The organism is Rhodococcus sp. S3 (assembly GCF_058211795.1).
Map to the genome: position 1 here is coordinate 1,895,714 of NZ_CM177074.1, position 57,437 is coordinate 1,953,150.

Below are 57,437 nucleotides of genomic sequence, written 5' to 3' on the forward strand. Positions count from 1 at the left end.
GCGTCCACGTCGGTGAGGCCTGCACCGACGTCACCGCGGCCAGGCCCTTCTCGATCGCGTCGCGGACGGCGTCGGCGTCCCAGTCCGACAGCGTCAGGTGGAAGTCGAAGGCGAGATGCAGTTCGTCCGGGCGCAGGTACTCGGCGAACCGTTGGTGGTCGTCGACCCAGATCTCACCGATCGCTACCGAGTCCGGATACTCGTCGAAGACCCGCCGGATGCGGCGGTGGATGTCGTGCACCTCGGGATTGTTGAACCGCGGATCGGCGGGGGAGTGCCCGAGCAGTTCGTTGGTCTCCCACCCCTCGTGATCGGGAAGATCCGCGGGCTTGGCCATGCCGTGGGCCACATCGATGCGGAAACCGTCCACGCCTCGGTCCAGCCAGAACCGCAGGGTCTTGTCGAGATCCTCGACGACCTCCTCGTCGTCCCAGTTCAGATCGGGCTGCCCGGGAGCGAAGACGTGCAGATACCACTGACCGGGCGTGCCGTCGGGTTCGGTGATGCGGGTCCAGGCCGGCCCGCCGAAGACGCTCGGCCAGTTGTTCGGTGGTGCGCTGCCGTCCGGTCCGCGCCCGTCGCGGAAGTGGAAGCGTCGGCGTTCGCGGCTGCCCGGCCCGGCCTCGAGCGCGGCCCGGAACCAGCGGTGCTCGACGCTGACATGGTTCGGCACGAGGTCCATCACCACTCGGATGCCGCGGGCGTGGGCGTCGGTGACCAGCGCTTCGAGGTCGGCGATGTCCCCGAACAGCGGGTCGATGTCGCGGGGGTCGGAGACGTCGTAGCCATGATCGGCCATCGGCGAACGCATCACCGGGTTGAGCCAGATCGCGTCGACACCGAGCAGTTCGAGGTAGCCGAGGCGGCTGCGTACACCCGCGAGGTCGCCGATGCCGTCACCGTTCGCGTCGACGAACGAGCGGGGATAGACCTGGTAGAAGACCGCGTCGCGCCACCACGGCGCCGTCGGGTCGCCTCGTCCGGAGGTCGGTGCTGCGGGGTGGGCCACGGGAGTCATCGTGTCAGACGACAGGGCGAAAGGCAGGGCGAACGGTGCCCGCGACCGTTCCGTCGGGACCTGGCCGCATGATAGGACGAACGGCATGAATACGACATCGATCGTCGCGGTCCGGCTGGACGACGTGGAGTTGCGCGACGACCCGATCAACCCTGCGTGGATTCACGAGGGTGCTCCCGTGGCACGCAGCGGTCAGTGGGCGACCAGCGTCGACCGCACCACCACCACACACGTGTGGGACTGCACGGCCGGTCGCTTCGACTGGCATTTCGGCGTCGACGAGATCGTCCACATCGTGGAGGGCTCGGTCGTCGTCTCGTCCGCCGACTCCGAACCACGCACCTTGCGAGCCGGGGACGCGGCGCTCTTCCGTGCCGGTACCACCGCGCTGTGGGAGGTCCCCGAATACGTGCGCAAGCACGCCATCCTGCGACGTCATCTGTCTCCGATGGCGCGGTTCACCCAGAAGGTGGAGGACCGCCTGCGCCGGATGCTGGGCCGCTGACCCCGGACACGCCGACCCCTAGATGGGGGAATTCATCATCGAGTCGGCCGCCATGTTCATGTAGTCGACGAGCTGCCGGCGGTGCTCGTCGTCGAGCGTCTTCTCGTCGATCGACGCGATCGCGGTGTGCATGCACCGCAGCCAGGCGTCGCGCTCGAGCGGCCCGATCCGGAAGGGATGATGACGCATGCGCAGCCGCGGGTGCCCCCGCTCCTCGGAGTAGGTGCGCGGGCCGCCCCAGTACTGCTCCAGGAACATCCGCATGCGCCGTTCGGCCGGACCGAGATCCTCCTCGGGATACAGGGGCCGGACGATCTCGTCCCGTGCGATCTCCTCGTAGAACCGTGCAGTGAGCCGGCGGAACGTCTCGGCGCCACCGACCGCCTCGTAGAAGGTCTGCTCGTCACTCATCTGTATTCGTTCACCGTCCCTCTCGACCGTCCATTGTGCCCGCTCCCGACGGCACACCGCCCGACGAGCCGTGCCGGGCGGGACCGTCACCGGATGTTCACCGGCCCGACCTGGACCGGTCCGCTGATTTCGGGTGCGATTCGTGAGCATCCGTGGTCCACTGTTCCCAGTCTTTTCGGAGGTCGTATGAAGCACAGCAGCAGCTCGCATCGACAACTCCCGCCCGCGGACGCCCCTGCAGGGGTGCCGGGGGCTACCACACTGCGCGTGGTGCACGACAGCACCGCGACGGTACCCGACTGGTTGAAACGTCGAGTGTTGCTGCTCAACGCCACCTACGAGCCGCTCACCGCCCTGCCCGCCCGCAGGGCCGTGGTCCTGATGGCCGGGGGCAAGGCCGATACCGTGCACGACGATCCGCTCGCCCCGCTCGTGCGGTCGGCCGAATGGTCCGTGCAACTGCCGTCCGTGATCCGTCTGCGCAACTACGTGCGCGTTCCGTATCACGCGCGGGTGCCGCTCACCCGGGCCGCGCTCATGCACCGCGACCGGAACCGGTGCGCCTACTGCGGGGGCAAGGCCGAGACGATCGACCACGTCGTGCCGCGCAGCCGCGGCGGCGAGCACACCTGGGAGAACTGCGTCGCGTGCTGCGCGCCGTGCAACCACCGCAAGGCCGACAAGCTGCTCACCGAACTCGGATGGACCCTGCGTGTGGTGCCGAATCCGCCCAAGGGCCGGCACTGGCGCCTGCTCGCGACCCTGCCCGAATTGCACCCCACCTGGCTGCCCTATCTGGGGGAGGGCGCGGCCTGATCGGGCCGTTCTCCGGGGCGTATGAGGCCTTTCGGGCCCGGCTGGGCTAACGTTTGGCTGTGAGCATTCTCGAGACAACCCTGATCTTCGTCGGCATCCCGCTGCTGATCGTCTTGGTCTTCGGTGGGCTGTCCTTCGTCATGAGCAAGTACCCGGGCTCCACGCCGTCGGACGACCCGTACACGCTCGACCGGAAATGGGAGCACGGACCGCTCCTGTGGACCGCGACCGACGAATCGACCCATCCCTGGAGATACCCGCATCATGGTCACGGTCATGCCGCTCTGACCTCGGCGGAGCTGATCGGAGGTACCGCAAGTGGCAAGTGGTGACGTGATCCAGCGTCCGGCCGTCGCGCCGGAGAACCTGCCGCACGGTGCGGCACTCACCGCGAGCGGACGCATCTCCGCCGTGCGCGGTCTCGGGCAGGCCTTCACGGGCGCGCCGTTCAAGGACCGCGACCTCATCACCCTCGACGACACGCTCACGCACGCGATACGGATCACCAATGTGCGGTTCACCGTCTACATCGGTGACGACGTGAATCCGGCCGCGGCGACCGACGCCCTGCTGCCGACGACGCCGGACGCCGACAACTCGGTCCTCGTCGCCGTCTTCCCGAACCAGCGGAGCATCGAGGTCCGCTCGGGTCGCACCGCCGCCGACCGCGCCACCGACCGCGTGCTGCAGCTCGGCATCACCGCGGCCGTGTCGTCCTTCGGTCAGGGGAATCTGCTCGACGGCATCACCAGTGCCGTCCGCGTCATCGCGAACGCCATGGTCGCTCCCTGAGACGGAGCCCACGAACCACCTGTGGCCCGCTGCCATTCCGTGAAGGAGAGGCAGCGGGCCACAGTCGTCTCATGTGGGCACCGCCCACAGTCGTTCGGTGAGGTCGGTGCGTCAGGACGCGTCGAACGCGCGTGCCTTCAACGAGCGCACGACCCCGGCACGACCCTCGACGACGAGTCGCCGCAGGGCCGGCGGATGGTCGCCGGCGAGGAACTCGTCGGCTGCCGCCACCGACTGCTCACTGATCGACCACGACGGGTAGAGCCCGATCACGACGGTCTGCGCGACCTCGCTCGAACGGCGCTCCCACACTCCCGGCACCTCCGCGAAGTACCGCGCGACGTACGGCTCGAGCAGTTCGCCCTGACCGGCCGGGGCGAAACCGCCGATCACGGCGCGCGCCGTGATGTTCGGGACGCTGTCGTCGTGCACGACCGTCTGCCACACCTGTTCCTTGACGGCCTCCTGCGGACGCGCCGCGCGGGCGGCCGCCGCCTGGCGGGCACCCGCGGCCGTCGGGTCGCGTTCGGCCTCCGCGTCGATGAACGGCGACTCGACACCCTCGGCATCGACCTCGCCCGCCGCGGCGAGCGCCTGGACGATCCGCCAGCGCAGATCGGTGTCGATCGTAAGCCCGGGCAGGCCGACCGTTGCCGGATCCGCGCCCAGCAGCTCCTCGAGCACTTCGGTGTGCCAGGGTGACAGGTACGCGGTGGTGAGCGCGTTGACGAACGCGAGCTGATGGTCGGAGCCTGCCTCGGACTCGCGGGCGAGTTCGAGCAGGCGGTTGGCGAAGTCCGCCCGGCCGTGCTCCGCGGCCCAGGAGGGGTCGGCGTAGCTCTCCAGCGCGGTGTGCGCCTGCATGAGCAGACGCTGGACGACACCGACCTCGGTCTCGGCGGCGATGCCGCGCTGCACGAGGGCGACGAAATCGCGCGCCTTCATCTCGGCCTGACGGGTCATCTCCCACGCCGCCGACCACACCAGGGTGCGCGGCAGCGACTCGGCGATGTCGCCGACCCGGTCGATGACGGTCGCGAGCGACTCCTCGTCGAGACGCACCGAGCAGTACGTCAGGTCGTCGTCGTTGACGAGGACGAACGCGCCGCGCGGCACACCCACCAGATCGGGCACCTCGGTGCGCTCGGCGGCGTCGACGTCGATCTCCACGCGGTGCGTGCGGACGAGCTTGCCGGAGCCGTCGTCGTCGTACACACCGATCGCGAGGCGGTGCACGCGGAACTCCCCGGCGCCGGGCTGGGCACCTTCCTGCACCACCGCGAAACGCGTGAAGCGTCCCTGGTCGTCGACCTCGAAGTCCGGTCGGAGGATGTTCAGACCGGTGGTTTTGAGCCACTGGGCGCCCCAGTCCGACAGGTCGCGGCCGGAGGACTTCTCCAGCGCGGCGAGCAGGTCGTCGAAGGTGGCGTTGCCGTAGGCGTGGTCGCGGAAGTACTCGCGCAGACCGGCGAGGAAGGGCTCCTGCCCGACATAGGCGACGAGCTGCTTGAGCACCGACGCGCCCTTGGCGTAGGTGATGCCGTCGAAGTTGACCTCGACCGCGGCGAGGTCGGGGATGTCGGCGGCGATGGGGTGCGTCGACGGCAGCTGGTCCTGCCGGTAGGCCCACGACTTCTCGACGTTCGCGAAGGTCGTCCACGCGTTGGTGTACTCGGTGGCCGAGGCCTGGCACAGAACCGACGCGAACGTCGCGAACGACTCGTTGAGCCACAGGTCGTCCCACCAGCGCATGGTGACGAGGTCGCCGAACCACATGTGTGCCATCTCGTGCAGGACGGTCTCGGCGCGGCGCTCGTAGGAGTAGCGGGTGACCTTGGAGCGGAAGACGTAGTCCTCCAGGAAGGTCACCGCGCCCGCGTTCTCCATCGCCCCGGCGTTGAATTCGGGCACGAACAGCTGGTCGTACTTGCCGAAGGCGTAGGGGATCCCGAAGTTGGCGTGGTAGAAGCCGAAGCCCTGCTTGGTCTCGGTGAACAGCCGGTCGGCGTCCATGTACTCCGCGAGCGACGCGCGGCAGAAGATGCGCAGCGGGATGGTGCCGTGCTCGTCGGTGTACTCGTCGGACCACACCGCGTACGGGCCGGCGATGAGCGCGACGAGATAGGTGCTCATCCGCGGGGTGGTGCGGAAGATGTGCAGGCCCGGCTGCGCGGCCGCCGTCTGCACGGTGTCGGCGTTGGAGATCACGGCCCAGTCCTGCGGCGCGGTCACCTTCAGGTCGAAGGTGGCCTTGAGGTCGGGCTGGTCGAAGCACGCGAACATCCGCTTGGCGTCGGCCGTTTCGAACTGCGAGTACAGGTACACCGCGTCGTCGGTGGGGTCGACGAACCGGTGCAGGCCCTCACCGGTGTTCGTGTACAGGCAGTCGGCGTCGACGACGAGTTCGTTGTGGGCGGCGAGACCGGTGAGGGCGATGCCGGTCTCCTCGGAGTATCCGGACACGTCGACGGATTCGCCGTTGAGGGTTGCCGAGTGCACGGTCTTCGCGATGAGGTCGATGAACGTCGAGGCGCCCTCGGTCGCGTCGAATCGGACGGTGGTCACCGACCGGAAGGTCGTGGTGCCCGGCGCGCCGGCACCGTCGGTGAGATCCAGTTCGATGCTGTAGTTGTCGACGGACAGGATCGCGGCCCGTTCGGCGGCCTGCTCGCGGGTCAGATTCGGTGGTGCCACGGGAGAACTCCTTCTCACGACGGAATGTCGGTCGGCGTCCATCCCATCATGATCGACGGAGCCTCACGGAGCGACGTCGGACAACGGCACCGTGGTGTCCGTCAACCGGCCGACGTCGACGGGCCGCCCGGAGGCGATGAGAGCGCGGATGTCGTCGCCGGCATCCCAGATGTTGACGTTCATCCCCGCCTGGACGCGTTGTTCGTCGTCGAGCCAGAAGGCGAGGAACTGCCGTCCCTGCACGTCGCCGCGGGTGACCACCCGCGCGTCGCGGGGAGCGAGCCCGACGTATTCCATGCCGAGGTCGTACTGGTCGGTGAAGAAATAGGGGAGCCGGTCGTAGGTCGCGTCGCGGCCGAGCATCGTCGCGGCCGCGACGGCCGGCTGGTTCAAAGCGTTGGCCCAGTGTTCGACGCGCACCCGGGTGCCGAGCAGCGGATGCTCCGCCGACGCGATGTCGCCGACCGCCACGATGTCCGGATCGCTCGTCCGCAGCGATGCGTCGACGAGCACGCCGTCGTCGACCGCGAGCCCGGCGTCGCGGGCCAGCTCGACGTTCGGGCGCGCCCCGACCGCGACGAGCACGGCGTCGGCGGGCACCACACTGTCGTCGCCGAACCGGATGCCGCTCGCGCGACCGTCGTAGGCGACGATCTCGCGCACCGAGGTGTTCGTCCGCAGATCGACCCCGTTCGCGCGGTGCAGGTCGGCGAACACCGCACCCATCTCCTCGCCGAGGGCGCCGAGCAGGGGCTGCTTCGCGGTCTCCGCGACCACCACGCCCGCGCCCCGGCCGCGGGCGTTCGCGGCGATCTCCATGCCTATCCATCCCGCGCCGATGACGGCCAGCCATCCCGCGTGGTCGGTCTCGCCCTGGATCGCGGCGAGCAGCGCATCGGAGTCCTCGACGGTGCGCATGACGTACACGCGTTCGGCGTCGGCTCCGGGAATCGGGACCGTGCGGGGCGTCGAGCCCGTTGCGAGAGCAAGCTTGTCGTAGTGCAGCGTCGACCCGTCGGGCAGCGTCACCGTGTGGGCGGCCGGATCGATCGCGGTGACCTTCGTGCCGAGCAGCAGTTCGACGCGGTGGTCGCGGTACCAGTCGCCGTCGTGCACCGTGAAGTCGGCGAGTTGCTTGCGTCCGGCGAAGTAGTCCTTCGACAACGGCGGTCGCTCGTAGGGCAGGTGCTCCTCCGCGCCGATCAGCAGGATGCGCCCGGGAAAGTCGCGGGCGCGCAGTTCCTCTGCCAGCTTGGCGCCGGCCAGACCCGCGCCGACGATCAGAAACGTTTCCTCACCCGACATCGTGGTGCCTCCACTGTGATGCGTGCCGGACCTGCTTCCCGGCTCCGACGTTACGGCTACCGCCCGCACTACGGCCCGGTTCAGGAAGAATCGTCGACGGGGCCGTGTTGAACATGCTCGTAGTTGTCCGGCCCGTACGAACTCTTGTGAGGAGATCTCTTGAGCGACCTGACCGCCGCGTCCTCGACCGGTAAGGACACCGCCGACTTCTGGTTCGATCCGTTGTGCCCGTGGTGCTGGATCACCTCGCGCTGGATCCTCGAGGTCACGAAGGTGCGCGACATCGAGGCGCGTTTCCACGTGATGAGCCTGGCCGTGCTGAACGAGGGGCGCGACCTGCCGGAGGAGTACGCCGAGCTGATGACGAAGGCGTGGGGCCCGGTGCGCGTCGCGATTGCCGCGGCGCAGAAGTACGGCGACGACATCCTCTCCCCGCTGTACACGGCGATGGGCACCCGCATCCACAACGAGGGCAACAAGGACTTCGCGGACGTGATCGCCGCGTCGCTCGCCGAACTCGACCTCGACGCCTCGCTGGCAGAGGCCGCCGACAGCGATGCCTACGACGAGGCTCTGCGCACGAGCCACCACGCCGGCATGGACAAGGTGGGCCAGGACGTCGGTACCCCCACGATCCACGTCAACGGCATCGCCTTCTTCGGTCCCGTCCTGTCGAAGATCCCGCGCGGCGAAGAGGCCGGGAAGGTGTGGGACGGCGTGGTCGCTCTCGCGTCATACCCGCATTTCTTCGAACTCAAGCGCAGCCGCGACGAGGAGCCCGACTTCTCCTGACCGGGCATCGCCGTGGCGCTCGGTAGAGTGCCACGGCGTGTCGAACGATCATGTGGTCCGGCCGGCGACGGTGCACGATGTCGAGAAGGCGACGGCAACGCTCGGACGAGCGTTCCGCGACTATCCGTTCACCCGCTACACCGTCGACGGCCGGGACCACGAGACCCGGGTCCGCGACCTGCAGGGGCTCTTCCTCGCCGAGATCGGCATGCGCTGCGGCGAGGTGTGGGTCTCCGACGACGTCGACGCGGTGGCCGTGTGGACGACGCCCGACTCCATCGGGCTCGGGGAGGCGTTCGCGTCCGTCGCCGATCGGGTGACGGAACTGCGGGGCGATCGTGCCCGCGCCGCCGAACTGGCCGAGCAGGCCACCGCGGAACTGCAGCCGAACGAGCCCGTGTGGTTCCTGGCCACGGTGGGCGTCGATCCCACCTCGCAGGGTCGCGGCCTGGGACGGGCCGTCCTCGAACCCGGACTCCGCGCGGCCGAGCGGCAGGGGGTCGCGGCCTGTCTGGAAACCTCCTCGGAGACGAACGTCGCGCTCTACGAACGTCTCGGATTCGTCGTCACCGGTGTCGTGGAGCTGCCGGACGGCGGCCCGAAGGTCTGGGCGATGCGCCGCTGACCTGACGGAGACTCGGGACCGGAGGTCGCAACGCTCCGCGCGTACAGACTTGTGCTCATCCCGAATTCAATTCTCGGCTTCGGGTCGGACGCGGACTACCGTGATGCATCATGGCTGTTCCCTGTCCCCGTACCCTGCTCGTCACACCCAGCGCGTCGCTCGCGCCGGAGGTGACGCGATGACCACCTCACGCACCGCGACCCGCCTTGCAGACACCGGCGAGGCCCTGCGCGTCGCTTCTGCGCTCGCCGACGAGTTCGCAGCCGGCGCGTCACGTCGTGATGCCGAACGGGAACTGCCGCGCGACGAGATCCGCGCGCTCGCGTCCTCCGGACTGCTCGCGGTGACCGTGCCCACCGAATACGGCGGCATCGCCGCTCCGTACGAAGTGGTCGCCGAGATCTTCCGGATCCTGGCCTCGGCGGATCCGAGCATCGCCCAGATCCCGCACTCGCACTTCACCTTCCTCGAGGCGATCCGGTCCCAGGGCAGCGACGAGCAGAAGCGTTTCTTCTACGGCGAGGTGCTCGACGGGGCGCTGTTCGCCAACGCCCAGAGCGAACGCGGATCGCGTGCGGTGAACATCGACAGCACCGTGCTGCGCCGACGGGACGACGGCTACGTCCTCACCGGCCGCAAGTTCTACAGCACCGGTGCGCTGTTCGCCGACTGGATCGCGGTGCGCGCCAGCCTCGCCGACAACCCGGACGCGACCGACGCGTCGACCCCGAAGGCCGTCGCCTTCGTCCGGCGCGAGACCGCCGGACTCACCGTCGTCGACGACTGGGACGGCATGGGCCAACGCACCACCGCCAGCGGCACCGTCACCCTCGACGACATCGAGGTCCCCGACGCGGCGGTCGTGCCGTACACGCCGATCTTCGAAGCGCCCACCACCTACGGCGCTCAAGCGCAGCTGCTGCACTCGGCGATCGACGTGGGTATCGCGACCGGCGCACTCGCCGAGGCCGTCGTCCAGGCAGGTCGCGCACGGCCGCACTTCGAGGCGGATGTCGAACGAGCAGTGGACGATCCGCTGCTCGTCCAGATCGCCGGAGAGGCCACCGTCACCGTCCGGGCCGCCCAGGCACTGCTCGCGGAGGCAGGGCGGGCCGTCGACCGCGCACGCGCGAACCCGACCGCAGAGACCACCGCCGCGGCCTCCATCGAGGTCGCGACCGCGAAGGTCGCCGCGACCCGCGCCGCCGTCGAGACGGCGAACATCCTGTTCGAACTCGGCGGCACCCGCAGCGCATCGGGAGCCGCGAATCTGTCGCGCTACTGGCGCGACGCCCGCACGCACACCCTGCACGACGCGACCCGGTGGAAGCTCCAGCACATCGGCCGGTGGACCCTCAGCGGCACCCACCCGCCGCGCTACGGCGTGCTCTGACCCGCCTCCGGCGGGGTGTGCTCCGACCTGCCTCCGGCGGGGTGTGCTCCGACCTGCCTCCGGCGGGGTGTGCTCCGACCTGCCTCCGGCGGGGTGTGCTCCGACCTGCCTCCGACGGGGTGTGCTCCGACCCGCCTCCGGCGGTCCACTGTTCGGATCTCGTTGATTCTTATGGTGGGCGCGGGACCGATCCCGGGCTTGGATGAACACATGTCGACCGAACGCATCGCCGATCAGACCACTTTCGCCTACTGGGTGCCCAACGTCAGTGGTGGTCTGGTCACCTCGGACATCGAACAGCGCACGAGCTGGGACTACGAGTACAACGTCGAGCTCGCCCGTACGGCCGAGAACAACGGCTTCGAATACGCACTGAGCCAGGTGCGGTACGAGGCCAGCTACGGCGCGGAGTTCCAGCACGAGTCGACGAGTTTCAGCCTCGCCCTGCTGCTCGCCACCGAGCGGCTCAAGGTCATCGCCGCCGTCCACCCCGGTCTGTGGCAGCCGGCCGTGCTGGCCAAGCTCGGCGCGACCGCCGACCAGCTGTCCGGTGGCCGGTTCGCGGTCAACGTCGTCAGCGGATGGTTCAAGGACGAGTTCACCCACATGGGTGAGCCGTGGCTCGAGCACGACGAGCGCTACCGGCGCAGCGCCGAGTTCCTCCAGGTGCTCCGCAAGATCTGGACCGAGGACGAGGTCGACTTCCGCGGCGACTTCTACCGGATCCACGACTTCACACTGAAGCCGAAGCCGGCCAACACCCCCGAGCGCCCGAATCCGGAGCTGTTCCAGGGTGGCAACTCCACCGCCGCCATCGCCAACGGTGGTCGCTACGCCGACTGGTACTTCAGCAACGGCAAGGACTACGACGGCATCACCGCCCAGATCGACGAGCTGCGCGAGGTCGCCCGTGCCCACGACCGCGAGGTGAAGATCGGGCTCAACGGGTTCATCATTGCCCGCGACACCGAGAAGGAGGCCCGCGACACCCTCCGGGAGATCGTGGAGAAGGCGAACAAGCCGGCCGTCGAGGGCTTCCGCAGTGCCGTCCGGCAGGCCGGTTCGTCCACGGGCGACAAGAAGGGCATGTGGGCGGACTCGACTTTCGAGGATCTCGTCCAGTACAACGACGGTTTCAAGACCCAGCTCATCGGCACGCCCGAGCAGATCGCACATCGCATCGTCGAATACCGTCGTCGCGGCGTCGACCTGATCCTCGCCGGTTTCCTGCACTTCCAGGAGGAGGTCGAGTACTTCGGCAGGAACGTGCTGCCGATCGTGCGCGAACTCGAGGCCCAGGAGGCCCGCGAACCCGTCGGCGTCTGACACACCGACCGGCCTCGTTAGACTCGGCCCATGCGCGTTTACCTGGGAGCCGACCACGCGGGCTTCGAACGGAAGAATGAGATCATCGAGCACCTGAAGAAGAACGGCCACGAGCCGATCGACTGCGGTGCGTTCGAGTACGACGCCCTCGACGACTACCCGGCCTTCTGCATCGAGGCCGCGCGGCGCACCGTCGCCGACAAGGGCAGCCTCGGCATCGTGCTCGGGGGTAGCGGCAACGGCGAGCAGATCGCCGCCAACAAGGTGCCGGGTGCGCGCTGCGCCCTGGCGTGGAGCGTCGACACCGCCAAGCTTGCGCGCGAGCACAACAACGCGCAGCTCATCGGCATCGGTGGCCGTATGCACAGCCTCGAGGAGACCCTCGCGATCGTCGACGCCTTCCTGTCGACCGAGTGGTCGAACGAGGAGCGTCACCAGCGCCGCATCGACATCCTCGCCGAGTACGAGAAGACCGGCGAGGCCCCGGCGGTTCCCGGCGCGCCTGCCTGATCCGTGCCCGAAGGACACATCCTGCACCGGCTCGCCCGGCTGCACCACGAGTGGTATTCGGGTGCGCCGGTGCGGGTGTCCAGTCCGCAGGGGCGGTTCGCCGACGGTGCCGCCGCCGTGGACGGACGCGTCCTGACCCACGCGGACGCGTGGGGCAAGCATCTCTTCCACCACTACGAGGGTGGTCTCGCCGTCCACGTGCATCTCGGTATCTACGGTGAGTTCACCGACCGCGAGTTGCCGCTCGGCGAACCGGTCGGACAGGTGCGGATGCGGATGATCGGCGCGCGCCACGGCAGCGACCTGCGTGGTCCGGCGGCGTGCGAGGTGCTCACCCCCGGTGAGGTCGAGTCGATCGAGGCCCGGCTCGGTCCCGACCCGCTGCGTCCCGACGCCGATCCCGAGCGGGCGTGGCGCCGCATCGGCAGATCACGCACCGCGATCGGGGCGTTGCTCATGAACCAGGCCGTCATCGCCGGGGTCGGCAACGTCTACCGCGCCGAAGTGCTCTTCCGCCACGGCATCCATCCGGAACGTCCGGGAAACAAGCTGTCCCGCAGTGAGTTCGACGCGATCTGGGCCGACCTCGTCGAGCTGATGAACGTCGGTGTCGAGCACGGGCGCATGCACGTCGTGCGACCCGAACACGACCACGGCGCGCCGGCCTACGCCAAGAACAGACCCCGTACGTACGTCTATCGCCGTGCCGGCGAACCCTGCCGGATCTGCGGGACTCCCGTCCTGCACTCGGTCATGCAGGCGCGGAACCTGTTCTGGTGCCCGGTCTGTCAGCCGAGCTGACCCGACTCAGGGGATTCGGCTCAGTCGACCCGGCTCAGAAATCGAAGCCGCCGAAATCGAATCCGCCGCCGTCCCCGCGACCGAAGTCGCCGCCACCGAAATCGTCACCGCCTCCGAACTCGTCGCCCCCGCCGTATTCGTCACCACCGCCGAAGTCGTCGCCCCCGCCTGTCTCCGCGGACGGATCACCGACGCCGGATTCGAATGCCTGCGCGTCGTAGGGGACACCGGCCATCCCGGCGAACATCGTCGAGAAGAGCAGCATCGAGCCGACACCCCACGCGCCTGCCACCAGGGCGGGCTTCCACCACGGCTCCGAATACCAGCCCGCAGGGACGGGCCGGCCCGCGACGCGACCGCCCGGGTAGTAGTTCGGTGTCGCGGAGGACGGTGACGGCGACGCGGCGATGGTGCGTCCCTCGAAGTCGACCGTGCGTTTCTCGGTGACCTCGCCGGCGGACTTCTGTCCGTCGAGCGTCGGGATCTCCGGACCCGGGTCCATGCCCATCGCCAGGCGCGCGGCGCGGATGTAGTACAGACCTTCGAGCGCGGTCTGTTTCGCGAGACGCGCCTGCATCGGCGAGTTCGCCTGCTCGATCTGGGAGCCGGCGGCGGTGAAGCGCTCGGATGCGTCCGCCAGCGCTTGGCGTGAGGCGTCGTCGGTGCCGGTCAGGTTGTAGATCTGGCCGCCGAGACGCTCGATCGCCTGCCGTGCGTCGGCCTTGGCGTCGTCGAGGGTGACGGTGCGGTGACGGGTGGTGCTCTTCTGGGAGCGGGAGACGAAGTACACCACGGCACCGACGGCGGCGAGGATGAGCAGAAGTTCCACGGCCGATCCTTCCGGTGGGGAGGGTCCTGTTCTCCAGCGTACCGACGCGGGGAGTCACTCCCCGAGGACCGCGCGCATCCCTTCCTGCAGGCAGGAATCGAACGAATCGCGGTTGGGGAGGACCGTGGGGTCCACCGCCAGGCCCATGCAGCAGGTGTCGCGGTAGGACATCGCCGACGCGGTCATCATTGCGCCGTCGGCCGCGCCGAAGCCGTAGTACCGCTCGATCTTCGCGCCACCGACGTAGAGCGGTGCGTGGGAACCCGGGAGCGTGGACACCACCACGTCCCGCGGACCGACGGCGATGTCGGCCTGTGCTCCGGCGGAGGACGGGAACGAGATGTCGATGCGTCGCATGAGATCGACCGCGTCCATCGCGTGGATCTCCGTCTCGTCCTCGGGTGCCATGGCCACCGCTCCGCCGTCCGGCCCGGGCACGACGACGCGCAGGCCGTCGATCGAGCGGCCGTGTCGACGGCGGTACTCGCTGCACGCGAGGAGCATCGCGGCGGAGAACCCGCTCGACACGCGACAGCCCGCGCGTTCGCAGGCGTGACGCAGGGCGGCGAGATCCGCGTCGAGCACGTGCAGTCGCGGCGCGCGGGGTGCGGGCTCCTCGCGGTCGCCGGTGCGTCCGAGCAGGGCATTGATCAATCCGGTGCCCAGCGACGTGAACACGTGCGCGGCGGTGCGGAACGACTCGGCGCTCTGCTCGGACACCGATTTCGCCCACGACAACATGGAGTCGGACTGCCCGGGAGCCGGCACGGAGCCGAGATGGCGCAGGCGGATCACCAGTGCCGACTGGCCGCCGTCGAGGCCGTCGAGCAGGGTCAGTTCCCAGCGCGGGTGCCCGAGTCCCGAGGGCTCGGGTGCGGTGCGGGCGTAGGCGAGCACCTCCTCGAAACTCGCCGGGGCGGGCAGCTCGACCCGCTCGAGATGCCAGGGCGGATCCGAGTCCGGATGCCCGGTACGGCGCGGCGGGTCGAGGCCGAACGGAAGTTCCACCACGCGGTGCCGGAAGCTCGGCGACTCGTGGTTGCCCGGCGCGAGCACCGCCGCGACCCGATCCCAGTCGGGGGTGGCGTCGAGAAGGACGGCGGCGACGACCGAGGAGCCGGGGGAGCAGTCCCGGGCGAGGTCGTCGGAGGTGTCCTTCACAACAGGGACGGTCTCATATCGTGAACGACACACACCCGCGCATGACTCTCGCTTTGCACTATCGAGTCGAAAAGGTGACATGTCGTTGCTGGATTCGGGATGTCCCCACATGCCGGTCCTCACCGCCGCGCTCGTCCTCTCCAACGTCCGACGGCCACTGCGCCCAGACCCGCCGCGGCGATCCACGGTGCTCCCGAGACGAACGGATCGAGCCACTGGTGATTGACGTCGGCCCGCGAACTCCGACGTCGCGATGCCCCACCGTGCGCGGTGATCTCCGCCCGGAGTCCGCTCTCGGTCACCGGATTGTCGGGGCGGCCCTGCAGCAGCGCCCGGACCCGGCTCTCGGCGACGTCGATGCGGTCGGCGCCGATCAGAAGTAACCAGTGCGCGGCGCGGGCCTCGCTGTACCGGCGGTAGGCGTGCCTGCGCACGACACCCGACAGTCCCTTCAACGGCGCGGTGGTGCCGAAGACCGGCGTGACGAAGGCGTGCTCGATCGAGCGTTCGCGGGTCTCGTGTCCCGGCTGGCGTTCGGGGAAGTCCCAGTGCGCGCCCGTCGCCTCGGGCGCGAAGCGTTCCTTCGGCACCGACGGGCGGTCGCGCGGATCCAGGTCGACGCCCCAGCCGGGGATACGGGCACGCAGCTGGTCGGGGGTCTCGGGCGGTTCGGGCTTGTCTGCGGTGTAGGCCATGATGGTCCTCCTCAGCTCCCGTCGGCGACGATGATCGGTTTGATGCACCCGTCGAGCTTCGACGAGAACATGTGGTAGGCCTCCGCAATGTGTTCGAGCGGAACGCGGTGCGTGACGATGTCGTTCGGTTTCAGGTAGCCGTTGCGGACGTGCTCGAACAGCCGCGGCCACTGGCGCTTGACGGAGCACTGGTTCATTCGCAGCGTCAGGCCCTTGTTGAGCGCGTCGCCGAACTTCACGGCACTGAAGATCGGGCCGTAGGCGCCCATCACCGAGATGGTGCCGCCCTTACGGACACCGTCGATGGCCCAGTTCAGCGCGACCGGCGAGCCACCCTGCATCTTCAGCTTCGCGGCGGTGACGTGCTGCAGGAAGTTCCCGTCGGCCTCCGCGCCGACGGCGTCGATGGCGACGTCCGCCCCGAGATGGCCGGTGATCTTCTTCAGATGGACGACGATGTCGTCGTACTCCGCGAAGTTGTAGGTCTCGGCGTGTGCGAAGGTGCGGGCCTTCTCCAGCCGGTACTCGAGATGGTCGATCACGATGACCCGGCCGGCCCCATGAACCAGGCGGACTTCGCCGCGTACAGGCCCACCGGGCCGGCGCCGAAGACCACGACCGTGTCGCCCTCGACGATGTCGCCCAGTTGGGCACCGAAGTAGCCGGTCGCCAGGGCGTCGGTGAGCATCAGAGCGTCCTCGCCGTCCATCCAGTCGGGCACGACGGTGGGACCGACGTCGGCGAACGGCACCCGCACGAACTCGGCCTGGCCACCGTCGTAGCCGCCGCAGGTGTGCGAGGAGCCGTAGATGCCACCGACCGCGGTGGCGTTGGGGTTGACGTTGTGGCAGTTCGAATACAGGCCGCGCGCGCAGAAGAAGCACGACCCGCAGAAGACGTTGAACGGGACCATGACGCGGTCGCCGGGTTCCAGGCTCTGCACCGACGGACCGACCTCGTGGACCACCCCGACGAACTCGTGGCCGAAGGTCGTACCGACGCGGGTGTCGGGCATCATCCCGTGGTAGAGGTGCAGGTCGGAACCGCAGATCGCCGCCAACTCGACGCGCACGATGGCGTCGTTGGGATGCTCGATCCGGGGAATGTCCTTCTCTTCGACGCGGACCCGATACGGGCCGCGATAGACCATCGCGCGCACACGTGCTCCCTCGTCGTGGCTCGTGTGGTCGCGAATACCCGAGGGAAGGACCTCCGAACGGCAGGTCGCGGGATCAGAGCGCCGGAACGTCCGGGGCGGGGTGGGCGCCGCCGGACAGGGGAGGAGTCTGCGGTCCGTCGACGAACGCGCGGTGCAGTGCGTCGACGACGTCGGCGACGGCGTGACGGCGGGCGAACGCGCGTCGCTGCAGCATCGCCCCGGTGCCGCGGGCGAGGATCGTCTCCCACATCGCCGCCGCGCACCGGTGGTCGCCGGTCGCCTCGAGTTGTGGGCGGATGTATCGGAGGAAAGCGCGGAACGACTGTTGCGCGGTGGCGGGCCGTCCGGTGAACACGTCGACGGCACGTCCGGTCGGCCCCTCGCGAGCAGCGCACAGGTACGCGGCGTGGACGACCTCGTCGGCGACCGGAGGAGCAGTGATGCCCGCCCGGACCTCTCGTTCGGCGGTGGCGACGAGCGCGCGGACGAGCATCGCCAGGAGAACAGTCTCGTCGACCGTCGCCGGCACGTCGCTCACCCGGATCTCGACGGTAGGCAGATGCGCCGAGGGACGCACGTCCCAATAGACCATGCCCGGATCGAGGATGTTGCCGCTCTCGATCATCATGGCGACGATCGCGTCGTAGTGCTCCGCCGACGTGAACCGCGGGGGAGGACCCGCGCACGGCCAGCGGGAGGCCATGATCGCCCGCCAACTGGCGTACCCGGTGTCGCGGCCCCGATGGATGGGCGAGTTGGCCGTCGCGGCCAGCAGGGTGGGCAACCACACCCGGACGTGATTGCACACCAGGACGGCGGTTTCGCGGTCCGCAACACCGACGTGGACGTGGCAGCCGCAGACCTCCTGCTCCTCGACGAGACGTCCGTACCGCTCGGCCATCGTCCGGTAGCGCGGCACATCCGTCACGGACGCGAGCTGTTGGAGCGTGGGCGACACACCCGACGCGAGCAGACCCACGTGCGCCTCCCGCGCGGCCGCGGCTGCGATGGTCCGGCCCTCGACGACACGCGCACGCAACTCGGCCGAGCTGCGGCAGACCGGTGTGTTCACCTCGACCTGGATGCGTTTGAGCTCGTAGTCCATGTCGAGTCCGAGCCGGGCGGCTGTGGCCACGACGAGGTCGTTGCTCGTGGTGAGCCGTTCGGAGGTCGGGTCGACGAGGAAGAACTCCTCCTCGACGCCGACGGTCGGAGCGGAGGTCGGGGGCATGTCCGGAGTCGGTCTGTGGCGCCGAGGCATCGTTGCCTCCCTGCATAGCGAGGCGCCGTCGGTACAGCCGGCGCCGTCGGTGACGCCGGCGCCTTCTCGACCGACCGCTGACCTACGGGGGTGAGACGACGATACTCGGATTTCACACCGGAGAACGGCATTCGATGGGGGAGAGGGACCGACCGGAGTCGTTCCCGACTCCGGCCGGCCGGAGGTGGGGCGAGGCCGGTCCCTCGACACCCCCCTGCGGTGTCATCCGACGACGCCCCACCCGTTCGCGGTCGCGTCCACGGGAGGGACGCGACGAGGAATCACGACGCGGTGGTTCGTGCGGTCGTCGGAATGCGGATGGGCGGGCCGGACGAGACGGGGCCGGACGAGAAGGGCGAGGACCGAGGCCGACGCGAGTCGAACCGAAGTGGACTGCAGCCGAGGTCGCATTCGGACGACCTGTGGTGGGGCTGCTTCTCAACCTCGACGGCATGATGACACCCCTCGGGACCATGTGTCCAGGAATGTGCATGTCACCTGCCGGAAACCGGACGTCGGCGACGGTCCGGAACGACGAAGCCCGCCGGTGCTGTGTGCACCCGGCGGGCTTCCTCCGTGGAGGGGATGACGGGAATCGAACCCGCGTAGCCAGTTTGGAAGACTGGGGCTCTACCATTGAGCTACATCCCCGTTGCGGCTGCGGCGCCGGTGTCGACCGGTGCTGCGGCTTGCGAGATGTGACTGTACCGGACCTCGCTTTGGATTTCATAATCGGGGGGCCGTAGGATTCTGCGATGGGTCCCGCGGGTCGGATGCGGTGCCTTCACGACCGGGATGTGGCGCAGCTTGGTAGCGCATCCGCTTTGGGAGCGGAGGGTCGCAGGTTCGAATCCTGTCATCCCGACCAGATCGAACAGCGTCAGCGCGCTCAGTAGTGACACGAACGACCGACAAGAGAGCACGACAGAAGGAGCATGTCCGTGAAGAGCACCGTCGAGCAGCTGAGCCCGACGCGAGTCCGTATCAATGTTGAGGTGCCCTTCGAGGAGCTCCAGCCTGATTTCGACCGCGCTTTCAAGGCCCTCGCCGGCCAGGTCCGCATCCCGGGCTTCCGCCCCGGTAAGGCTCCTCGCAAGATCCTCGAGGCCCGCGTCGGCCGCGGCGCCGTTCTGGACCAGGTCATCAACGAGGCCATCCAGAGCCGCTACAGCGAAGCCGTGACCGCGAACGACGTCAAGGTCATCAGCCAGCCCGAGATCGACGTCACCAAGCTCGAGGACAACGTCGAGCTGGCGTTCACCGCCGAGGTCGACGTCCGTCCCGAGATCACCCTCCCCGATTTCTCCGAGATCGCCGTCACCGTCGATCCCGTCGAGATCACCGACGAGGACATCGCCGAGCAGCTGCTGTCGCTGCGTCAGCGCTTCGGCACCCTCACGGGCGTCGAGCGTCCGGTGCAGGACGGCGACTTCGTCTCCATCGACCTCTCCGCGACGGTCGACGGCAACGAGGTTCCCGAGGCCGCCACCGAGGGCCTGTCGCACGAGGTCGGCTCCGGCCAGCTCATCGACGGCCTGGACGAGGCGATCATCGGCCTGTCCGCCGGCGAGTCCAAGGAGTTCACCTCCACGCTGCTCGCCGGTGAGTACGCCGGTAAGGAAGCCGTCGTCACCGTCAAGGTCAACACCGTCAAGCAGCGCGAGCTGCCCGAGGCCGACGACGAGTTCGCGCAGCTCGCGAGCGAGTTCGACACCATCGGCGAGCTCGAGGCCGACCTCCGCGAGCGCGTCCAGCGCGTCAAGCAGGTCGAGCAGGCCGGCCAGATCCGCGACAAGGTCCTCGAAGTTCTCCTCGAGACCGTCGAGATCCCGGTCCCCGAGGCCGCCGTCCAGGCCGAGGTCGACAGCGCGCTGCACGACGCGATCCACGAGCTCGATCACGACGAGACCAAGCTGAACGAGCTGCTCGAGGCCCAGGGTACGAGCCGCGAGGAGTTCGACAAGGAAGCACGCGAGTCCGCCGAGCGTTCGGTGAAGACCCAGCTGCTCCTCGACGCGATCGCCGAGGCGGAGAACACCACGGTCGAGCAGCAGGAGCTGACCGAGCGCATCTTCTTCCAGGCGCAGCGCTACGGCATCCCGCCGGAGCAGTTCATCCAGCAGATCAGCCAGGCCAACCAGCTCGGCGCCGTCTTCGCCGACGTCCGCCGCGGCAAGGCGCTCGGCACCGTCGTCGATCGCGCCACCGTGACCGACACCACGGGTGCGACCGTCGACACCAGCGAGCTGTTCGGCACCAAGAACGACGACGACGCCGAGGGCGAGAACGCCGAGGCGGAGACCACCGAGGACTCGGCTTCCGAGTAGTCGGACGACCCATGGAGATTCGAAACCCCAGGGGCACGAATTTCCGCTTTCAGCGAAGAGGGGCGGCACCGGGCATCCGGTGCCGCCCCGTTTCGTTAGTGTCAGTGTCAGCAACCCACGATCGACGAGAAGGCAGGTACCCGTGACTCCTCAGAATCCGGCGACATCCATCGGTCCCGCGATGACCTCGGCCACCGCTGGGCTGAACCTCAGCGACTCGGTGTACGAACGCCTGCTCCGCGAGCGCATCATCTTCCTGGGCACCCAGGTCGACGACGACATCGCGAACAAGCTGTGCGCGCAGATCCTTCTGCTGTCGGCCGAGGACCCCACCCGCGACATCTCCCTGTACATCAACTCGCCGGGCGGTTCGGTCACCGCCGGTATGGCGATCTACGACACGATGAAGTTCGTCGAGTGCGATGTCGCGACCTTCGCGATGGGCCTTGCCGCCTCGATGGGTCAGTTCCTGCTCTCCGCCGGCACCAAGGGCAAGCGTTACGCACTCCCGCACGCGCGGATCATGATGCACCAGCCGTCCGCAGGCATCGGTGGTACGGCGAGCGACATCGCGATCATGGCGGAGCAGTTCGCACACACCAAGCGCGAGATGGCCGAGCTCATCGCGGAGCACACGGGCCAGTCGGTGGAGCAGATCACCAAGGACTCCGACCGCGACCGCTGGTTCACGGCGCAGCAGGCGCTCGAATACGGCTTCGTCGACCACGTCGTCTCCCGGGCGCAGCAGGCCGGCGGCACCGCCAACTAGGTCCCGGCCCGATCTGCCCTCACACCACCGAATTCTTGGAGAAGCGATGACCAACATGTTCGATCCGCGTCAGCTCGGCGGCGCCGCTCCTGCCTCGCCCGCGAGCCGCTACATCCTCCCGTCGTTCATCGAGCACTCGAGCTACGGCGTCAAGGAATCCAACCCGTACAACAAGCTGTTCGAAGAGCGCATCATCTTCCTCGGCGTCCAGGTCGACGACGCGTCCGCCAACGACGTGATGGCCCAGCTGCTGGTGCTCGAGTCGCTCGATCCCGACCGCGACATCACCATGTACATCAACTCGCCGGGTGGTTCGTTCACCTCGCTCATGGCGATCTACGACACCATGCAGTACGTCCGCGCCGACATCACCACGGTGTGCCTCGGCCAGGCGGCGTCCGCCGCGGCCGTCCTGCTCGCCGCCGGCACCCCGGGCAAGCGTCTGGCGCTGCCCAACGCTCGCGTGCTCATCCACCAGCCCGCGACGGGTGGCATCCAGGGGCAGGTCTCCGACCTCGAGATCCAGGCCGCCGAGATCGAGCGCATGCGTACCCTCATGGAGAACACGCTCTCGAAGCACACCGGTAAGGATCCCGAGCAGATCCGCAAGGACACCGATCGGGACAAGATCCTCACGGCGGAGCAGGCAGTCGAATACGGTCTGATCGACCGGGTCCTCGAGTACCGCAAGCTCTCGGCCCAGAAGTAGAACGTCGCAGGTGGTTCCGGAAGGCACGGTGCCTTCCGGAACCACCGACGCCGGGACTGTGATCGCCGACACATGTTGTGGTGTACAAATATGACCGGAAACGCGCAGAACCGGTCGACCTGCGCGCCGACATCCGGGTACGGTCGATCAAAGGGCCCGCTCCCCGGGACCGCCCCGTGTGGTGGTTGCGGGACCGGTTGCACGCACACGAGGAAGTAGGGACCTGACTGATGGCACGTATCGGTGACGGCGGAGATCTGCTCAAGTGCTCCTTCTGCGGAAAGAGCCAGAAGCAGGTCAAGAAGCTCATTGCGGGCCCCGGTGTCTACATCTGCGACGAGTGCATCGATCTCTGCAACGAGATCATCGAGGAGGAGCTGGCCGAGACCAGCGAGGTCAAGCTCGACGAGCTGCCCAAGCCGGCCGAGATCCGCGACTTCCTCGACAACTACGTGATCGGCCAGGACGACGCCAAGCGCACGCTGGCCGTGGCGGTCTACAACCACTACAAGCGCATCCAGGCCGGCGACAAGGGCCGCGACTCCCGCGGTGAGACGGTCGAACTCGCGAAGTCCAACATCCTGCTTCTCGGCCCCACCGGTTGTGGCAAGACCTACCTCGCGCAGACGCTCGCGAAGATGCTCAACGTGCCCTTCGCCATCGCCGACGCCACCGCACTGACGGAGGCCGGCTACGTCGGTGAGGACGTCGAGAACATCCTCCTCAAGCTCATCCAGGCCGCCGACTACGACGTCAAGCGCGCCGAGACCGGCATCATCTACATCGACGAGGTCGACAAGATCGCCCGCAAGAGCGAGAACCCGTCGATCACTCGCGACGTGTCGGGCGAGGGCGTGCAGCAGGCGCTGCTGAAGATCCTCGAAGGCACCCAGGCATCCGTCCCGCCGCAGGGTGGTCGCAAGCATCCGCACCAGGAGTTCATCCAGATCGACACCACGAACGTGCTGTTCATCGTGGCGGGTGCATTCGCGGGTCTCGAGAAGATCGTCTCCGACCGCGTCGGCAAGCGCGGCATCGGCTTCGGCGCCGAGGTGCGGTCGAAGGCAGAGATCGACACCACCGACCACTTCGCCGACGTCATGCCCGAGGACCTCATCAAGTTCGGTCTGATCCCCGAGTTCATCGGCCGCCTGCCGATCCTCGCGTCGGTGACCAATCTCGACAAGGAATCGCTCGTCCAGATCCTGTCGGAGCCGAAGAACGCTCTGGTCAAGCAGTACGTGCGCCTCTTCGAGATGGACGGCGTCGAACTCGAGTTCTCCCAGGACGGACTCGAAGCAGTCGCTGACCAGGCGATCCTCCGTGGCACCGGCGCCCGCGGTCTCCGCGCCATCATGGAGGAGGTGCTCCTGCCCGTGATGTACGACATCCCCAGCCGCGACGACGTCGCCAAGGTCGTGGTCACCGCCGAGACCGTGAACGACAACGTGCTCCCGACGATCGTTCCGCGCAAGGCCGATCGGGAGCGCCGCGACAAGAGCGCCTGAACACGCGACACCCACGATTCCACGAACGCCCCGGCACGGACAGTGTCGGGGCGTTCGTCGTTCTCCCACACAGTAGGTGTGATCTTCGCTGTTCCCACTGACCGGGAGTGGCGGACATCACTCGGCTCGGGAGGTGGCACCTTGACCGCACCTCGAGTCACTGTGTCGGAAGGAATCCCGTTGTCGCTCAACCTCGCGGACCTGTTCGAAGCGATCGTCGACGCCGTCCCCGATCGCACGGCGATCGTGTGCGGGGACGAACGGCTCACCTATCGAGAACTCGACGCCGGTGCGAACCGGCTCGCCCACCACCTCGCCGGTGCAGGGGTGGGCACGGGCGATCACGTCGGCCTGTACATGCGCAACAGCACGGAGTTCGTCGAGTCGCTCCTGGCCTGCCTCAAGATCCGCGCCGTACCGATCAACATCAACTTCCGGTACGTCGACGCCGAGCTGGCCTATCTGTTCGACAACGCGGAACTCGTCGCCGTGATCGCCGACGGCGAGTTCGCCGGCACCACCACTGCGGTGCTGCCGCGAACACCCACGGTGCGGCACGTCGTCACCGTCGGATCGGTCGCCGACGTGGAATGGGGCGAGGTCACCGCCGTCGACTTCGGCAAGGCGACGGCCGGAGAGTCCGCCGAGCGCGACTTCCCGGCGCGTAGCGGCGACGATCTGTTCATCATCTACACCGGGGGGACGACGGGGCTGCCGAAGGGCGTGATGTGGCGGCACGAGGACTTCTTCCACGCGGCGCTGTCGGGCGGGAATCCGTTCGGCGAGCCTCACGCCGATGCCGCCGCAGTGGCGGCCGCGGCCGCACAGATGCCGGAGATGACCTGGATGCTCACCGCGCCCCTCATCCACGGTGCTGCCGTGTACAGCATGTTCAGTGGCTTCTGTCTCGGGACGGCGCAGGTGCTGATGCGGGGCTTCGACCCCGTGGAGGTGCTCGGTCTCATTCAACGCGAGCGGGTGATGACGATGACCATCGTCGGCGACGCCATGCCCCGCCCCCTCGCCGGCGCGATCTCCGAGCACGGATCCGAGTACGACCTCACCTCGCTGTTCGTGGTGGGCTCCGGTGGTGCGCTGTTCTCTCGCAGCGTTCGCGAACAGTTGTCCTCGTTGCTCCCGAACGTCATGGTGCGCGACAATTTCGGTTCGTCGGAGTCCGGTACGGACGGCGAACTCGCCATCGGGGGCGACGGGACGATGCGTATCGCCCCGAAACCCACCGTGCGTGTCGTCGACGAACGGATGCGCCCGCTCGAGTCGGGTTCCGGCGAGATCGGCTACATCGCCCGCGCGGGGCACGTGCCGCTCGGCTACTGGGGCGATCCCGCGAAGACCGCAGCCACTTTCTCGGTCGTCGACGGCGTGCGCATGTCGGTTCTCGGTGACATGGCCCGGGTCGAGGAGGACGGCACGATCGTCCTGCTGGGCCGCGGATCGATGTGTATCAACACGGGAGGGGAGAAGGTGTTCCCCGAAGAGGTGGAGATGGCCGTGAAGAGTCATCCCGACGTCATGGATGTGCTCGTCGCCGGTGTCGACGACGAGCGTTACGGCCAGAGGGTCGGGGCCGTGATCCAGCCGCGCGAAGGGCACGATGTGCCGTCGCTCGACGAGCTGGCCGAGCACGTCGCCGGACTCATCGCTCGTTACAAGGTTCCGCGGGTGGTCGTCGGCGTGGATCACATCGTGCGTTCTCCTGCCGGCAAGGCCGACTACCGTTGGGCGAAGACGACACTCGAGTCGTCCCGTTAGCGGCACCCCTCGTCCGGATGACGGTCGGGGCCAATCGACTCGGTGGCGAAACGCGCTGCGCGGACGAACATCTCGGTCACGTCGTCGTTCGGGTCGGATCTCCGGCGTCGAACGGTCGAGAGGTGCATCGCACCGATCGTTGCGGCGAGAAACTGCGGCGGGTGGTCGGTGCGTACCTCGTCGCGGGGCACACCGGCCTGCAGGATGCGGAGCAGTTCGCCGTCCGGCCGCTGCGTGCGCGCATCGCTGAGTTCCGTTGTCGCCATATCCTTCTCGAGCTCTCCGGCAGGAGAGATGATCGAGACATCGCTCACCGGAACGGATGTCCGAAATCCGGGGACGATCGGGCTCGTTTCGTAGAGAGAACTGGAGGCATGGATGGCTACGGACGGTGTGGTACCGGAAGGCGCGGAACAGGAGATCAAGACCACCGAGACCGATCTCGATGCGCTGCGCGAGCAGTTGCAGGACTGGCTCGGCGAGCGTGTAGGGGCGACGGAAGCCCCGCGGGTGTACAACGTGACCCGCCCGACCCACTCCGGCATGTCCAGCATCTCCGTCCTGTTCGATCTCGACTGGGGCCGTAACGGGCAGCAGCAGACGGAACACCTGGTCGTCCGGCTCGCGCCCGAGGAGACGGCGTTCCCGGTGTTTCCCGGCTACGACCTGCAGCGTCAGTTCGACGTCATGGCCGCGGTGCGCGATCACGGCGCGGTGCCGGTGCCCGCGGTGCGGTGGGTGGAGTCCTCCTCGGGTCCGCTCGGCCGTCCCTTTCTCGTCATGGAACGTGCCGAAGGCGATGTGCCGGTGGACAATCCGCCGTACGTCTTCGGCGGCTGGCTCTACGAGACGAACGACGACGAGCGCGCGGCACTGGAGAAGGCCAGCGTGCGAGTGCTGGCGGCGATCCACGCCGTCGACGATCCGGCCTCGCGGATTCCGTCGCTCGCCGGGACGAACGGACTGTCGGGACTGCGACGGCACTTCGAGAACGAACGCGCCTACTACGAATGGACGCGTCGCGAAGACGGTCTGCGCATCCCGGTGCTGGAGAGGGCATTCGACTGGCTCGACGCCCACTGGCCTGCCGAACCGTCGTCCGACGTGCTGTGCTGGGGCGACGCCCGGATCGGGAACATCATGTACGACGGCACGACTCCCGTAGCGGTGCTGGACTGGGAGTCGGCTGCGCTCGCGCCCCGGGAGCTGGACCTCGGCTGGTTCATCTGTTTCCACCGCATCTTCCAGGACATCGCCGAACAGTTCTCGTTCCCCGGCCTCCCGAATTTCCTCCGACGTTCCGACGTGGTGGCGGAATACGAGAAGGCCGCCGGAGTCGAGGTGCGCGACCTCGACTTCTACCTCGTGTACGCCGCGCTGCGCCACGGCATCGTGATGTCGCAGATCGAGCGCCGGCGTATCCACTTCGGTGAGGTGGAACCACACGACGACCCGGACGCGTACGTCCTCCACCGCGACATGCTCGCGCGCATGCTCGACGAATCCTACGAGTGGGAGAAGTGACCCGATGAAACCAGCTCCGCTCGACGAATTTCCGGTGCACCAGTCACCGCTGTCGATGGGACGGGTGGCGTCCACCGACCGGAACTTCTACGACCGCAACTATTTCAACGCCCATGACCGTACGGGCTCGATCTACCTCATCACCGGTTTCGGCGTCTACCCGAATCTGGGTGTGGTCGACGCCTTCGTCACGGTTCGGCACGGGGATTCCCAGGTAGCGGTCCGGTTCTCCGGCGCTCTCGGGGAGCGGTCCATGGAGAGCGCGGTCGGTGGGTACCGGCTCGAGGTGATCGAACCCTTGCAGAGGATTCGCGTCGTCTGCGAACACGACGAGCTGTCCTGTGACCTCACCTGGGACGGGTCGTTCCCCGCGGTACTCGAAGAGGCGCACATCCTGATGTCGGGTCCGCGCCCCATCCTGGACGCCTCCCGATTCGCTCAGGTCGGGAGCTGGTCGGGCAGCATCTGCGTGCAGGGCAAGGACTTCACGGTCGACCCGGACACCTGGATGGGTACGCGCGATCGCTCGTGGGGCATCCGCCCGGTGGGGGAGCCGGATCCGCAGGGACGCTGGACATACGAGAACCGCGGTGGGCACTACTGGACGTACGCCCCTCTGCGATTCGACGACTTCGCACTCATGGTGATCGTCCAGGAATCGTCCGACGGCCATCGCACGCTCAATCACGCCACACGCGTCTTCCCCGACGGTCGCGTCGAGCAGCTCGGGTGGCCGCGCCTCGAGGTGAACTACCGCAGCGGCACGCGGCACCCCGAATCCGCGCGCATCCACCTCACCACGCCGGAGGGGAAGCCCCTGGTCGTCGAGGTGGAGAACCTCGGGTTCATCTCTCTGAGCCACGGTGCCGGATACGGCGGCGACCCCGAATGGACGCACGGTGAGTGGCGCGGAGAGAACTGGTCGTCCGCGTCGGTGGTGGATACCACCACTGCGGAGTTCCACGGCCGGTTGCCGTATTCGACGATCGATCACATCGCACGAGCGACGATCGACGGGCAGGTCGGTTGGGGGATGTTCGAGCACGCGGTCATGGGACGGCACGACCCGTCCGGTTTCGTCGGCTGGACGGACATGGCGCCGTAGCGACTGTCGGCCACGAGCACCTCCGACCGAGCAGGCTGCGGTCGGAGGTGCTGTCGTCCTCAGGCGGATGTCCGGTCAACGCAGCTTGATGGTCCCACCGTCGACCATGAGCGTCTGACCGGTCATGTAGGACGCGTCGTCGCTGGCCAGGAAGACTGCGACCCGGCCGACGTCGGCCTGCGGGTCGCCGAAACGGTGCATCGGCGTCTTCGCCAGGAGTGCCTGCTCGACGCCGGGGTGGGCCGCGATGTACGCCTCGATGCCCTCGGTCAACGCCAGAGGAGAGACGACGTTGACGTTGATGCCGTCCGCGGCCCACTCGTTTGCCGCGACCCGGCTGATCGCCCGGATCGCTTCCTTGGCGGCCGCGTACGAACTCTGCGTCACGCTTCCTTCGATGCCGGCTCCTGATGCGAAGTTGATCACCGAGCCCTTGTTCGCGGCGAGCTGGGCGTGTGCTGCTTTCATCAACCGGAATGTCGGGTAGAAGCCCGTGCCGAACGACAGGTCGAGCATGTCCTGCGTGGTTTCCAGCAGGGGCGCCTGCCTCGAGACGTGCGCATTGTTGACGAGTACGTCGACCTTGCCGAACTGTTCGACGGCGGTGGCGACGATCGTCTCGGCGGCCGACTCCTCGGAGATGTCCGCGTACGAGAACTTCCCGGCTCCGCCGAGTTCGGCTTCGAGTGCCTCGCCCGCGGACCGGTCGATGTCGACGAACAGGACCCGTGCGCCCTCTTCCGCGAACGCCCGGACGATGCCGCGCCCGATTCCTCCGGCGCCGCCGGTGACGATCGCAACCTTGCCTGCAAGCCTCATGCCGTGTTCCCTTCGTCGTGCGGTGCCGGGTGGTCAGTCGACGGCCAGTGCGACCTTCTCGAGTTCCGCGATGCTGTATGCAGCGTAGGTCTCGTACGGGCCACGACCGGCGAAATACGAGGAAAGCTGCTCGTCGAGTTCCTCGACCGTGAAAGCCGAACCGGCCGCGTCGAAACGGTTCTCGACCTTCGGTGAGGCCATGAGCGCGACCATCTTGCCGTAGACGACGAACACCTGCCCGGTGATCTCCGCGGAGGCCGGGGAGGCGAGATAACTCACCAGAGTGCCGACACGCTCGGGGGCCAGCGGATCGAGTCCGGTCGTGCCGTCGGCTTCACCGAATGCCTCGGCGGTCATCGCGGTGCGTGCGCGGGGGCAGATCGCGTTCGCGGTGACTCCGTAGCGGGCCAGCCCTTGAGCCGTGGACAGGGTGAGCGCCGTGATTCCGGCCTTCGCGGCGGAATAGTTCGGCTGCCCGGCCGAACCGAACAGGAAGGCCTCCGACGAGGTGTTGACGATACGACCGTAGACCGGTCCGCCGGCTGCCTTGCTCGCCTGGCGCCAGTGCACCGCGGCGGCGTGCGATGTGGCGGCGTGACCCTTGAGGTGGACCCGGATCACGTCGTCCCAGTCGGACTCGGTCAGGTTGAAGATCATCTTGTCGCGGATGATGCCCGCATTGTTGACGAGGATGTCGAAGGATCCGAAGGCCTTGACGGACTCCTCGACGAGACGGCTTCCGAGAGACCAGTCGGACACATCGCCGGTCACCGCGATGGCCCGGCCGCCGGTGGCGACGATCTCCTCTGCGACCTCGTGTGCCGCGTCGCCCATGTCGTTGACGACGACGGCGGCACCCGCTGCGGCGAGGGCGAGGGCCTCGGCCCGCCCCAGGCCCGCTCCGGCACCGGTCACGACCGCGGCACGCCCGGTCAGGCTCACAGATTCACCCATGCTTCGTCTCCTGTTCGGTCGCCGTGGTCCGTCATCATTCCGCGGCTGAATTAGTATTCATTCTAGTTTGCGGGTGTGTGCGATTCGACTGTCGACACGGTCCCGCTGGATGGGATCGGGTGGACCCCGACCTGTTCCACCTGGAACGTTCGTCGCCGACGACGGGTGGGTGCCGACCGATCACGAAGGGGAGGAGTCGAGCATGCCGAGACTTGCGGAAGTGCGGGATGCGGCCGAGCCGAACTCGGCCGAGCAGCACGCGCGGTACGGCAGGATCATCGATGCCGCAGCGCAACTGGGTGCCGAGAAGGAGCTCGAGCGGGTTCGGATGCAGGAGGTCGCCGAACTTGCCGGGGTCGCCATCGGCACCCTCTATCGGTACTTCCCGTCCAAGACGCATCTGTTCGTCGCGGTCATGGTGGACCAGATCGACCGCATGGGTATTCATCTCTCCAGACGTTCGCGTCCGTCCGCTGCGCCCGCGGACGCGGTCTACGACGCGTTGCTGCAGGCCACTCGGGCGCTGGTGCGAGCACCGCTGCTGGCCAACGCGATGATCCAGTCCGCCGCCTCGTCGAACGCCGCCACCATTCCCGATGTGGCGAAGATCGATCGGCACTTCGACGGACGGCTCCTGGCCGCCGCGGGTATCGACGAGCCGACCGTTCGTGACGTGACCGTCGTGCGATTGATGGTGGCGCTGTGGTTCGGGCTCGTCCGATCGGCGCTCAACGGCCGGATGTCGATCCCCGAGGTCGAATCCGACCTGCGTGTCGCGTGCGACCTTCTGCTCGTGGATCTGTCCGCCGGCGTGCGCTGACGGGCAGGCCCGGGAATCGAATCCGCAAGGGCTGTCCCGCTCGGTGGGACGGCTCGGAAATCTGCGGTCTGCGTCACTAGAATAAATTTCAATATCCTCGAAGAGCTGGGAGTGGGCATGAGCAACGTCGTCATCGTGGAGGCCGCGCGGACACCGATCGGTCGTCGCCGCGGACAGCTGGCCGGGGTGCATCCCGCGGTGTTGCTCGGTGCCGCCCAGAAGGCCGTTCTCGACCGCACCGGACTGCCCGCCGATCAGGTCGGCCAGATCGTCGGAGGCGCGGTCACGCAGGCGGGGGAGCAGTCCAACAACGTGACCCGCCAGGCGTGGCTCCACGCGGGACTTCCGTACACGACCGCTGCGACGACCATCGACTGCGCGTGCAGTTCGTCGCAGCAGGCCGTCCATATGGTCGCCGGACTGATCGCGTCCGGTCAGATCGATGCCGGAATCGGGTGCGGCGTCGAGGTCATGAGCCGGGTATTCCTCGGTCAGGCCAACGCACCGGGCACCGGAAACCCTTATCCGGACGACTGGTCCATCGACATGGGTGACCAGTTCACCTCCGCCGAGCGGATCGCCGCGAAGCGCGGGATCAAGCGCGACGACGTCGACGCCCTCGGGCTCGAGTCGCAGCGGCGCGCCGCGGCCGCCTGGGCGGAAGGCCGCTTCGACCGCGAGATCGTCCCGGTGCAGGCGCCCGTCGTGACGAAGGAAGGCGAGCCCACCGGTGAGATCGCGACCGTGACCCGCGACGGTGGGCTCCGCGAGACCACCGCAGAAGGGCTTGCCGGTCTCCGTCCGGTGATCGAGAACGGAATCCACACCGCGGGCAACTCCTCCCAGGTCAGCGACGGTGCCGCCGCGGTGCTGCTGATGAGCGAGGACAAGGCACGCGAAGCCGGTCTGCGGCCGCGTGCGCGCATCCTCGCGTCGACCCTGATCGGTTCCGACCCGTACTACCACCTCGACGGCCCCGTCGACGCGACCCGCGCGGTGCTCGATCGAACCGGAATGTCGTTGTCGGACATCGACATCGTCGAGATCAACGAAGCTTTCGCCTCCGTCGTGCTGTCCTGGGCCCAGGTCCACGGAGCCGACATGAGCAAGGTCAACGTCAACGGCGGTGCCATCGCGCTCGGACATCCCGTCGGTTCCACGGGATCCCGGCTGATCACCACTGCCCTGCACGAACTCGAGCGTTCGAACCGTTCCACGGCGCTGGTCACGATGTGTGCGGGTGGCGCCATGGCCACCGCCACCATCATCGAGCGCATCTGACGTCGGACATTCTTCTATCCAAAGGACCGTTCATGACTCTGGGATTGAGTGGCGAGGACCGCGAAATCCGCGATTCCGTACGCGGCTGGGCGGCTCGGCACGCGACAGCCGACGTGATCCGCACGGCTGTCGAAGCGAAAACCGAAGCGCGCCCGCCCTACTGGAGTTCGCTCGCCGAACTCGGCATGCTCGGACTGCACCTACCGGAAGAGGTGGGAGGTGCCGGATTCGGCCTGCTCGGAACCGCGATCGTCGCCGAGGAACTCGGGCGATCGATGGTGCCCGGCCCGTTCCTTCCGACCGTGATCGTCTCGGCGGTCCTGAACGAGGCGGGGCGTCGTACCGAACTCGACGGACTCGCGGACGGATCGCTGTTCGGTGCGGTGTCCCTGCAGCCGGGGGACATGCGAGTCGTGCGAGAGGGCGACTCCGTCACCCTCTCGGGCACCTCGGGTGTCGTGCTCGGCGGCCAGGTCGCCGATGTGCTCCTGCTCGCGGCCGACGACGACGGCGAGACGGCGTTCGTCGTCGTCACGCGTGATCGGGTCGACGTCGCGCACCTGCCCAGCTACGACGTGGTCCGACGGAACGCCGAGATCACCGTGGACGGCCTGGACCTGTCCGACGGCGATGTGCTGCGACTGGACTCGCAGCGGGTCGTGGATATCGCCGCCACGCTGTTCGCCGCCGAGTCGGCCGGCCTCGCGGACCGGGCCACCACCACCGCGGCGGACTACGCACGGGTCCGCAAGCAGTTCGGACGGGTCATCGGCCAGTTCCAGGGCGTCAAGCACACCGTCGCCCGAATGCTCTGCCTCACCGAGCAGGCGCGCGTCGTGGCATGGGATGCCGCGCGAGCACTCGACGAGAAGGCACCCGAGGACGAGGCGTCGCTCGCCGTCGCCGTGGCGGCGTCCATCGCCCCGGAAGCGGCCTTCCAGGTCACCAAGAACTGCATCCAGGTGCTCGGCGGCATCGGCTACACCTGGGAGCACGACGCCCATCTGTACATGCGACGCGCTCAGTCGCTTCGCCTGCTGCTCGGCTCCACGGCATCCTGGCGCCGCCGGGTCGCCCGTCTCACGCTCGGCGGTGCCCGCCGTGTGCTGAGTGTCGACCTGCCGGCCGAGGCCGAAGAGATCCGTGCCGACATCCGCGCAGAGCTCGAGCCGGCCACCTCGCTCGAGGGGGCGGCACGCAAGGCGTATCTGGCCGAGAAGGGATACACCGCTCCGCATCTGCCCGCACCGTGGGGCAAGGCCGCCGACGCCGTCACGCAGCTCGTCGTCGCCGAGGAACTGCGGACCGCCGGCCTCGAACCGCACGACATGATCATCGGCAACTGGGTGGTGCCGACCCTGATCGCACACGGCAGCACCGACCAGATCGAGCGCTTCGTCCCGCAGTCGCTGCGCGGGGATCTCGTGTGGTGCCAGCTGTTCTCCGAGCCCGGCGCCGGATCGGACCTCGCGGGTCTGTCCACGAAGGCCGTCAAGGTCGACGGTGGATGGAAACTCGACGGCCAGAAGGTGTGGACGTCGATGGCGCGCGTTGCGGATTGGGGCATCTGCCTCGCCCGCACCGACATGGACGTACCCAAGCACAAGGGCCTGTCCTACTTCCTGATCGACATCAAGAACACCGAGGGTCTCGATATCCGGCCACTGCGGGAGATCACCGGCGAGGCATTGTTCAACGAGGTGTTCCTCGACGGTGTGTTCGTGCCCGACGAGTGCCTCGTCGGTGAGCCGGGCGACGGGTGGAAGCTCGCCCGCACCACCCTCGCCAACGAACGTGTCTCCCTCTCCCACGACTCCTCCTTCGGAGCCGGCTGCGAGGCTCTGGCGACGCTGGCGGAGAACACCCCCGGCGGGCCGGACGACGAACAGCTCACCGTCCTCGGCAAGGTGCTCGGCGATGCCGCGTCCGGTGGCCTCATGGGTCTGCGCACCGCGCTGCGCTCCCTGGCCGGTGCGCAGCCCGGTCCCGAGTCCTCCGTCGCCAAGCTGCTCGGTGTCGAGCACCTCCAGCAGGTCTGGGAGACCGCGATGGACTGGGCCGGCCCGGCCTCTCTGCTCGACGACCAGGACCGCGCCTCGGCCACCCACATGTTCCTCAACGTGCAGTGCATGTCCATCGCCGGCGGGACGACCAATGTCCAGCTCAACATCATCGGTGAGCGGCTTCTCGGCCTGCCCCGCGATCCCGAACCCGGAAAGTGAGTGCCCATGCCCATCGACAGGGATGTCGCACTGTCCGCCGCCCCCACCACCCGTGAGGCCGCCTGGACCGACCGCGACGTGATCCTCTACCACCTCGGGCTGGGGGCGGGCGCCGACTCGCTCGACCCCGCCGAACTGCGGTGGGTCTACGAGAAAGGCCTGCAGGTCCTGCCGACCTTCGCAATGGTTGCGGGGCAAGGGGTCTCCGCCGGACAGGTGTCGCCGACCGGAATGAACCTGCCGGGAATCGACATCGATCTGCGCAAGATTCTCCACGGTGGGCAATCCGTCACCGTGCACGCCCCGATCCCGACCTCGGGTTCCGCGACGATCTCGTCGCGTATCGCGGATGTCTGGGACAAGGGCAAGGCCGCGGTGATCGTGCTCGAACAGTCCGCCACGGACGGCGACGGAAACCCGCTGTGGACCAGTGCGATGCAGATCTGGGCGCGCGGTGAGGGCGGCTTCGGCGGCAATCCTGGACCCGACACGTCGACCACCGTCCCGGAACGGGAGGCCGACAAGACCCTCGTGTCGCCCACGAGCACACAGCAGGCGCTGGTGTACCGGCTCAGCGGCGACCTCAACCCGCTGCACGCCGACCCCGACTTCGCGAAGATGGCGGGGTTCGACCGGCCGATCCTGCACGGCCTCGCGTCGTACGGTGTCGTGTGCAAGGCCGTCGTCGACGGTGTGCTGGACGGCGATCCCACCCGTGTCCGGTCGTTCTCGGTCCGCTTCGCCGGCTCGCTGTACCCGGGGGAGACGATCGAGACGGCGGTGTGGCGCGACGGCGACACCCTGACCCTGCTCGCCACCTGCCCCGAGCGCGACGGACAACCGGTGCTCACCCACGCCACGATGGAGATCCGATGAGAGTCGACCCCGATACCCACCCCATCGTCGGGCACGCGCCCGCCGGCACGGTGCTGACCTCGGCGCCGCAGGACACCGCCGTCGACCGCGCCACCGCTGCCGCGCGGCGCGTGGTGGACGCGCTGCTGCGCACCGACCGCGCCAACGCGAATCTCGAGCGGGTCGCGGAAGAACTCGACAGCATCGCCGAGCACCTCGAGGAACATGCCCCCGAGGTGCAGGAGCGACTGGTCGACATGTGGCACGGGGAGGGTGTCACCCGGCACGACCCCGTCACCGGACCCGAGAACGCGCTCGCGCCGCCGCTGGTTCTCTCCGGGCGCGAGGACGGTTCGGTGGAAGGCGTCGTCGAACTGACCTTCCCGTACCAGGGTCCGCCCGGGCACGTGCACGGCGGAGTCTCGGCGCTTCTGCTCGATCACACGCTGGGTGTGGCGAACGCATGGGCCGGACGCAGCGGTGCCACCGCCCAGCTGAACGTGCGGTTCCACCGTCCGACGCCCTTGTTCGAACCGCTGACGGTCACCGGTCGTCTGGTCGAGCAGGACGGCCGCAAGATCAGCACGGCCGGGGAGATCAGGACCGCGGACGGCACGGTGTGCGTGTCCGTCGAGGCACTGTTCATCGACAAGACGGTTCCCCGTCCTCGCTGACGGTCGCCATCACTCACCTCACCGGATCGGAGAGAACCGACATGGGAAAGCTGGACGGACGGGTGGCGATCGTCACCGGAGCCGGTATGGGGATCGGCCGAGGGGTGTCCGGTGCCCTGGCCCGCGAGGGCGCGCACGTCGTGGTCGCCGAAGTGGACCGGGCGGCAGGGACCGATACCGCGCGGTGGCTCACCGACCGGTGGGGCGTGCGTGCGCACTTCGTGCCGACCGATGTCACCGACCGCGAGCAGGTGCACGCGATGGTGGACTCGGCCGTGCGCGAATTCGGACGTCTGGACATCCTGGTCAACAACGCCTGGCGGTCACTGGGATTCGCGCGCATGGAGAAGACGCCCGAAGAGAGTATGCAGGCAGGCTTCGACATGGCCGTGATGGCGACCTTCTGGGCGATGCAACGCGCGTACCCGGAACTCGCCCGCCACGGAACCGGCCGAGTGATCAACATGTGCAGTCTCAACGGCGTCAATGCCCACATGTACTCGGTGTCGTACAACGCCGCGAAAGAGGCGTTGCGCAGCATGACCCGCACCGCGGCCCGGGAATGGGCCCCGAAACAGGTGTGCTGCAACGTGATCTGCCCCGGCGCGCAGAGCGCGGCGTACCGGCGGGTCGCGGAGGCCGATCCGCAGATGGCGGCGACACAGGCCGCGGCCAACCCCATGGGCCGTATCGGTGACCCTCTCGACGACATCGGTACCGTCGCGGCTTTCCTCGCGAGCGACGACTCGCGTTATCTCACCGGCAACACGCTGTTCGTCGACGGCGGTAGCCACATCAACGGCGTGCAATGGGCGCCGGCGGTCGACTGAAATCCCGACGGAGGGTTCATGATCTCTCGTACTGCTCGGAGCGCGGTATCGGTACTCGCCGCGGTCTCGATGCTCGGCCTCACCTCCTGCTCCGACACCGGCGGTGACGACACCGAGGAGGCAGCAGGAGGACCCGGCTCCCTGGTCACCGACCGCCCTCTCACCGGTGCGGCGGCGCTTCCCAGCGCGTCACGAACCGACCTGATCACCTATCTGTCCGAGGGGGCCGACGGGCGTCCCGTCCTCGTCTCCGGGACTGTCGCGATCCCCGAAGGAGAGGCACCGGAGGGAGGCTGGCCCGTGCTCAGCTGGGCCCACGGGACCACGGGGGTCGGCGATGCCTGTGCGCCCTCCGCCGACACTCCCGGCGGCCCGGCCCACTCCTATGTCGCAAGGACGACCGCCATGCTCGACCGGTGGGTCGCCGACGGCTACGCCGTGGTCCAGACCGACTACGAGGGGCTCGGCACTCCGGGTGGACATCCCTATATGAACGGTGACAGTGCCGCGGCCGCCGTCGTCGACATCGTGCGCGCGGCCCGGGAACTCGATCCGGGCATCGGCACCCGGTGGGTCGCGATGGGCCACAGTCAGGGTGGCCACGCCGCGCTGTACGCGGCGGCGCGCGGGCAGGAACACGCCCCCGAGCTCGACCTGCAGGGAGCGATCGCCTTCGCACCGGGCAGCCGGACGAGTGAGACCGCCCAGTACTACGCGACGGCCGGCCCCGCGATCGGTCCGGCGCTCGGATTCCTGCCGGTCCTGCTGCTCGGCGCGCAGGCGGCGGACCCGGCCATCGACGCCGACGCGATGCTCACGGACGCGTCGCGACCTCTGCTCGATGCAGCGCGCACCGGGTGCATGGACGACATCCGCGAAGCCGCGAGCACCGTTCCGGTGGATCAGGTGTTCGCTCCCGGTGCGGATCTCGACGCGCTCCGCGAGTACTACGCCGGCCAGGAACTCGAAGCGCTCACCCTGACGGTGCCGACACTCGTCGTGCAGGGCACCGACGATGTGCTGGTGTCGCGTCCGGTCACCGACCGGGTCACCGAGGCGCTGTGCGGCAACGGCGCCGACCTGACCTACCGGGTGTACGACGGAGCCGACCATCGCGGCGTGCTCGACGCGTCCTTCGACGATGTGCGGACCTTCGTCGACGGAGTGCGCGCGGGCGAGACGCAGGACGGGACGTGCGGTTGATGCCGCCGATCAGTCGGTCTTGATGCGTTCGGGGACGGTGTAGACGTTCATCGTCTCGCCGCGGAGGAAACCCACCAGGGTCAGGCCCGACTCCGCGGCGAGGTCGACGGCGAGGGACGACGGCGCCGATACCGCGGCGAGTAGGGGAACGCCGGCCATCACGGCCTTCTGCACGAGCTCGAACGAGGCGCGTCCGCTCACCATGAGCACGCTGTGCGACAGCGGGACCCGGTTGGCGGTCAGTGCCCGGCCGAGCACCTTGTCGACGGCGTTGTGCCTGCCGACATCCTCGCGCAGGGCCCACAGCGCACCGTCGAGCGTGAACAGTGCCGCTGCGTGCAGGCCCCCGGTCGACTCGAAGACCTGCTGGTGCCGCCGCAGGGTGTCGGGCAGTTCCGCGAGCGTGTGCGTGCCGATCGAGGTGCCGCCGGCCTCCCGCAGCGGATATCGCGTGCGGGTGCGCACCTCGTCGAGCGAGGTCTTCCCGCACACCCCGCACGCGGAGGTGGTCGTGAACGCGCGTCGCCCCGTCCCCTCCGGGATCGTGACACCGGGAGCGAGGGTGATGTCGAGAACGTTGTAGGTGTTGGCGCCGCTCTCGTCGACCCCGTCGCAGTACCGCACCGCGGCGATGTCCTCACGACTGCCGATCATCCCCTCGGCCAGGAGGAATCCGTGGACGAGGTCGACGTCGTGCCCGGGGGTGCGCATCGTGATCGTCAGTGATTCGCCGCCGATCCTGATCTCGAGCGGTTCCTCGACGGCGAGGGTGTCGGGACGTCGCGTCACCCTGTCCGCCGTGATGCGCAGTACCGGTCGACGTGTCGTGACCCGTCCCATCCTCTACCTCCCAGATACGTGCAGCGGGTCGAGCCCTTGTCACTACGCAACTCGACAGGGCAGGGGTACCCGGTCGTGCGGCACGTCATCCTCCGTACTGTCCGCCACTGCCCGCCCGTTCACGACTGCGCTCGGCTGCGCCCCGAGGCGGTGTGGACCGCGGGTGGCACCACACGAAACCCCCTCGCTCCTCGTAGGGACACTACAGACTCGGTCTCCTCTCGGGGGACGGTGATGAATGCGGGCCACCGGTCGGCTTCGGATCGCGGATACCAGGGTCGAACAGGGTGGACTCGTGTGGTCGCTCTGCCGAGTCGGACATCGCATCTACGATGTCGGCCATGGCTGTGCGCAGGATCGACGCAACCGAACGCCGAGCACGACTCGCCACCCGGCACCGCCTGCATCCCGGGCACCGCGCCGCCGATGCGGTCGACGCCGCGACCGGCATGGTGTGCCTGCACGGCACCGATCCCGCCAGCGTCTACCTGTCGGCATGGGCCCGGGTCGACGACTTCGTCACGACCGACCTCGATCGGGCCCTCTACACGGATCGGTCGCTGGTGAAACACATGGCCATGCGGCGCACCGTCTTCGTCTTCCCGCGCGAGATCCTGCCGGTCGTGCAGGCGGGCGCGAGCGCGCGAGTCGCAGCGGCGCAACGCCGTCAGGTGGTCAAGGACGTCGAGAAGGCCGGTCTGCACGGCGACGGCGAGCAGTGGCTCGACGAGGTGAGCGGCCACGTGCTGCAGGCGTTGTCCGGCGGACGCGAAGCGACGTCCAGCGAATTGCGTGCCGAGATCCCGCTTCTCGACGCGAGTATCGACTACGGGATCGGGAAGTCGTGGGGCGGCAGGGTCCCGTTCGCTCCGCGCGTGCTCACGGTGCTCTCCGCCGAAGGAAAAGTGGTGCGGGCGTCCAACAACGGGTCGTGGCGCGTGTCGCGGCCCGCCTGGACGTCGACGGAGTCGTGGCTCGGCGCCGGGATCGCGCCGTGCGACGAAGCCGACGGTGTACGCGCCCTCGTGGAATCATGGCTGCGGGTCTTCGGGCCGGGTACCGAGGCCGACATCAAGTGGTGGCTCGGCTCCACCCTCACCGCCGTACGCGCGGCTCTCGCCGACCTCGACGTGGTGGAGGTGGATCTCGACGGCCGTTCCGGATACCTCCTGGCCGACGACGTGGAGGAACCTGCTCCCGCCGACCCGTGGGGGGTATTGCTGCCTTCCCTGGACCCCACGGTGATGGGGTGGGCCGAACGAGACTGGTATCTGGGGTCGTACAAGGGCGACCTGTTCGATTCGAACGGCAATGCCGGGCCCACGGCGTGGTGGGACGGACGGATCGTCGGCACGTGGTGGCAGAGCGATTCCGGATCCGTCGAACTGCATCTGCTCGAGGACATCGGGGTCGACGGCCGGGCGGTGCTCGAACAGGAGGCCGCGCGCCTCGACGAGTGGCTCGGGGGAGTGAAGGTGACGGCCAGATTCCCGACACCTCTCGCGAAGGAACTCGCGGCGGCGACGGACGGCGCGCCGTCGGGCAGGTCCTCGTCGTAGGCTGCGCTCATGGCCATCGAACCGAGAACCGCCACGCGCCGCGACATTCCGGCCTTCGCTCCGGTGGTCGCCGAAGCCTTCGTCGACGATCCGGTCTTCACGTGGATGTTCCCGGACGAACACCACCGCATCCGGCGCATGACCCGTTTCTTCGCGGCCGACGCCCGGCACCACATGGTGCCGTTGGGAGCCACCGACATCGCCGAGTCCGACGGGGTCGTCGGAGGCGCGGCGATGTGGGCGCCACCCGGACGATGGCGTAGCGATATGTGGACCTCGCTCCGTCTGCTGCCCGGTTTCTGCGCAGCACTCGGCAGGTACATGAAACGGGGACGGCAGGTCGACGAAACCCTCGATGCGGCGCATCCGGGCGAACCGCACTGGTATCTGTCGACGATCGGCACCTCACCCGCTGCGCGGGGGACCGGCCTCGGCACAGCCCTCATGAAGGCCGGCCTCGACCGTGCCGACGCCGAACACGCTCCCGCCTACCTCGAGTCGAGCAAGGAATCGAACGTTCCCTACTACGAGCGGTTCGGTTTCGAGGTCACCCGCGCCATCGTCATCCCCGGCGGCGGGCCGACGCTGTGGGGGATGTGGCGCCAACCGCGCTGACGGGTATCGATCCGCGATCGAATTCGTCATCCGCTACAGCAATTGCCGCGGCGGACGACGAATCGGATCGCGGATGCTCCCCGCCTTCGGATCAGGCGCCCTGCCAGACGGTGTCGAACGGAGTGTTGGCGGACACGCGTCCCTTGATCCCGGTCGTGACGAAGTCCTTCGCGCGGGCCGCGGCGTCGGCGACCGACGCGCCCTTCGCGAGTTCGGCGGTGATCGCGGCGGCGAGGGTGCAGCCGGCGCCGGAGACACGCTCGTTGCCGACCTTCGGTGCCGTCAGGAGGGTGACCTCGGAGCCGTCGAACAGCACGTCCACGGCGTCCTCGCCGTCGAGTTCGACGCCGCCCTTCGCGACGACGTACTTCGGGCCGAGGTCGTGGATGCGACGCGCCGCCTCGATGAGCTGGTCGACCGAGGTGATCTCGTCCATCCCGGACAGCGTCCGTGCCTCGAACAGGTTCGGGGTGACGACCGTGGCGTGGGGGAGCACCTGCGCGCGCAGGGCGTTGTCGGTGTCGAGGGCCGCGCCGGCCTCCTGGCCCTTGCAGATCAGGACCGGGTCGAGCACGACGTGCCGCCAGTCCTGCTTCTCGAGTCCCTCGGCGACGACGTCGATCGTCGCGGGCGTGCCCAGCATGCCGATCTTCACCACGTCGAGGTCGTGAGCGGCGGTTGCTGCCTCGATCTGGTCGGCGATCACCTCGGCCGGGACGGGGAAGAAGCGGTGGCCCCAGTTGTTCTTCGGGTCGAACGAGACGATGCACGTCGTGGTGCCCACGCCGTACACACCCAGCTGCTGGAACGTCTTGAGGTCGACCTGCAGACCGGCGCCACCGGTCGCTTCCGAGCCGGCGATGACGTATGCGAGGTCGACCATGTGAGTGCTCCGTTCGGACGGGGAGACGGCGTTTCCGCGGGATGTACCCGCCGGACGACCAGGTTACAGACGAACCCGGTGCCACCTGCGGACCGCCCACCGCCGCTCCCGATATCGTCCAGGCATGACGGCCTTCGACGAGCTCGACGACTACCTGGCGCTACCCCGCGTCACCTCCCTCACGATGTCTCCGGACGGGAACCGCCTGGTGATCACGCAGTCGACGCTCGACGACAAGGCCACCTCGTACACGGGCGCGTTGTGGGAGGTGGATCCCGAAGGCAACGCCCCGGCGCGACGCCTGACCCACGGCACCACGGGTGAATCGAGCCCGACCTTCACCGCGACCGGCGACCTGCTCTTCACCGCCGCCCGCGGTACGGACGACCCGCCGGTGTCGCTGTGGCGACTGCCCGTGGCCGGCGGGGAGGCCGAGCAGATCGGATCCCGGAAGGGTGGGTTCGCGTCGGTGTGTGCGGCGTCGCACGCCGACAGGACGGTCCTGCTCGCGTCCGTTCTCGGCCACAGCGAGTCCGACGACGAACGGATCCGGGACGCCCGCAAGGACGGTGCGGTCACCGCCGTGCTGCATGCCGGCTATCCGGTGCGCTACTGGGATCACGATCTCGGACCCGACCAGCCGCATCTGCTCCTCCCGGACAACAGCGGCGACGGGTTCACCGATCTCACCCCGGGGATCCGCGGGTCGCTGCGCGACGCCCACCTCGATGTCGCTGCGGACGGTTCGTTCGCCGCGGCCACCTGGGTGGTCCCCGGTCCGCTCGCCTCGCGGCGCGTCACACTCGTGCGGGTCGATCTCGGTACCGGCCTGCGCACCCCGCTCGTCGACGACGAGACCGGCGACGCGACGCACCCGGTGATCTCGTGCGACGGGACGAGGCTCGCCTACCTGCACGAGTCGATCGGCGACGCGGAGAACCCGCCGCAGATCACCGTCCGCGTCCTCGACATCGCGACCGGGACCACGACCGTCGAGGCCCCGGAGTGGGACAGGCGTCCCACTTCCGTCACCTGGTTGCCCGACGGTTCGGGTCTCGTGCTCACCGCCGACGATCACGGTCGCGCGCCGGTGTTCGTGCAGAGGCTCGGGTCCGCACAGCCCGACCGCCTCACCCCGGACGACGCCGCCTACACGGACGTCCGTATCGCGCCCGACGGCAACAGGGCATACGCGCTGCGGGCCTCCTACGAAGCGCCGCCGCACCCCGTGCGCATCGACCTCACCGGACCGGACGCCGGCACCGTCACGCCGCTACGTGCTCCCGCTGCGCTTCCGGAACTCCCGGGACGTCTCGAGGAACTGACCACCCAGGCCCCCGACGGCACGCCGGTGCGGGCGTGGTTCGCGATTCCGCACACCGCGTCCGCCGACGACCCCGCGCCGATGCTGCTGTGGGTGCACGGTGGCCCGTTGAGCAGCTGGAACACCTGGTCGTGGCGCTGGAACCCGTGGCTCCTCGTCGCCCGCGGCTATGCGGTGCTGCTGCCCGATCCCGCACTGTCCACCGGCTACGGCGACGACTTCGTGCGGCGTGGCTGGGGGCGGTGGGGGAGCGAACCGTACACCGATCTGATGGCCGTCACGGATGCCGCGGTCGCGCGTGAGGACATCGACGAGGAGCGGACCGCGGTGATGGGCGGATCGTTCGGTGGATATCTCGCCAATTGGATCGCCGGGCACACCGACCGGTTCCGCGCGGTCGTCACCCACGCGGGTCTGTGGGCGCTGGACCAGTTCACCCCGACCACCGACGTGGCCTGGTACTGGCAGCGGGAGATGACCCCGGAGATGGCGGTCGAGAACTCACCGCACCTGTTCGTCGCCGACATCGTCACGCCCATGCTCGTGATCCACGGCGACAAGGACTATCGCGTCCCGATCGGCGAGGCCCTGCGCCTGTGGTACGAGCTGCTCAACGAATCGGGGCGGCCCGCCGAGGACGACGGCACCACCGTCCACCGCTTCCTGTACTTCCCGTCCGAGAACCACTGGGTGCTGAAGCCGCGGCACTCGAAGATCTGGTACCGGACCGTCGAGGCGTTCCTGTCCGAGCACGTGCTCGGCCGCCCGCTCGACCTGCCGGACGAGCTGGGCTGACCGAGCACGTCTGCTCGGGGTTCGCCGCCCCGCTATTCGGGTGGGCGCGGCTGGTCGCCCGGCGAGGCCGGCGGACGGGTGGGCTCATCGGTGGCCGGTGTCGACTCGCTCGTCGCTGAACCGGAACCGGAGCCGGTCGACGAGTGCTGACCCGATCCGCCGCGATGGGTGACCTTCTCTGCGAGACCACCGACCGTCTCCTGGAGGTGCGGCGCCTTCTCCTTCACGACGCCGGCCGCTTCCGTCACCTTGTCCTGTACCGCAGGAATGACCTTTTCCTGGACCGCCGGGTTGTGCCACAGCTCGTTCGAACGTCCCAGCAACTTGTCGTACGTCTCGCGTCCCGCCCGGGTCCCCGCGACGAATCCCGCGGCTGCACCTGCAGCGAAGATCAATGCCCGCGTCATGACGGTGTCCTCCGTCCTGTCGTTCGGCGTCCGCGCATTCGGCCGCTCGGCACTGCGATACCCCGTCGGGGGTCGGGCCACACTCTGTCCTGGCCCCTGTCCGGCTCTGTCGTGGCCCCTGTCCAGGAGGTTCGCCGCGACGCTTACGATTGACGGGTGACCAGTGCGCCAGAGAACTCGCAGAACCCCGCCGACGCCCTTCCCAAGAGCTGGGACCCCAGCGCCGTCGAAGCGGAGCTCTACCAGCAGTGGGTCGACGCCGGCTACTTCGAGGCCGACCCCACGAGCGACAAGCCCGGGTACTCGATCGTCCTGCCGCCGCCGAATGTCACCGGCAGCCTGCACATGGGTCACGCTCTCGACCACACCCTCATGGATGTGCTCTCCCGCCGTAAGCGCATGCAGGGCTACGAGGTGCTGTGGCTACCCGGCATGGACCACGCCGGCATCGCCACCCAGACCGTCGTCGAAAAGCAGCTCGCTGCCGACGGCAAGAAGAAGGAGGACCTCGGTCGCGAGGCCTTCATCGACAAGGTCTGGCGGTGGAAGGCCGAGTCCGGCGGCATGATCCAGGGCCAGATGCGTCGCATCGGCGACGGCGTGGACTGGTCGCGCGACCGCTTCACCATGGACGAGGGCCTGTCCCGCGCCGTGCAGACGATGTTCAAGCGCCTCTACGACGAGGGCCTGATCTACCGCGCCGAGCGTCTGGTCAACTGGTCGCCCGTGCTGCAGACCGCGATCTCCGACATCGAGGTGAAGTTCGAGGAGGTCGAGGGTGAGCTCGTCTCCCTGCGCTACGGCTCCCTGAACGACGACGAGCCGCACGTCGTCGTCGCCACCACCCGTGTGGAGACGATGCTCGGCGACACCGCCGTCGCGGTCCACCCCGAGGACGAGCGCTACAAGGACATCATCGGCACCACGCTCGAGCATCCGATCACCGGCCGGCAGATCCCGATCATCGCCGACGAATACGTCGACCCCGAATTCGGTACGGGCGCAGTGAAGATCACGCCTGCGCACGACCCCAACGACTTCGAGATGGGTCTGCGGCACGACCTGCCGATGCCCACGATCATGGACAAGGCCGGTCGTATCGCCGATTCCGGCACCCGCTTCGACGGCATGGACCGTTTCGAGGCGCGCGTCGCGATCCGCGAGGAACTCGCCGCGCAGGGCCGTGTCGTCGCCGAGAAGCGCCCCTACCTGCACAGCGTCGGCCACTCCGAGCGGTCCGGCGAGACCATCGAGCCGCGCCTGTCGATGCAGTGGTGGGTCAAGGTCGACAAGCTCGCCAAGGCCGCCGGCGACGCAGTGCGCAACGGCCACACCGTCATCCACCCCGCGAGCCAGGAACCGCGCTGGTTCGACTGGGTCGACAACATGCACGACTGGTGCATCTCGCGTCAGCTGTGGTGGGGTCACCGCATCCCGATCTGGTACGGCCCGAACGGCGAGGTCGAGTGCTTCGGCCCCGACGAGACCGCACCCGAGGGCTGGGAGCAGGACCCGGACGTGCTCGACACGTGGTTCTCGTCCGGTCTGTGGCCGTTCTCCACGATGGGCTGGCCGGAGAAGACCCCCGAGCTCGACAAGTTCTATCCCACCAGCGTTCTCGTCACCGGCTACGACATCCTGTTCTTCTGGGTCGCCCGCATGATGATGTTCGGCACCTACGTGTCGGGCGACGACGCGGTGCACCAGGCGCAGGTGCCGTTCCGGGATCTGTTCCTGCACGGCCTCGTCCGTGACCAGTTCGGCAAGAAGATGTCGAAGTCGCGCGGCAACGGCATCGACCCGCTGGACTGGGTCGAGCGTTTCGGCGCCGACGCCCTGCGCTTCACGCTGGCGCGCGGCGCGAACCCGGGTGGCGACCTCGCCGTCGGTGAGGACCACGCCCAGTCGTCGCGCAACTTCGCGAACAAGCTGTTCAACGCGACCAAGTTCGCGCTGATGAACGGCGCGGTGATCGGCGAGCTCCCGGCCCGCGACCAGCTCACCGATGCCGATCGGTGGATCCTCGATCGCCTCGAGCAGGTGCGCACCGAGGTCGACGCGGCCTTCGATCACTACGAGTTCTCGAAGGCGTGCGAGGCGCTCTACCACTTCGCGTGGGACGAGGTCTGCGACTGGTATCTCGAGCTCGCCAAGGTCCAGCTCGCCGAGGGCAGCGCCTACGCCGACGGCACCAAGGTCGTGCTCGGCACCGTCCTCGACCAGTTGCTGCGCCTGCTGCACCCGGTCATCCCGTTCGTCACCGAGACGCTGTGGAAGGTGCTCACCGGCGGCGAGTCCGTCGTGATCGCGGCCTGGCCCGAGGCGTCCGGCGTCGCCACCGACGAGACCGCGGCGCAGCGTGTCGCCGACCTGCAGAAGCTCGTCACCGAGGTCCGCAGGTTCCGCAGCGATCAGGGCCTCAAGCCGTCGCAGAAGGTTGCGGCCCGGCTCGTCGGTGTCGAGGACGCCGATCTCGTCGCGCAGGTGCCGGCCGCGCAGTCGCTCGCGCGCCTGACCGCGCCGGAGGACTCGTTCTCGGCCACCGCGTCGATCGAGGTCCGGCTGAGCCGCGCGACGGTCACCGTCGAGCTCGACACCTCCGGCAGCATCGACGTCGGCGCCGAGATCGCCCGCCTGCGCAAGGATCTCGCCGCCGCGGAGAAGGAGCTGACGGGCACCTCCGCGAAGTTGTCGAACGAGGCCTTCCTTGCGAAGGCACCCGACCAGGTGGTCGAGAAGATCCGCGGTCGCAAGCAGATCGCCGAAGAGGAAATCGCACGGATCACCGCACGACTGAAGGAGCTGGGCGCGGCGTGAGCACCGACACCCCGGGGGCGCCGTCCCCGGTGGACCTGGCCGAACTGACGCTCGTCGAAGCCGAGCTCGACAAGCGCTGGCCGGAGACGAAGATCGAGCCGTCCCTGGCGCGGATCGCCGCGCTCATGGACATCCTCGGGTCGCCGCAGAACAGCTACCCGTCGATCCACGTGGCCGGCACGAACGGCAAGACGTCGACGACCCGGATGATCGACGCGTTGCTCACCCGCATGCACCACCGCGTCGGCCGGACGACGAGCCCGCACCTGCAGCTCGCCACCGAGCGGATCAGCATCGACGGCGCGCCGGTCTCGCCGCGGACCTACGTCGACACCTACCGCGACATCGAACCATACGTCCGGATGATCGACGAGCAGTCCGAGGCGGCCGGTGGCCCGAAGATGAGCAAGTTCGAGGTCACCACGGCCATGGCGTTCGCGGCGTTCGCCGACGCGCCCGTCGACGTGGCGGTCGTCGAGGTGGGTCTCGGCGGACGGTGGGACGCCACCAACGTCGTCACCGGGCAGGTCGCGGTGATCACGCCCGTCGGGATCGACCACACCGGTTATCTGGGCGACACCCTCACGGAGATCGCGGGGGAGAAGGCCGGGATCATCAAGAAGGCACCCGACGACGGTCTCGTGCCCCGCGACACCGTGGCGATCATCGCGCAGCAGGAACCCGAGGCGATGGACGTGCTGCTGCGGCAGGCCGTCGAGGCCGACGCGGCCGTGGCCCGCCAGGGTTCCGAGTTCGCGGTGGTGCGGCGCGCGGTCGCCGTCGGTGGACAGCAGATCGACCTGCAGGGTCTCGGCGGTCTCTACACCGACATCTTCCTGCCGCTCCACGGCGAGCACCAGGCGCACAACGCGTCGGTCGCGCTGGCCGCGGTCGAGGCGTTCTTCGGGGCGGGCCCCGACAAGCAGCTCGATGTCGAGGCGGTGCGCGACGCGTTCGCGTCGGTGACCACGCCGGGCCGGCTCGAACGGGTGCGCAATGCGCCCACCGTCTTCCTCGACGCCGCGCACAACCCGCACGGTGCGAAGGCCCTCGCGGCCGCGCTCGCCCAGGAATTCGACTTCCGCAAGCTCGTGGGTGTCGTGAGCGTGATGGCCGACAAGGACGTCGCGGGTCTGATCGAGGCGCTCGAACCGGTCTTCGACGAGATCGTCGTCACCCACAACGGGTCGCCGCGGGCGATGGACGTCGACGATCTGGCGAACATCGCCGTCGCCCGATTCGGTGACGAACGGGTCGTCACCGCGGCGACGCTCCCGGATGCGATCGAAACCGCGATCGCGATCGCGGAGGAGGTCGGCGAGCCCGGCGAAGCGGTGTCGGGCGCCGGGGTCGTGGTCACCGGTTCGGTGGTGACCGCAGGTGCGGCCCGCAGTCTGTTCGGAAAGGATCCCGCGTGAGCAACGACAAGCCGGAGGAACAGAAGTTCCGGCCGCCGACGACGGACCCCTGGAAGGGCTTCCGCGGCGTGATGGCGGGAACCCTCGTGCTCGAGGCGATCGTGGTGCTGCTGGTGCTGCCGGTGATCGCGACCGTCGGCGGGGGACTGAGCGCGTGGTCGACGACCTACGTCGTGGGCCTCGCCGTTCTCATGTTCCTCGGAGCCGGGGTGCAGAAGAAGTCGTGGGCGATCCCGTTCAACATCACGCTGCAGGTGCTCGCCGTGCTCGGCTTCTTCGTCGACCTCGCGTTCGGTGCGGTGGGTGTGCTCTTCGCCGCGGTGTGGGCGTACATCTTCTACCTGCGCAAGGACATCAGGGATCGCGAATCCAGGGGTCTGCTGCCGGGCCAGCGGGACGACCTCTAGGCTTGTCGCGTGACTGAGCGGACCCTGGTACTGATCAAGCCCGACGGCGTCGCACGCCGTCACGTCGGAGAGATCCTCTCGCGCATCGAGCGCAAGGGGCTGGACATCGTGGCTCTCGAGCTGCGCACTGCGACGGAGGAGGTCGCCGGAGCGCACTACGCCGAGCACGAGGGCAAACCCTTCTATCCCTCGCTGATCGAGTTCATCACCGGCGGCCCCCTCGTGGCCGCGGTCCTCGAAGGCCCGCGCGCGATCGCGGCGTTCCGTCAACTCGCCGGTGGCACCGATCCGGTCGAGAAGGCCGTGCCCGGCTCGATCCGCGGCGACCTCGGCCTGGACCCGGGCGAGAACCTGGTCCACGGCTCCGACTCGGTGGAGTCCGCCGAGCGCGAGATCGCTCTCTGGTTCCCCGCCCTGGCTGCGAAGTAACAGCCCCGCACGAGCGGCGCCTGGCGTGTCGCTCACGAAACCTCTCGGGCGTCGCGCTTCGCGCCTCCCGCACCGCCGACGGCGCCCTCCGGGGCGCCGTTGGCGTATCCGTGCATCTCCGTGTGGGATACTGGCAGAGGTTGCCCCGCACACACCGCGTGCGGAGCAGCCGAACGACATCACGGATCGATGCCCGACATCGCTGTGGCCGAGGACGAAGGAGACACCTCGCTCGGCGGCACGCTGGATGTTCCGGCGCTCGACCCGCGATCAAGCCAGGCATTGCTCGGCCGTGCAGTGAAAACGGGCACCGGACGACCGCGCGATGCGAGACCGGAAGGACTCGCGCCCACCCGGCGCGAGTACACAAGCTGCGCCCCCGCGTGGCCGCTCACATCGCTGTTGTCGGTGGTGGACGCGCCCGGGGGCCTTAGGAGACCTACGTGGCCGATCAAGAGCCGCCGGAGAACAACTCGATCGAAGCGTCGGACGCAGGGGGACGGAACCTCCTCGGTCTGCCTGCCAAGATCCGCGTCCATGCCCTCGCCAAGCTGCTGGGGCTGACCAGTAAGCAGGTGATTGCGAAAGCCGCCGAGCGCGGCACCGAGCTGCGCAGTGCGCACTCGACCCTCCCACGCGACGTCGCGGAGGACCTGCACGCCGCGTTGAGCGACGACACGGGCACGCCCGAACCCACCGTGCAGGAAGCCGGGACGGCTCCCGAACCTGCAGCACAGACGGCTCCCGAGGCCGAGACTGCTCCCGAGCCCGTCGCCGAAGCGACTCCCGAGCCTGCGGCCGAGGTGGCGGAGATCGCCGAGGCGGTGCCGGTCGAGAGCGACGAGCTGCGACCCGCCGAGAAGACTGCGGACGAGACCGCGCCGCAGGCCGTCGACATCCCCTCCGTCGGAGGACCCACCGGGCTGTTCACGTCGGTGGAGCAGAGCACTCCGCTGTTCGAGATGCCCGAGCCGTCGACGACGGCCGAGCCGATCGTCGCCGCACCGCTGTTCCTCCAGCCCGAGGTGCCCTCGCCGGCCGAGGAGGAGGAGACCCGCCCGCGTCGCCGACGCGCACGCCGCGGCAAGGACACCGAGCAGGCGCCGGCCGAGGACGAGCAGCAGACCGCCGAGCCGGCCGCTGCCGAGTCCACCGAGGAAGCGCCGTCGCAGCAGGCCGAGGAAGACCAGGACGACCAGCCGCGTCGCCGCCGCCGCGGACGTCGCGGTCGTGGACGTGGCCGCGGGGACGGCACCGACACCGACCAGCAGGACGAGACCACCGCGACCGGCGAGGACACCGAGTCCGCCGCCGCGGAGACGGAGAAGCCCGCCGCAGCGGAGTCCACCGCAGCGGAGACTCCTGCAGAGGAGACCGCCGGCACCGAGGAGAGCACCTCCGACGAGGCCGCCTCGGGCGACGAGCAGAGCAGCGACGAGCACGACACCGACGACGAGCAGGGCGGGGGGACGTCCCGTCGCCGCCGCCGTCGCCGTCGTCGTCGCGGTTCCGACACCGACACCGCGAGCACCGACGACGACTCGGTTCCCACGGTCGTCCACGAGCGGGAGCCGCGTCCGAAGAACCGCGCCAAGGACGAGGTCCAGGGCATCAGCGGCTCCACGCGTCTCGAGGCGAAGCGTCAGCGTCGGCGCGACGGCCGCGAGGCCGGTCGCCGCCGGCCCCCGATCCTCACCGAATCCGAGTTCCTCGCCCGCCGCGAGGCCGTCGACCGGGTCATGGTCGTGCGCGAACGCACGGGCGGTTCCCACGCGGGCATGACGCAGGTCGCGGTGCTCGAGGACGGCATCCTCGTCGAGCACTTCGTCACGACCTCCGGGTCGGCGTCGATGGTCGGCAACATCTACCTCGGCCGCGTGCAGAACGTCCTTCCGTCCATGGAGGCGGCGTTCATCGACATCGGCCGTGGCCGCAACGGCGTGCTCTACGCCGGTGAGGTGAACTGGGAGGCCGCGGGCCTCGGAGGCAATTCCCGCAAGATCGAGCAGGCCCTCAAGCCCGGCGACCAGGTGGTCGTGCAGGTCAGCAAGGACCCGGTCGGTCACAAGGGTGCACGTCTGACCACTCAGATCAGCCTCGCCGGACGCTTCCTGGTGTACGTGCCGGGCGGTTCGTCGACGGGCATCAGCCGCAAGCTGCCCGACACCGAACGCAAGCGTCTCAAGGACATCCTCCGCGAGATCGTCCCCTCCGAGGCGGGCGTGATCATCCGTACCGCCGCCGAGGGCGTGAGCGAGGAGGAACTCTCGCGCGACGTCACCCGTCTGCAGACGCAGTGGGAGGCGATCCGGGAGCAGTCCGAGAAGCTGCAGGCCGACGCATCGGGACAGCCGAAGACCCTCTACGAGGAGCCGGATCTGCTCGTGAAGGTCGTGCGCGACCTGTTCAACGAGGACTTCTCCAAGCTCGTCATCGAGGGCGACTCGGCGTGGAACACCGTGGAGAGCTACATCCGGACGGTCGCACCCGACCTGCTGCCGCGTGTCGAGCGCTACCGCTCGGAGAACTCGGTGGACGTCTTCGGCGCGCACCGCATCGACGAGCAGCTCGCGAAGGCTCTCGACCGCAAGGTGTGGCTGCCCTCCGGCGGCACGCTCGTCATCGACCGCACCGAAGCGATGACCGTCATCGACGTCAACACCGGCAAGTTCACCGGGTCCGGCGGCAACCTCGAGGAGACGGTCACCCGTAACAACCTCGAGGCGGCCGAGGAGATCGTCCGCCAGATGCGCCTGCGCGACATCGGCGGCATGATCGTCGTCGACTTCATCGACATGGTGCTCGAGTCCAACCGCGATCTCGTGCTGCGGCGCCTGACCGAGGCTCTCGGCCGGGACCGCACCCGCCACCAGGTCTCGGAGGTCACCTCGCTCGGCCTGGTCCAGATGACGCGCAAGCGGCTCGGGACCGGTCTCGTCGAGGCGTTCTCCACCACCTGTGAGCACTGCAGCGGCCGCGGCCTCATCGTGCACTCGGAGCCGATCGAGTCGAAGTCCTCGGACGACTCCGGTCGTTCGTCCGGCGGTGGTTCGCGGCGCAAGCGTGGACGCGACAAGAGCTCGCAGGAGCCCGCCGCCGAGACGCACGCGACGCCGTCGCCCGAAGAGGTCGTCAAGCGTGCCGCGCACCCCGTGGCGCTCGCCATGGCCGCGCACAACTCGACACCGGCCGCGGACGCTCCGGAGGCAGAGTCGGCAGCAGCGGCCGAGGCCGCATCCGAGACGGCGGCCGACGTCGACCCGGTCAAGGTCACCGAGCCGCTGCGGGCCGTCGAGCCCGAGAAGGTCGCCGCACCGACGAAGGAGCCCGTCGCAGGGGAGGACGCCACCACGGTGACGACCGCCTCCGACGAGCCCGCCGAGATCGAAGCAGAGGTCGCAGCGGCCGAATCCGCGGTCGCAGAGACCGCTGTTCCCGAGGCAGCCGTGTCCGGGACGGCCGTCTCCGGCGCGGGGGAGAGCACCGACGGTGCGGCTTCCGTCGAGGCCGCAGAACCGGCTCCGCGTCGTCGTCGGGCCCGCAGGGTCGCACGGGCGGCCGCAGCACCCGCCGGTGACGGTGGACCTGCAGCCAAGGTGTTCGTCGTCCCCGCGACGACCGACACGTCGACGGGGGCCGAGTCGGACTCCCGGCCGAGCACACCGGTCGAGACGCCGGTGCAGATCGTGCGGCGGCCGCGTTCGCGGCGTGCCGCAGGGCGCCCCGCCGGGCCTCCGGTGGACGCCGAAGCGTGACCCTCCGCTTCCGGGCCGGTCACGACCGGCCCGGAAGCAGGCACTACCGTGCCACCCGGTTTGACCCTGGGAGTCACCTTCCCGTAATCTTGTTCAGTCGCTACTCGGCGATAGTGCCCAGCCGCGTCCGGATTCAGGATGCCGGCGGGACCCGAGTCAGCAACCACACCAGACCAGTCGCGTCCGCAGCACTGTGGCGCGAGCACGTTCGAAGAAGCAAGGGGTAGCCGTCCGATGGCAACGTACGCGATCGTCAAGACCGGCGGTAAGCAGTACAAGGTCGCTGAAGGCGACCTCGTCAAGGTCGAGAAGATCGAGGGTGAGCCCGGCGCTGCTGTCTCGCTTGCCCCGGTCCTCGTCGTCGACGGATCCGAACTGACCACCGACGCCGACAAGCTGGCCAAGGTCTCGGTCACCGGTGAGATCGTCGAGCACACCAAGGGCCCGAAGATCCGCATCCACAAGTTCAAGAACAAGACCGGGTACCACAAGCGCCAGGGCCACCGTCAGAAGCTGACGGTCGTCAAGGTCACCGGCATCAAGTAAACCGAGCTTCGAGCTTCAACCCCAGGAGGGTTCGTCATGGCACACAAGAAGGGCGCATCCAGCTCCCGTAACGGTCGCGATTCGAACGCACAGCGCCTCGGCGTCAAGCGCTTCGGTGGCCAGGCCGTCAACGCCGGCGAGATCATCGTGCGCCAGCGCGGCACCCACTTCCACCCCGGCGTGAACGTGGGACGCGGCGGCGACGACACGCTGTTCGCCCTCGCGGCCGGTGCCGTCGAGTTCGGTACCAAGCGCGGTCGCAAGACCGTCAACATCGTTCCGGCTGCGGCAGACGCCTGATCTGCCGTTCGGTAACGGACACCGCGGGACCAGCTCCCGCGACATACTCCCAATAGGGGCGGGCCAGGGTCGCACACCCTGACCCGCCCTTGTTGCGTTGATCACCAGGTTTGTTTTAGGACGAGAGAAGGTCCACCCATGTCCCGCTTCATCGACCGGGTGGTGCTGCATGTCAGCGCCGGCAAGGGCGGCAACGGCTGCGCCTCCGTCCACCGCGAGAAGTTCAAGCCGCTCGGCGGCCCCGACGGCGGTAACGGAGGAAACGGCGGCGACGTCGTCCTCGAAGTCGACCGCAACGTCCACACCCTGCTCGACTTCCACTTCCACCAGCACGCCAAGGCGACCAACGGTGCCCAGGGCGCCGGCGGCCACCGCAACGGTGCCAACGGCGGCGACCTCGTCCTGAAGGTTCCCGACGGCACCGTCGTGCTCGACCGCGACGGCCGGATCCTCGCCGACCTCGTGGGCACCGGCACACGTTTCGTCGCCGCGCACGGCGGTCGCGGTGGTCTCGGCAATGCCGCACTCGCGTCGAAGGCACGCAAGGCCCCCGGCTTCGCGCTCCTCGGCGAGGAAGGCGAGGAACTCGACCTCGTCCTCGAACTGAAGTCCGTCGCCGACGTCGGCCTCGTGGGCTTCCCCTCGGCCGGCAAGTCGTCGCTCGTGTCGGTGCTGTCGGCCGCCAAGCCGAAGATCGCCGACTACCCGTTCACCACCCTCGTGCCGAACCTCGGTGTGGTGCAGTCGGGCGACACGACCTTCACCGTCGCCGACGTGCCCGGCCTGATCCCCGGCGCCAGTGAGGGACGCGGTCTCGGCCTCGACTTCCTCCGGCATCTCGAGCGCTGCGCCGTGCTCGCGCACGTCGTCGACTGCGCGACCCTCGAACCCGGCCGCGACCCGATCTCCGACATCGACGCGCTCGAGGCCGAACTCGCCGCCTACCAGCCCGCGCTGTCGGGCGACAGCGGACTCGGCGACCTCGCCGAGCGCCCCCGCATCGTGATCCTCAACAAGGCCGACGTGCCCGACGCGAAGGAACTCGCCGAGTTCGTCACCCCCGAACTCGAGGCCCGCGGCTGGCCGGTCTTCACGATCTCGGCCGTGAGCCGCGACGGCCTGCGTCCGCTGACGTTCGCCCTCGCGAAGATGGTCGACGAGTACCGCGAGGCACATCCGCCGGCCGCGCCGACCCGCCCGGTGATCCGTCCCGTCGCCCGCGACGAGGAGGCCTTCACCGTGGTCCGCGATCCCGAGGTGCCCGGCGGATTCATCGTGCGGGGCACCCGTCCCGAGCGGTGGGTGCGCCAGACGGCCTTCGACAACGACGAGGCCGTGGGCTATCTCGCCGATCGCCTCGCACGTCTCGGCGTCGAGGACAAGCTCGTCAAGCTCGGCGCGGAACCCGGATGCTGGGTCACCATCGGCGAGGTCGGCTTCGAGTGGGAACCGCAGACGCAGGCCGGCGTGGACGTCGTGCCCACCGGTCGCGGCACGGACGCCCGTCTCGACCAGGTCGACCGCGTCGGCGCCGCCGAGCGTCGCCACGCGAAGAAGGTGCGCCGCGGTCTGGCCACCGACGACGAGTTCGAGTAACCGGCCCCGCGTTCCCACCGTTCAGGAAGCCCGAAGCGTACCGAGGAGAACATGAGCGACACCCGGGAGGTCGTCTCCCACGCCCGCAGCGTAGTGGTCAAGATCGGCTCGTCGGCGATCACGAGCCTGGTGGGCGGGCTCGACCGCGGCCGGCTCGATCGGCTCGTCGACGCCATCGAGTCCCGGATCCGCACGGGCTCGAGTGTCGTCGTGGTCTCCTCGGGTGCGGTCGGTGCCGGGCTCGCACCGCTCGGCCTCACGAGCAGGCCGCGTGATCTCGCGACGAAGCAGGCCGCGGCGAGCGTCGGGCAGCTCACCCTCGCCCACGCCTGGGGCACCTCCTTCGCCCGCTACGACCGCACCGTGGGCCAGGTGCTCCTCACCGCCGACGACATCGGCCGGCGCACCCAGCACCGCAACGCGCAACGCACCCTCGACCGGCTGCGCTCGCTCGGTGCGGTGGCGGTGGTCAACGAGAACGACACCGTCGCGACCGTCGAACTGCGCTTCGGCGACAACGACCGGCTCGCCGCGCTCGTCGCGCATCTCATCGGCGCCGAGGCGCTGATCCTGCTGTCCGACGTCGACGGTCTGTACGACGGGGATCCGCGCAAGGGCTCCGCGAACCTCATCCCCGAGGTCCGCACCCCCGAGGATCTCGACGGTGTGGTCGCCGGGTCGGGTGGCGCGCTAGGCACCGGTGGCATGGCGTCGAAACTGTCCGCAGCCCGTCTCGCGGCGGACTCCGGCGTGCCGGTGCTGCTCGCCGCCGCCTCCCAGGCCGATCGTGCGCTGGGTGCCGCCGACGTCGGCACGGCCTTCGCGGCCCGCCCGCAGCGTCTGTCGGCGCGGCGCTTCTGGGTGCGGCACGCCGCCGACGTCCACGGCTCGCTGTATCTCGACGAGGGTGCCGTGCGGGCCGTGGTGGAGCGGCGGCGCTCGCTGCTCGCCGCTGGAATCACCGGCACCAGTGGCGGTTTCCACGCAGGCGACGTGGTCGGCATCGTCGCACCCGACGGCCGCACGGTCGCGCGCGGTGTGGTGGCCTACGACGCGTCCGAACTCGATTTCATGATCGGCTTCTCGACCGGTCAGCTGCCGCCGGATCTCCAGCGGCCCGTCGTGCACGCCGATGACCTCGTCCGGGTGGTCTGAGAGCCGTCACCCGCTCGGTGCGGTCGTCGCCGTCACCGGCTCGGTGCAGTCACTGCGTCGGCCAGGAAGGCGAGGGTCTCCGAGGTGCCCGCCTCGAGCTTGAGGGTCGCCAGCACATCCCCGCGCGTGGGGCCACGATTGATCACCACCACCGGGATGTTCCGCTGTGCGGCGCGGCGCACGAAACGCAGCCCCGACTGCACCGTCAGCGAACTTCCGGCGACCAGCAGGGCGTCGGAGCCGTCGACCACCGAGAAGGCGAGTTCGACCCGCGGGCGCGGCACCGTCTCGCCGAAGTACACGATGTCGGGTTTGAGCATCCCGCCGCAGCGGTCGCAGTCCACTACGACGAAGTCCTCGGTGTCGGTGACCACTGCGTCCGCGTCGGGGGCGACCTCGAGACCTGTCGTCGCGCGCATCCGGTCGTCGAATCCCGGATTGGCCGCGCACAGCCGCTCGTGCAGCGTGAACCGCGAGATGCGGTGCTCGCACGACAGGCACCGGACCTGCGCGTAGGTGCCGTGCAGGTCGACGACCCGCCGGCTGCCTGCCTTCGTGTGCAGCAGGTCGACGTTCTGGGTGATCACACCGACGACGGAACCGGCGCGTTCGAGGGCCGCGAGCGCCCGGTGCCCGGCGTTGGGGCGGGCGGCGTCCATGTGTTTCCAGCCGACGTGGTTGCGCGCCCAGTAGCGTTGCCGGAACTCCGCATCGCCGACGAACTGCTGGTAGGTCATCGGGTTGCGCGGGGGCGAGTCGGGTCCGCGATAGTCGGGGATACCGGAGTCCGTCGACAGCCCGGCGCCGGTGAGAACCGCGATCCGACGGCTGTGCAGGAGAGCGGGCAGGTCGTCGGAACGGAGTGGAACGTCGATCACCCCATCTACGGTAGGCCGCTTCCGGGCACCGGAGCTGCGGGCAGGAGCGCGCGCACCGCGTCGATGGTGTCGGCGTCGGCAGCGGACTTGTCGGGCCGGTACCGCAGCACCCGTGCGAAGCGCAGCGCCACCCCGCCCGGATAGCGGCTGCTGGTCTGCACTCCGTCGAGCTCGATCTCGACGACGATCGCGGGTCGCAGGTGGACGGTGTGCTCGTCGCGGTGTGTCTCGTAGCGCGGGAATTCCT

52 protein-coding genes, 2 tRNA genes and 1 pseudogene (2 of these 55 running past the window's edge) are annotated in these 57,437 nt (G+C 68.7%); 37 read left to right on the forward strand and 18 right to left on the reverse strand.

Translation table 11 applies throughout. The features are described 5' to 3' along the window. Positions 1-1,018: the 5' portion of a glycoside hydrolase family 13 protein gene (locus AC0LPE_RS08820; RefSeq protein ID WP_490606040.1), read on the reverse strand. Its footprint begins 623 nt before the window's first position; the window shows 1,018 of its 1,641 coding nt (coding positions 1-1,018); its start codon is at positions 1,016-1,018; its stop codon lies beyond the left edge, outside the window. 85 nt (positions 1,019-1,103) lie between these two features. Here AC0LPE_RS08820 and AC0LPE_RS08825 point away from each other — a divergent pair, with 85 nt between their 5' ends. Next, on the forward strand, positions 1,104-1,523 hold the full coding sequence (locus AC0LPE_RS08825) for a cupin domain-containing protein (protein ID WP_490606041.1): 420 nt from the start codon (positions 1,104-1,106) through the stop codon (positions 1,521-1,523). Between the two features lie 18 nt (positions 1,524-1,541). Here AC0LPE_RS08825 and AC0LPE_RS08830 read toward each other — a convergent pair whose 3' ends face one another. Beyond that, a complete protein-coding gene (locus AC0LPE_RS08830) occupies positions 1,542-1,934 on the reverse strand; it encodes a globin (RefSeq protein ID WP_006551125.1) in 393 nt (130 codons plus the stop codon). Between the two features lie 186 nt (positions 1,935-2,120). On the opposite strand from AC0LPE_RS08830, the gene AC0LPE_RS08835 reads away from it, so the two are divergent. The 3 genes from AC0LPE_RS08835 to AC0LPE_RS08845 are packed head-to-tail and all read left to right on the forward strand — an operon-like array spanning position 2,121 to position 3,542. Further along, positions 2,121-2,750 (forward strand): HNH endonuclease, encoded by a 630-nt coding sequence (locus AC0LPE_RS08835; protein WP_080597645.1) that lies wholly within the window; start codon positions 2,121-2,123, stop codon positions 2,748-2,750. A gap of 59 nt (positions 2,751-2,809) precedes the next feature. Further along, entirely contained in the window at positions 2,810-3,082 is a 273-nt protein-coding gene (ctaJ, locus tag AC0LPE_RS08840) for an aa3-type cytochrome oxidase subunit CtaJ (RefSeq protein WP_490606042.1), read from the forward strand. Then, positions 3,069-3,542 (forward strand): DUF5130 domain-containing protein, encoded by a 474-nt coding sequence (locus AC0LPE_RS08845; protein WP_160876428.1) that lies wholly within the window; start codon positions 3,069-3,071, stop codon positions 3,540-3,542. The genes ctaJ and AC0LPE_RS08845 overlap by 14 nt, the downstream gene beginning before the upstream one ends. A 111-nt stretch (positions 3,543-3,653) precedes the next feature. Here the strand turns inward: AC0LPE_RS08845 and pepN are convergent, their stop codons facing one another. Together pepN and AC0LPE_RS08855 are read right to left on the reverse strand one after the other, a co-directional pair. Then, positions 3,654-6,236 (reverse strand): aminopeptidase N, encoded by a 2,583-nt coding sequence (gene pepN, locus AC0LPE_RS08850; RefSeq protein WP_490606043.1) that lies wholly within the window; start codon positions 6,234-6,236, stop codon positions 3,654-3,656. A 63-nt stretch (positions 6,237-6,299) separates the two neighbouring features. Further along, entirely contained in the window at positions 6,300-7,541 is a 1,242-nt protein-coding gene (locus tag AC0LPE_RS08855) for an NAD(P)/FAD-dependent oxidoreductase (protein WP_145691842.1), read from the reverse strand. 159 nt (positions 7,542-7,700) lie between these two features. On the opposite strand from AC0LPE_RS08855, the gene AC0LPE_RS08860 reads away from it, so the two are divergent. From AC0LPE_RS08860 to AC0LPE_RS08885, 6 genes are all read left to right on the forward strand, one after another. Beyond that, complete coding sequence (locus AC0LPE_RS08860) at positions 7,701-8,333, forward strand: mycothiol-dependent nitroreductase Rv2466c family protein (protein WP_420714483.1); 633 nt, start codon at positions 7,701-7,703, stop codon at positions 8,331-8,333. Positions 8,334-8,370: 37 nt separating this feature from the next. After that, the gene (locus AC0LPE_RS08865) at positions 8,371-8,958 is read left to right on the forward strand and encodes a GNAT family N-acetyltransferase (RefSeq protein WP_145691840.1); all 588 of its coding nucleotides are present in this window, start codon (positions 8,371-8,373) and stop codon (positions 8,956-8,958) included. A gap of 178 nt (positions 8,959-9,136) precedes the next feature. Then, complete coding sequence (locus AC0LPE_RS08870; RefSeq protein WP_145691839.1) at positions 9,137-10,351, forward strand: SfnB family sulfur acquisition oxidoreductase; 1,215 nt, start codon at positions 9,137-9,139, stop codon at positions 10,349-10,351. A gap of 210 nt (positions 10,352-10,561) precedes the next feature. After that, the gene (gene sfnG / locus AC0LPE_RS08875; protein WP_026061069.1) at positions 10,562-11,677 is read left to right on the forward strand and encodes a dimethylsulfone monooxygenase SfnG; all 1,116 of its coding nucleotides are present in this window, start codon (positions 10,562-10,564) and stop codon (positions 11,675-11,677) included. 30 nt (positions 11,678-11,707) lie between these two features. Next, positions 11,708-12,187, forward strand: coding sequence for a ribose-5-phosphate isomerase (locus AC0LPE_RS08880; RefSeq protein ID WP_016691858.1), 480 nt, complete (start codon positions 11,708-11,710; stop codon positions 12,185-12,187). A gap of 3 nt (positions 12,188-12,190) precedes the next feature. Further along, positions 12,191-12,988 (forward strand): Fpg/Nei family DNA glycosylase, encoded by a 798-nt coding sequence (locus tag AC0LPE_RS08885; protein ID WP_016691859.1) that lies wholly within the window; start codon positions 12,191-12,193, stop codon positions 12,986-12,988. 34 nt (positions 12,989-13,022) lie between these two features. Here AC0LPE_RS08885 and AC0LPE_RS08890 read toward each other — a convergent pair whose 3' ends face one another. The 6 genes and pseudogenes from AC0LPE_RS08890 to AC0LPE_RS08915 all read right to left on the reverse strand — a co-directional run bounded on the left by AC0LPE_RS08890 (position 13,023) and on the right by AC0LPE_RS08915 (position 18,744). Next, positions 13,023-13,817: a DUF1542 domain-containing protein gene (locus AC0LPE_RS08890; RefSeq protein WP_490606044.1), complete on the reverse strand. Its 795-nt coding sequence runs from the start codon at positions 13,815-13,817 to the stop codon at positions 13,023-13,025. 54 nt (positions 13,818-13,871) lie between these two features. Then, positions 13,872-14,978 (reverse strand): wax ester/triacylglycerol synthase domain-containing protein, encoded by a 1,107-nt coding sequence (locus tag AC0LPE_RS08895; RefSeq protein ID WP_088897375.1) that lies wholly within the window; start codon positions 14,976-14,978, stop codon positions 13,872-13,874. A gap of 119 nt (positions 14,979-15,097) precedes the next feature. Then, entirely contained in the window at positions 15,098-15,673 is a 576-nt protein-coding gene (locus AC0LPE_RS08900; RefSeq protein ID WP_160876444.1) for a hypothetical protein, read from the reverse strand. Between the two features lie 11 nt (positions 15,674-15,684). Continuing rightward, a pseudogene (locus AC0LPE_RS08905) lies at positions 15,685-16,832 on the reverse strand (zinc-dependent alcohol dehydrogenase). Between the two features lie 73 nt (positions 16,833-16,905). After that, positions 16,906-18,063 carry a carboxylate-amine ligase gene (locus AC0LPE_RS08910; protein WP_490606045.1) on the reverse strand — a complete coding sequence of 386 codons (1,158 nt, stop codon included), beginning with the start codon at positions 18,061-18,063 and terminating at the stop codon, positions 16,906-16,908. A 607-nt stretch (positions 18,064-18,670) separates the two neighbouring features. Then, positions 18,671-18,744 (reverse strand) — tRNA-Gly (locus tag AC0LPE_RS08915). 140 nt (positions 18,745-18,884) lie between these two features. Here AC0LPE_RS08915 and AC0LPE_RS08920 point away from each other — a divergent pair. The 6 genes from AC0LPE_RS08920 to AC0LPE_RS08945 all read left to right on the forward strand — a co-directional run bounded on the left by AC0LPE_RS08920 (position 18,885) and on the right by AC0LPE_RS08945 (position 25,179). Next, positions 18,885-18,961: transfer RNA gene (locus tag AC0LPE_RS08920), tRNA-Pro, on the forward strand. Between the two features lie 73 nt (positions 18,962-19,034). Then, on the forward strand, positions 19,035-20,420 hold the full coding sequence (gene tig, locus AC0LPE_RS08925; RefSeq protein WP_490606046.1) for a trigger factor: 1,386 nt from the start codon (positions 19,035-19,037) through the stop codon (positions 20,418-20,420). Positions 20,421-20,562: 142 nt separating this feature from the next. Then, positions 20,563-21,189, forward strand: coding sequence for an ATP-dependent Clp protease proteolytic subunit (locus tag AC0LPE_RS08930; RefSeq protein ID WP_016691866.1), 627 nt, complete (start codon positions 20,563-20,565; stop codon positions 21,187-21,189). A gap of 46 nt (positions 21,190-21,235) precedes the next feature. Continuing rightward, positions 21,236-21,898, forward strand: a complete 663-nt coding sequence (locus AC0LPE_RS08935; RefSeq protein WP_016691867.1) for an ATP-dependent Clp protease proteolytic subunit — start codon at positions 21,236-21,238, stop codon at positions 21,896-21,898. Positions 21,899-22,128: 230 nt separating this feature from the next. Then, positions 22,129-23,406, forward strand: a complete 1,278-nt coding sequence (gene clpX, locus AC0LPE_RS08940; protein WP_490606047.1) for an ATP-dependent Clp protease ATP-binding subunit ClpX — start codon at positions 22,129-22,131, stop codon at positions 23,404-23,406. A gap of 180 nt (positions 23,407-23,586) precedes the next feature. Beyond that, on the forward strand, positions 23,587-25,179 hold the full coding sequence (locus AC0LPE_RS08945; protein WP_490606332.1) for an acyl-CoA synthetase: 1,593 nt from the start codon (positions 23,587-23,589) through the stop codon (positions 25,177-25,179). Here the strand turns inward: AC0LPE_RS08945 and AC0LPE_RS08950 are convergent. Continuing rightward, on the reverse strand, positions 25,176-25,445 hold the full coding sequence (locus AC0LPE_RS08950) for a hypothetical protein (protein ID WP_064063323.1): 270 nt from the start codon (positions 25,443-25,445) through the stop codon (positions 25,176-25,178). The genes AC0LPE_RS08945 and AC0LPE_RS08950 overlap by 4 nt on opposite strands. Before the next feature lie 112 nt (positions 25,446-25,557). On the opposite strand from AC0LPE_RS08950, the gene AC0LPE_RS08955 reads away from it, so the two are divergent. Together AC0LPE_RS08955 and AC0LPE_RS08960 are read left to right on the forward strand one after the other, a co-directional pair. Beyond that, positions 25,558-26,703 carry a phosphotransferase family protein gene (locus AC0LPE_RS08955; protein WP_490606048.1) on the forward strand — a complete coding sequence of 382 codons (1,146 nt, stop codon included), beginning with the start codon at positions 25,558-25,560 and terminating at the stop codon, positions 26,701-26,703. Positions 26,704-26,707: 4 nt separating this feature from the next. Beyond that, complete coding sequence (locus AC0LPE_RS08960; protein ID WP_064063325.1) at positions 26,708-27,808, forward strand: Rv3169 family protein; 1,101 nt, start codon at positions 26,708-26,710, stop codon at positions 27,806-27,808. 75 nt (positions 27,809-27,883) lie between these two features. On the opposite strand, the gene AC0LPE_RS08965 is transcribed toward AC0LPE_RS08960, so the two are convergent. Both AC0LPE_RS08965 and AC0LPE_RS08970 read right to left on the reverse strand, forming a co-directional pair. Continuing rightward, a complete protein-coding gene (locus AC0LPE_RS08965) occupies positions 27,884-28,627 on the reverse strand; it encodes an SDR family NAD(P)-dependent oxidoreductase (RefSeq protein ID WP_106200081.1) in 744 nt (247 codons plus the stop codon). 33 nt (positions 28,628-28,660) lie between these two features. Beyond that, positions 28,661-29,581: a 3-oxoacyl-ACP reductase gene (locus AC0LPE_RS08970; RefSeq protein WP_016934638.1), complete on the reverse strand. Its 921-nt coding sequence runs from the start codon at positions 29,579-29,581 to the stop codon at positions 28,661-28,663. A gap of 202 nt (positions 29,582-29,783) precedes the next feature. On the opposite strand from AC0LPE_RS08970, the gene AC0LPE_RS08975 reads away from it, so the two are divergent. The 7 genes from AC0LPE_RS08975 (at position 29,784) to AC0LPE_RS09005 (ending at position 37,466) form a co-directional block, all read left to right on the forward strand. Beyond that, complete coding sequence (locus tag AC0LPE_RS08975; protein WP_490606049.1) at positions 29,784-30,401, forward strand: TetR/AcrR family transcriptional regulator; 618 nt, start codon at positions 29,784-29,786, stop codon at positions 30,399-30,401. 117 nt (positions 30,402-30,518) lie between these two features. After that, a complete protein-coding gene (locus AC0LPE_RS08980; protein ID WP_064063327.1) occupies positions 30,519-31,682 on the forward strand; it encodes a steroid 3-ketoacyl-CoA thiolase in 1,164 nt (387 codons plus the stop codon). Positions 31,683-31,714: 32 nt separating this feature from the next. Beyond that, complete coding sequence (locus tag AC0LPE_RS08985; protein WP_490606050.1) at positions 31,715-33,904, forward strand: acyl-CoA dehydrogenase family protein; 2,190 nt, start codon at positions 31,715-31,717, stop codon at positions 33,902-33,904. A gap of 6 nt (positions 33,905-33,910) precedes the next feature. Then, positions 33,911-34,780: a MaoC/PaaZ C-terminal domain-containing protein gene (locus tag AC0LPE_RS08990; protein ID WP_106200073.1), complete on the forward strand. Its 870-nt coding sequence runs from the start codon at positions 33,911-33,913 to the stop codon at positions 34,778-34,780. Beyond that, complete coding sequence (locus tag AC0LPE_RS08995; protein WP_490606051.1) at positions 34,777-35,433, forward strand: PaaI family thioesterase; 657 nt, start codon at positions 34,777-34,779, stop codon at positions 35,431-35,433. Before AC0LPE_RS08990 ends, AC0LPE_RS08995 begins: the two co-directional genes overlap by 4 nt. 41 nt (positions 35,434-35,474) lie before the next feature. After that, positions 35,475-36,263, forward strand: a complete 789-nt coding sequence (locus AC0LPE_RS09000) for an SDR family NAD(P)-dependent oxidoreductase (protein WP_106200070.1) — start codon at positions 35,475-35,477, stop codon at positions 36,261-36,263. Positions 36,264-36,281: 18 nt separating this feature from the next. Beyond that, complete coding sequence (locus AC0LPE_RS09005) at positions 36,282-37,466, forward strand: alpha/beta hydrolase family protein (protein WP_106200068.1); 1,185 nt, start codon at positions 36,282-36,284, stop codon at positions 37,464-37,466. Between the two features lie 9 nt (positions 37,467-37,475). Here AC0LPE_RS09005 and fdhD read toward each other — a convergent pair whose 3' ends face one another. After that, a complete protein-coding gene (gene fdhD, locus AC0LPE_RS09010; RefSeq protein ID WP_490606052.1) occupies positions 37,476-38,306 on the reverse strand; it encodes a formate dehydrogenase accessory sulfurtransferase FdhD in 831 nt (276 codons plus the stop codon). 341 nt (positions 38,307-38,647) lie between these two features. On the opposite strand from fdhD, the gene AC0LPE_RS09015 reads away from it, so the two are divergent. Both AC0LPE_RS09015 and AC0LPE_RS09020 read left to right on the forward strand, forming a co-directional pair. After that, on the forward strand, positions 38,648-39,865 hold the full coding sequence (locus tag AC0LPE_RS09015; RefSeq protein WP_106200066.1) for a winged helix DNA-binding domain-containing protein: 1,218 nt from the start codon (positions 38,648-38,650) through the stop codon (positions 39,863-39,865). A 9-nt stretch (positions 39,866-39,874) separates the two neighbouring features. Then, positions 39,875-40,480 (forward strand): GNAT family N-acetyltransferase, encoded by a 606-nt coding sequence (locus tag AC0LPE_RS09020; protein ID WP_490606053.1) that lies wholly within the window; start codon positions 39,875-39,877, stop codon positions 40,478-40,480. Between the two features lie 91 nt (positions 40,481-40,571). On the opposite strand, the gene thiD is transcribed toward AC0LPE_RS09020, so the two are convergent. Continuing rightward, the gene (gene thiD, locus AC0LPE_RS09025; RefSeq protein ID WP_490606054.1) at positions 40,572-41,363 is read right to left on the reverse strand and encodes a bifunctional hydroxymethylpyrimidine kinase/phosphomethylpyrimidine kinase; all 792 of its coding nucleotides are present in this window, start codon (positions 41,361-41,363) and stop codon (positions 40,572-40,574) included. Between the two features lie 124 nt (positions 41,364-41,487). Here thiD and AC0LPE_RS09030 point away from each other — a divergent pair, with 124 nt between their 5' ends. After that, positions 41,488-43,482, forward strand: coding sequence for a S9 family peptidase (locus AC0LPE_RS09030; protein ID WP_490606055.1), 1,995 nt, complete (start codon positions 41,488-41,490; stop codon positions 43,480-43,482). Positions 43,483-43,514: 32 nt separating this feature from the next. Here the strand turns inward: AC0LPE_RS09030 and AC0LPE_RS09035 are convergent, their stop codons facing one another. Then, entirely contained in the window at positions 43,515-43,889 is a 375-nt protein-coding gene (locus tag AC0LPE_RS09035; RefSeq protein ID WP_301848372.1) for a YtxH domain-containing protein, read from the reverse strand. Between the two features lie 156 nt (positions 43,890-44,045). Here AC0LPE_RS09035 and AC0LPE_RS09040 point away from each other — a divergent pair, with 156 nt between their 5' ends. The 9 genes from AC0LPE_RS09040 (at position 44,046) to proB (ending at position 56,312) form a co-directional block, all read left to right on the forward strand. After that, on the forward strand, positions 44,046-46,706 hold the full coding sequence (locus AC0LPE_RS09040; RefSeq protein ID WP_490606056.1) for a valine--tRNA ligase: 2,661 nt from the start codon (positions 44,046-44,048) through the stop codon (positions 46,704-46,706). Further along, positions 46,703-48,124: a bifunctional tetrahydrofolate synthase/dihydrofolate synthase gene (gene folC, locus AC0LPE_RS09045; RefSeq protein WP_026061075.1), complete on the forward strand. Its 1,422-nt coding sequence runs from the start codon at positions 46,703-46,705 to the stop codon at positions 48,122-48,124. The genes AC0LPE_RS09040 and folC overlap by 4 nt, the downstream gene beginning before the upstream one ends. Continuing rightward, positions 48,121-48,531 (forward strand): DUF4233 domain-containing protein, encoded by a 411-nt coding sequence (locus AC0LPE_RS09050; RefSeq protein ID WP_006551180.1) that lies wholly within the window; start codon positions 48,121-48,123, stop codon positions 48,529-48,531. The genes folC and AC0LPE_RS09050 overlap by 4 nt, the downstream gene beginning before the upstream one ends. A gap of 9 nt (positions 48,532-48,540) precedes the next feature. Continuing rightward, positions 48,541-48,960: a nucleoside-diphosphate kinase gene (gene ndk, locus AC0LPE_RS09055; protein ID WP_006551181.1), complete on the forward strand. Its 420-nt coding sequence runs from the start codon at positions 48,541-48,543 to the stop codon at positions 48,958-48,960. Between the two features lie 443 nt (positions 48,961-49,403). Then, positions 49,404-52,715, forward strand: coding sequence for a translation initiation factor IF-2 N-terminal domain-containing protein (locus tag AC0LPE_RS09060; RefSeq protein WP_490606057.1), 3,312 nt, complete (start codon positions 49,404-49,406; stop codon positions 52,713-52,715). A 234-nt stretch (positions 52,716-52,949) separates the two neighbouring features. After that, positions 52,950-53,261 (forward strand): 50S ribosomal protein L21, encoded by a 312-nt coding sequence (gene rplU / locus AC0LPE_RS09065; RefSeq protein ID WP_006551183.1) that lies wholly within the window; start codon positions 52,950-52,952, stop codon positions 53,259-53,261. Positions 53,262-53,297: 36 nt separating this feature from the next. After that, on the forward strand, positions 53,298-53,561 hold the full coding sequence (rpmA, locus tag AC0LPE_RS09070) for a 50S ribosomal protein L27 (protein WP_006551184.1): 264 nt from the start codon (positions 53,298-53,300) through the stop codon (positions 53,559-53,561). Positions 53,562-53,699: 138 nt separating this feature from the next. Next, positions 53,700-55,157, forward strand: coding sequence for a GTPase ObgE (gene obgE / locus AC0LPE_RS09075; RefSeq protein ID WP_016691889.1), 1,458 nt, complete (start codon positions 53,700-53,702; stop codon positions 55,155-55,157). Between the two features lie 51 nt (positions 55,158-55,208). After that, positions 55,209-56,312: a glutamate 5-kinase gene (gene proB / locus AC0LPE_RS09080; protein WP_490606058.1), complete on the forward strand. Its 1,104-nt coding sequence runs from the start codon at positions 55,209-55,211 to the stop codon at positions 56,310-56,312. A 32-nt stretch (positions 56,313-56,344) separates the two neighbouring features. On the opposite strand, the gene AC0LPE_RS09085 is transcribed toward proB, so the two are convergent. Both AC0LPE_RS09085 and AC0LPE_RS09090 read right to left on the reverse strand, forming a co-directional pair. Continuing rightward, entirely contained in the window at positions 56,345-57,190 is an 846-nt protein-coding gene (locus AC0LPE_RS09085; RefSeq protein WP_016691891.1) for an NAD-dependent protein deacetylase, read from the reverse strand. Between the two features lie 5 nt (positions 57,191-57,195). Then, positions 57,196-57,437, reverse strand: the 3' portion of a protein-coding gene (locus AC0LPE_RS09090) for an ATP-dependent DNA ligase (RefSeq protein WP_026061077.1). Its footprint extends 1,297 nt past the window's final position; 242 of the gene's 1,539 nt are visible here — the last part of the coding sequence; its start codon lies beyond the right edge, outside the window; its stop codon occupies positions 57,196-57,198.

Excerpts from the sequence above, each read along its gene's own strand:
- AC0LPE_RS09020 (WP_490606053.1), top strand. The coding sequence starts at position 39,875 with ATGGCCATCGAACCGAGAACCGCCACGCGCCGCGACATTCCGGCCTTC.
- fdhD (WP_490606052.1), bottom strand. The coding sequence starts at position 38,306 with ATGGGACGGGTCACGACACGTCGACCGGTACTGCGCATCACGGCGGAC.
- AC0LPE_RS09015 (WP_106200066.1), top strand. The coding sequence starts at position 38,648 with ATGGCTGTGCGCAGGATCGACGCAACCGAACGCCGAGCACGACTCGCC.
- rplU (WP_006551183.1), top strand. The coding sequence starts at position 52,950 with ATGGCAACGTACGCGATCGTCAAGACCGGCGGTAAGCAGTACAAGGTC.
- AC0LPE_RS08960 (WP_064063325.1), top strand. The coding sequence starts at position 26,708 with ATGAAACCAGCTCCGCTCGACGAATTTCCGGTGCACCAGTCACCGCTG.
- AC0LPE_RS08825 (WP_490606041.1), top strand. The coding sequence starts at position 1,104 with ATGAATACGACATCGATCGTCGCGGTCCGGCTGGACGACGTGGAGTTG.
- AC0LPE_RS09000 (WP_106200070.1), top strand. The coding sequence starts at position 35,475 with ATGGGAAAGCTGGACGGACGGGTGGCGATCGTCACCGGAGCCGGTATG.
- AC0LPE_RS08900 (WP_160876444.1), bottom strand. The coding sequence starts at position 15,673 with ATGGCCTACACCGCAGACAAGCCCGAACCGCCCGAGACCCCCGACCAG.
- AC0LPE_RS08980 (WP_064063327.1), top strand. The coding sequence starts at position 30,519 with ATGAGCAACGTCGTCATCGTGGAGGCCGCGCGGACACCGATCGGTCGT.
- AC0LPE_RS09035 (WP_301848372.1), bottom strand. The coding sequence starts at position 43,889 with ATGACGCGGGCATTGATCTTCGCTGCAGGTGCAGCCGCGGGATTCGTC.
- thiD (WP_490606054.1), bottom strand. The coding sequence starts at position 41,363 with ATGGTCGACCTCGCATACGTCATCGCCGGCTCGGAAGCGACCGGTGGC.
- clpX (WP_490606047.1), top strand. The coding sequence starts at position 22,129 with ATGGCACGTATCGGTGACGGCGGAGATCTGCTCAAGTGCTCCTTCTGC.
- AC0LPE_RS09005 (WP_106200068.1), top strand. The coding sequence starts at position 36,282 with ATGATCTCTCGTACTGCTCGGAGCGCGGTATCGGTACTCGCCGCGGTC.
- AC0LPE_RS08985 (WP_490606050.1), top strand. The coding sequence starts at position 31,715 with ATGACTCTGGGATTGAGTGGCGAGGACCGCGAAATCCGCGATTCCGTA.
- AC0LPE_RS08990 (WP_106200073.1), top strand. The coding sequence starts at position 33,911 with ATGCCCATCGACAGGGATGTCGCACTGTCCGCCGCCCCCACCACCCGT.
- AC0LPE_RS08835 (WP_080597645.1), top strand. The coding sequence starts at position 2,121 with ATGAAGCACAGCAGCAGCTCGCATCGACAACTCCCGCCCGCGGACGCC.
- obgE (WP_016691889.1), top strand. The coding sequence starts at position 53,700 with ATGTCCCGCTTCATCGACCGGGTGGTGCTGCATGTCAGCGCCGGCAAG.
- AC0LPE_RS08965 (WP_106200081.1), bottom strand. The coding sequence starts at position 28,627 with ATGAGGCTTGCAGGCAAGGTTGCGATCGTCACCGGCGGCGCCGGAGGA.
- AC0LPE_RS08855 (WP_145691842.1), bottom strand. The coding sequence starts at position 7,541 with ATGTCGGGTGAGGAAACGTTTCTGATCGTCGGCGCGGGTCTGGCCGGC.
- rpmA (WP_006551184.1), top strand. The coding sequence starts at position 53,298 with ATGGCACACAAGAAGGGCGCATCCAGCTCCCGTAACGGTCGCGATTCG.
- proB (WP_490606058.1), top strand. The coding sequence starts at position 55,209 with ATGAGCGACACCCGGGAGGTCGTCTCCCACGCCCGCAGCGTAGTGGTC.
- AC0LPE_RS08870 (WP_145691839.1), top strand. The coding sequence starts at position 9,137 with ATGACCACCTCACGCACCGCGACCCGCCTTGCAGACACCGGCGAGGCC.
- AC0LPE_RS08830 (WP_006551125.1), bottom strand. The coding sequence starts at position 1,934 with ATGAGTGACGAGCAGACCTTCTACGAGGCGGTCGGTGGCGCCGAGACG.
- AC0LPE_RS08880 (WP_016691858.1), top strand. The coding sequence starts at position 11,708 with ATGCGCGTTTACCTGGGAGCCGACCACGCGGGCTTCGAACGGAAGAAT.
- AC0LPE_RS08975 (WP_490606049.1), top strand. The coding sequence starts at position 29,784 with ATGCCGAGACTTGCGGAAGTGCGGGATGCGGCCGAGCCGAACTCGGCC.
- AC0LPE_RS08955 (WP_490606048.1), top strand. The coding sequence starts at position 25,558 with ATGGCTACGGACGGTGTGGTACCGGAAGGCGCGGAACAGGAGATCAAG.
- AC0LPE_RS08910 (WP_490606045.1), bottom strand. The coding sequence starts at position 18,063 with ATGCCCCCGACCTCCGCTCCGACCGTCGGCGTCGAGGAGGAGTTCTTC.
- sfnG (WP_026061069.1), top strand. The coding sequence starts at position 10,562 with ATGTCGACCGAACGCATCGCCGATCAGACCACTTTCGCCTACTGGGTG.
- AC0LPE_RS08950 (WP_064063323.1), bottom strand. The coding sequence starts at position 25,445 with ATGGCGACAACGGAACTCAGCGATGCGCGCACGCAGCGGCCGGACGGC.
- AC0LPE_RS08935 (WP_016691867.1), top strand. The coding sequence starts at position 21,236 with ATGACCAACATGTTCGATCCGCGTCAGCTCGGCGGCGCCGCTCCTGCC.
- AC0LPE_RS08970 (WP_016934638.1), bottom strand. The coding sequence starts at position 29,581 with ATGGGTGAATCTGTGAGCCTGACCGGGCGTGCCGCGGTCGTGACCGGT.
- AC0LPE_RS08995 (WP_490606051.1), top strand. The coding sequence starts at position 34,777 with ATGAGAGTCGACCCCGATACCCACCCCATCGTCGGGCACGCGCCCGCC.
- AC0LPE_RS09030 (WP_490606055.1), top strand. The coding sequence starts at position 41,488 with ATGACGGCCTTCGACGAGCTCGACGACTACCTGGCGCTACCCCGCGTC.